The sequence below is a fragment of the Bradyrhizobium sp. T-12 genome, assembly GCF_058314695.1.
Genome location: NZ_JBZFQJ010000002.1, coordinates 1 through 56161, shown reverse-complemented (window position 1 = coordinate 56161; position 56161 = coordinate 1). Strand labels below are relative to the sequence as shown.

Below are 56161 nucleotides of genomic sequence, written 5' to 3'. Positions count from 1 at the left end.
AGATGAGGTAACCCCATTATTTGAAGGGAGAGGTCGTACTGGTCAGACCAAAAGAATGGGACTGACGGCGCCGTAACTTCTTCGCCCAGCAGTACGGCGGCTAGGATTCTTGCGTGATCCTCCGCGTTTTGCCACGACTCCAAACGTATATGCCGTTGGTAAAGTGGATGCCAGAAGGCGGCAATGTCGCCACAGGCGAATATGTTGGGATCAGAGGTACGCAGCTGCTCGTTAGTTATTACACCAATGTCGATCTCCAAGCCGGCGCCAATCGCAAGGGATATCTCAGGTTCAACACCAACGGCAACGACGGCGACACTGCAGTCAACAGCATCTCCATTGCTGAGAACAGCGCGCTTTAGGCTACCATGGCCATTGGAAACGAACCTCTCGACCATGGCCCCGTACGTCAATTGCACACCAGCGTGGAGGTGCGTCTCGGCAAGGCGATCTGCTACCAGTCGCGGCACCAAGCGAGAAAGCAGTCGGTCGGAAGCTTCGATCACTCGTGGCTGGATGCCGCGCTGTGCGGCGGCCGCCGCGACTTCGAGGCCGATAAATCCGCCACCAACGACGGCCACTCGGTTTGATGCCAGGAAGTACTTAGAAACGGTTTGAGCATCGGCGTAACTTCGAAGGCTAAAGACGCCGCGGAGCTGACTTCCTTGCACCGGAAACCCGCGAACTCGAGAGCCGGTAGCGAGAACCAATCGATCGTATCTAATCACTTTACCGTCGCTAAGTCGGATGTTTTTCCGGACGCGATCAACATCTTCAACGGCGACGCCGAGATGGGTCTCTACACGCTCCCAAACTGGGTCGTTAGGCTTCCACAACACGCAGTCATCGAGCCCGCTGGTGCCCAGGAGAACTCCTTTAGATAGCGGAGGTCGTTCGTAGGGATAGATAGGCTCGGCCCCGACGAGGGTCACGTGGACGCGATCGGGGCCGCGAGACAAGAGTTGCGCCAATCTGCCGCCGGCGTGCCCCCCTCCAACGATGACTATTCTGCATCGCTCAGTCATCAGTTATAATCCTGTGCATCCATGACATCTTGGTGCGAAGTGCGGTGTTGACCTGCGATGGGCTATCGTCAACAAACATACCGCAAAACGAAAGCCGAAGCGAATGAAACCTGGGCTGAACGAGGTAGCCAAGCTCGCTGGCGTCGGAATTGCAACGGTCGATCGCGTCCTCAATGAACGAGCTAATGTATCCCCGAAGACGGCGCTGAAAGTCATCGAAGCTGCTCGTCAGCTGGGGATCAGTCGGACTCTTCCATCGCCCCATCGTCGGCTCTTTCGAGTCAAGGTAATAATGCCTTCGCAAAGGACGCCCCTTCTGTTGCGGCTTGCCCGAGCGTTTGAAAGCCAAATCGCGCAAACTACAAAATCCCTTGTGATCGAACGCGTCCTATTCGAGGAGCGGCATGCGGAAGCGGTCCCGGGTCTGATTCGCGCGGCCAAGGCAGACGCGGTGATAGTGTACGGACCCGAGACAGATCAAATGATAGATGCGATTGCCTCGGTGACCTCATCGGGGACCCCTGTCATTACTCTCGGATCAGACCTGCCGACGACACCACGGTTGGCCTACGTCGGGATTGACCACTACGGAGCCGGACGAGCTGCGGCATTCTTCATGTCCCGGATGGTCAATCGGGGAATCTACTTAGCGGTCTGCTCCGATCTGAAATACCGAGCGGAGGCCTCTAGGATTAGTGGATTTCGAGACGGTGTGAAGGCAGAACTTTCTTCTCCGATACACGTCGAGATAATGGAGAGCGATGAGTGCCCTAAAGGAATGTCCGAGGATGCTGTCAGCGGTATCTACGTCGCGGGATCAAAAAATGGGCTTGCCCACACAGTGGCACCGTGGTTGGCCAGAGCACCAATCGTGATCGCGCACGACCTTAGCGACGAGGTCAGACAGATGATGAAGACCGGCGTCGTTGCTCTGGCGATTGATCAGAACCCGGAAGAACAAGCATCGAGGTCGGTAGCTCTTCTCTTAGCCCGCTTCGGCCTAACGGCTCACGCGCCCGAGGCCGGGATAGTATCGTTTACCGTCCACACGAAATACAACATCTAAGACTGTGCAGTATCCAGAGTCCTGCGAGGGCCGCTCTTTTTCATCGCGACCGGCGCGTTCTGCGCGCTAGCGGCAATGCTGCGTTTGGCGCGGCTGACGAGCAGCCTGCCCTCGGCCGAAAGGCGCCCGAACTCGCCGTGGGCCAAGCTTGATGGTATCCGTCCGGTGATGCTTGCGATTACCCACATTTTTTGAGTCAGAGTTTCGCTCCCGTTGCGATATCGATGAATCGCGATAATCCGCGCCATATGATCAGATTCCCTGGTGGCGGATCGTTGGCGCGGGCGAGATAGCCGCCGAGCCTGGCGATCTTGATAAGATAATGCGACAATGTCTTTCGTTGTGTGTCGACTGGATTCTTGTCTTCGACGAGCCGATCAAGCAATTGGCTTTCAGCCTTGGTCAGCACAAATCCGGTGAGGCATTTGGCGCTGAACGATTAAGCATCGTCATCCAAAAAATGCGCCAGCTCACAATGCAGAATACCGAGATCAGATTCGTCAATCGCTGAGCAGTCCGCAGTTGCGAGTCCTCCTCTGCCCTACAGCCGGATTTGAGTATCTTGTGGAAGACCTCGATCTTCCATCGCAGGGAATACCATTCGAGTTTCTCGATCGCAGCCCTGCGCCGATTGCACTGGAAGATCGGTCAGGAGTTTCCATTCAATCTTCTTTCTGTTCTTTGGCGCTCCTCTTTCATCAGCGTGGATCACTGTCATAGTCAAAGTTGGATACCGCGACTGCTTGCCGATCGGTAGCAAAGTACCGATTTTACGATACCGGATTTCAAGAACAGACTGGTCTGGATTGCCCTTGCTATCCTGGACTTCGATCCGGTGGAGGCCTTTGACCACGACCTCGTCCATTATCGTTGCAACGGTATGATCGCCATCGCCTGCCAGGCGATTGACAAAGGTCCTTACCAAGAAATGCGTTCCAACCTCTTGGGCGGCGCACAACAAGTCATAAATATCGGCCTCACGATCACCGATATGGATGCACTGCGTGGCTTCTCGAAAAGCTCCGTGGATTGTTTGAGGTTCTCCAGCCACCGAATGCTCTCCTTGGTTTCAATGGGGATCCGTGTCAGGTTGACCTCGCGCCTGAGCGCGGCGCCCCCTCTGAACTTCTTTCGGTCCAGAACTTCACGGCGCTGAGCCCCAGTGGAAGCCCCTCGAGGGTCACCGCAAAGCTCGAATGCATCAATATTCCGCATGTCGTGTACGTTTGGGTTTTCCGTCCAATCTTCGGGAGTTGCTTTTGGGGATGCGCTTAATCATCCCGATCAGATCCGGGCGCTCTCTTTGATAGGTGAACTCGGTCGTATCATGCGGGACAAGAACAGGACCTTTCGCAGCCGCGATACGTTCCCGCGTCGATTTAAAGAGACCAGACAGAATGTCGGCCTCGCTTACTCGTTCATTGGAAAAGAAACGATAGGCCGCCTTGGTATTCGCCCAGTCTTGGCAAACCATCGGAATGCTCTGGCCGATGTCTCCACCGATCTGCTTCAGTAGCATGTAAATCTCTCGCCAAGTCCAGCGTCCTGGAATTCGCAAAGCGCTGCTTCACGATCAAACCAGGTCATCGCGTCGGACGCCTCCCGATGCAAGGCTCAGCCTCACAATCTCGCGCACCTGGCGCATGATAACCCTCCTCGTCGGCATCCAATCCTCCCAGCTGCTTCCAGCCGGAGAATTGGCCCAACGATCGGGCCTCACACCATCCGAATCTGCGCGCGATCAAATCCGAATGCTGCGCGGAAAATGCTCGGAATGCTGGGCGCGATCATTTCGGAACCCTGCGCGCCATCAAGTCGGTACGGTGCGCACCATCATCTCGGAATCCGCACGCATTGTCTGGGTGGTCTTGAGCTCTCTACGAACGCAGAGATCCTGCTTTCACCTGACGCTGGCTTCGATTGCATGGCTCGGGAACAGTGATGACGAAACAGTGGATCAACATGCCGTAAGGCCTGTGCAAAAAACGGGCTTCGTGCCCGAACCATTTATTGGGAACGGCGTGCGCAGATCTCATCATGGCCTGGCTGCAACAGCAGTCCACTCACGAGAGGCCGGATACATTTATGCAACTGGAAGTGTCATTTTCGTTGTTACGAACCCTTACACGGACGGGGTGAACCATACATTTTTTGACAAAAGCTCGCGCAGTGCCGCCGCATCGAGCATCTGCTCGGCCAGCAGCTTCTTCAGCTTCGCGTTCTCTTCCTCGAGCGCTTCAGCCGCTTGGCTTCGGAGACTTCCATGCCGCCGAACTTGGCCTTCCAATTGTAGATCGTCGCCTCGGAGACCCGTGTTTGCGAGCCAGGCCTGCTGTCGTCGCTCCAGCCTCATGCTCCTTCAACACTGCGATAACCTGCTCTTCCGTGAACCTTGCCCGTCCATCTTCTGATCTGAGGCCGGCAAACTGGACCATTTTTGGCTAGAGTTTTTCGCACCGGTTCCCTGGCTGGGAGGAGCGAAGGACGATGAAGGCTTCGAAGTTTTCGGACGCCCAGAAGGCGCTCATCCTGAAGCAGGGCAGTGACGGGGTTGCGGTGGCGGAGATCTGCCGCAAGGCCGGGACCAGCTAACTTATTCTGGTAGGGGCAGTTGCCAGTCCGTCCGCTCATTGATGTATTGCTTGTAGGCGGGGTGATCGAACAGGTGCAACACAAAGATCTGGTCATGCCACTGCGTTGGTGCGCCAAACTTCCAAGACAGACCGTTTATCTTTGCGATTTTCCGCGCTGCGTGAGCATCGTTAAATTCCCGGATTGCCAGAAGTTCCCCAACCCATTCGCAGTGTACTTCATCAAGATCACCGACGATATCGTCAAAGTAGCAGAAGGTCCGTGGTAGAAAATGAGATGCAGCAGAGTTGAAAAGGTTTAGTGCCGGCTTAGTACTTGTATAGAGGTCGAGGTCGAAAGACACAAAGCCGATAACAGGTGGCGAATAGCGTTCGATAAACGCCAGAACCGTCTCGCCGACGTTGCCGATTATCAGGGTGGCGCGCTTTAATTGACGCTCCAATTTAGCCCTATCCATTTTGAAAAAACCGGCGCGCCAGAGGTATGGCAGATCTCGGTAATCGTCAGAGGGTGGCAAGCCAGTTTCCAGATCGAAGCCGTAGAGTCGGAAGCGAACTCCCGTTTCAGCCTGAAGACTCTCAGCGACTTGTTCCATCTCCAGCAGTCCCATACCGCCAGCGACGCCAAACTCGATAGCGGCGATTTCGGGAATTTGGAGTGCCTTTGCTTGCCTCGCGGCTTGCCTCATTCCGAAAAGATAATTCGGGCGCATGCGTAGTCCTCGCTTTTAGTGTGGCGGCTTAATCCTGCCACCAAGCATAGGTCCTATTGTACTCAGATCGCCCCATTGGGACACCCCTTAGCGTTGGTAGGTTCGCCTTCTCGAAGACGACCTGCGGGACTTACGGCGCTCCGGATCCGCAAACCACTCCTTCAGCGATTTGCAGTAGGCCTTCCGCGTCTTCAGAGCCACGACGATCAGCAGGACGGGAGCCGTGCCTTTGGTCCAGTATTCGATGTCAGCGTCGGCGCACGCGAATTCGAACGTTTCCTCGGTCTCCACCTGCAGTCGTTCGCGCTCAGTGGCCTTGCCCTGGACCCGCAGGAGCAGGTTGCGTACAGAATCTTTCGCTCTTTCAGCACTGACGGCTTCTTCTAGAATGAAGGAGCTTTGGATGAACGATGGGAATGCCATGGGTCAGGTGATCCAGATAGATGAAGCCCGGATTCGCGATCACCTGGGCGAGATGGTCCGCGGAACGGTAGAAGAGACGCTGAATGCCATGCTGGAGGCCGAAGCGGACCTGCTGTGCGGTGTCGGACGCTATGAGCGGAGCCAGGCCCAGCAGGACACGCGGGCGGGCAGCTACGAACGAACGCTGCAAACCAAGGCGGGCGACGTCAATTTGAAGGCCAGAAGCTACGGCGGCAAACCTTCGAGACGGCGACTATCGAGCGCTACCAGAGGCGGGAGAGCTCGGTTGAGGAGGCGCTGATCGAGATGTATCTGGCCGGGATTTCAGTTCGCCGGGTCGAAGACATCACGGAGGCGCTGTGGGGCACCCGGGTCAGCCCGAGCACAGTGTCGAACCTGAACAAGAAGATCTATGCCAAGATCGAGGCATGGCGGAATCGCAGGATCGAGGACGAGCATCCGTATCTCTATCTCGATGGCATTGTGATGAAGCGCAGCTGGGCCGGTGAAGTTCGCAACGTGTCGCTGCTGATGGCCTCGGCCGTCAATGCCGAGGGATTCCGGGGGATCCTCGGCATCTGTGAAGGTGCCACGGAGGCAAGTCCGGCTGGTCATCGTTTTTGCGGCATCTCGTCGATCGTGGTCTCAAGGGCGTGCAGTTGGTGGTTTCCGATGCCTGCCGAGGTCTTGCCGAAAGCGTTACGGATTACTACGGGGGGTACGCTATCAGCGCCGCATGGTGCATTTTTATCGCAATGTCTTCAGCCTCGTGCCGTCGACCCGGGTCCGCGAGGTGAGCCACATGCTCAAGGCCATTCATACCCAAGAGAGCCGCGCCGCGGTTGGCGCGGGCGACCTCGTGGCGAAGAGCGGCGTGTCGGCTGGAAGCGCGGCCAGGCAGCCTATTCAAGCCTTATCGGGTTGAGGCGTCCGCGCGCCGCGCCCTCGGCGGACATACTTTCCAGTACGTTACAAATCGTACGTAACTCTTCTCGGCGAGTTCGGCGACCTGACGTTCCTGGTCGCGCAGAGACTTGACGTTATAGGCGTAAGTGGTCCCCCCGGCGATTGCCTTTCTTCTGCGGCCGCCCCGCCTGAGCCTCCATCCATGGCGCGCATCTTGCTCGCCACCGGAGCCGGCCGCGCCCAAAGATAGTCTTCCTGCTTGGTCAGCAGATGCCTGCATAGGACAGTGAGCTTACGGGCAAGCGCGACCGCCGCGATCTGATGCCCCCGCTTCGCCCTGATGCGAACGAACAAGGCCTCTTTGCAGCACCCCATTCCGCCTCGACCAGCATCGCCCGCGCGTGGCTGCGACCAACCTTGCTGATGCGCCCATGATGGGCAGCGCCGAGGCCCGACTGGCGTACCCGTGGATTCAGGCCGAAGTAGCTCACCAGCTTCTGTGGGCTCTTGACTCGCGTGACGTCGCCGACCGCCGCGATGATGCCGACGGCCACCGTTAGGTTGACGCTCGTGATCGTCATCAGCCTTCGCACGGGACTGTCGCCCATGACACTCAGTGCGATCTCGCGGTCCAACTCCGCCTGGTCTTCGGCGAGCCGATCGAGTTCACGGATATTCCGCTCAAGTGCCGGCTGCTCATCTGCCGGCACGACCTGCCGTGCAAGCCACACTCGGCCGCGCTGGTTGAGCAGGTCAGAGTGAAGGCACTTCGGAACAAGATGCGACGCAAGGATCGCATGCACCTCATTCTTTACGCGTGTTCGACGACGTACAATCTGGTAACGCCGCGCCACCAGCCGGCGCAATCGCTCGGTAACCGCGTCCGGCGTCCACACTTCGGGCAAGTAGCCCGCGACGTAAAGGTTCGCGAGAGTGCCTGCATCAACCTTGTCGGTCTTCACATGCGCATGGGCGATCGCCTTCACCTGCAGCGGGTTGGCGATCACCTCCCGGGCGACGAAAGGCGACAGTACGCGCGACGCTGCCATGCTATTGCCAGTCGCTTCCAGAACGACCTCGTCCGTCGGCTTAGGCGTCCTCCCGAAGCCTTCAAGTGCCACGCGGGTCATGTCGACCCGGCCTGCGTGCCGCAGCACGCCTCCTTCCCAAATCGCCACCTCCCAGAAGGTGCGGTGGATATCCATTCCGATTACGCGTCGCATGTCCGTCTTTCCTACCCGCCACGTTGATAACGAGAGCGGCGGGCGACACGACAACTACGGATTCGCGCTCTCGGCGCAACCGGGCGAGTCGTAAGAGGCGGCCACCTAACAAAACGAGCTCGCAGCTCATCGTACGAACCGGCCGCCCGCACCTTCGTGCTCCCGGAGCCTCTATCCCGGATACTCGCAGCATATGCCACCAGTTCGAAAAGCCAGTAGCGGAAACAGTGACCGCGCCATCCTCATACCGGTTAACAATCCGCTCGAGCGCATCATGAAGGAGATCCGGCGACGAACCCGTGTCATCGGCGCCTTTCCTGACGGTCAATCCTGTCTCAACTTGGCAGTGGCACGGCTGCGGCACATTGCCGGAACGCGTGGTCGACCAAATGCTACATGAATATGCGACCGCTCTATCAGCAGCAACTCTCTGAGACCGGAGTCGTCGCCTGATCAATGTGCGAAAGATACTGGACACTACCAGTTGCGACCTCGCCCGTTTCGGCGTCACGCAACTCGATGAAGCCGTCGATCTCCGCTTCGACGCCGCCGGTCGGATAGAACATGAACTCCAAGAGAACGATTCCCTCGATGAGGGACATTCCCTGCTGTCCGATGACATCGCTTTTCACGACCTTCTTCATGGCCGTATGTTGGGCGCGGGATCCGACTCCTGTCCATTGCTCGACGCCGGTCGTGCACTCCTTCGTCGGTTATCGGCGATCGACAATCCGCTTCGACCGCGGGCGCGCTCCGATGGTATGATGCCATCGGAAAGAGTCGGGAAATCGCTGGTGATGTACGTCTACTGCAATGGAACCGCCCGTATCAGACATCGACGTTTTGGCGAGATACACGAAATCGATTCGGACCTGCTGGACTGGAACGCCGTTTGCAGCGACGAGCGACAGATGGGACCGGAGCTCCACCATGAAGCCGTTATTAAGCATCCGGAATTGGGAAGACTTTCCCTAGGGTCTGGGAGTATCCGGAGGGCGTCGAGAACCATCAGGAAACCAACACCGGCTCCCACCACGTGGTCGAAGATTTCGACTACGGACTCGAGCACGACCGTCCCGAGTACGACGACGAGTGGCTGGAGCTCCCTCCGCCCGACAATCCGTTCGCACAATTCCAAACGTCGTACCGGGAAAGCACCGATCTTCTCGCGCGAAGCGGCTCAGATGCCGGCAATCGCCTGGTCAACAAAAGCGGCGGCCTTGCCGCACTTAGGTCGCCTCGTGGAATGAAGCTGCCAATCAGATGTACTCGCGCCGGTCGCCAATACGGTGAAACGCGGACGTGGCGCGGATGCATCATGTCTCGACACGATGCAACTCATGCCAAAGGCCGGCACTGTGACAGGATGTCGGCCTCGCTTACTCGTTCATTGGAGAAAGAAACGATAGGCCGCCTTGGTATTAGCCCAGTCTTGGCACACCATCGGAATGCTCTGTCCGATGTCTCCGCCGATCTGCTTCAGCAGCATGCGAATTCTCTCGCCAAGCCGAGTGTCATGGAATTCGCAAAGCGCTGCTTCACGGTCAAACCAGGTCACCGCGTCAGACGTCAACCGATCCGCCTTCTCATCCCGCGCGCGTGAAGTCAGTCCATAGAGCACCTCTTCTCGAATCAGGTACCCGTCAAAGAATCACAAGCGTTTCTGGCGACTCAAGTTTTTCGGCACAGTACACCTCAAAAAATGTGGGTAATCGTAGGGTTGCCCGGATGCGTACACTGCATCGATGAAAATGCGCAGACCGATAGAGGGCCGCGGCCCCGCCAGCTACACCTCTCCATAACGACGATCTGCACTCGCTCCGCGGTTAGAGCCCGCTCTCGATTGCTATGAATAGGCCGAGGAGCTCATGGGCGAGACAGATGAGGTAGTGTGAGTTCGCCTTTGCCCGCAACAACTGAGACATTTAATTTGTGTGCGGCGGCAGCCAAGACCGGCACCGGAACTGCGCTCTCGCCTGCCAGGCGCACAGCGCACTCAATATCCTTTGCGGAATTCGCGATTGAGATTGCCAGAACATCGGGTTTCTCGCCTAACAAAAAGGACACGAAGGCTTGAAATATTCCGCTATTGGTGGAGCCCCGACTAACCAGAGAGCGGAGTGTTACGAGATCGACGTCAAGGCCGCACGCAAACTGGCAAACCTCCGCGGCTACCGCCGCTATCCCCATAGTCATGCTGTTGTAAACAAGCTTGAGCTTGTGACCTTGTCCGACATCTCCGACATGAAGAACGGTCTCACAAAACGCACCAAGAATGCCCTCAGCGACAGGAAAAAGCTTTTCATTCGATCCAACGATCGCGTTGAGAAGGCCTAGCTCTGCTTGTTCGGGGCTCCGCGTTACTGGAGCGTCCATAAAGCTTAGGCCGCATTTTTGCGCCTGCTCAGCCAGTGCGACCGTTGAAGCAGGATAAGACGTCGAGCAGTCAATTATCAACCCTCCTCGGGGCATATGGACGAACAGCCCATCTTGCCCAAGGCATACTGCCTCAACCTCGCGGCTGGAAGGCAAGGATAACACGACGGCGTTTACATGCCGCGCCAACTCGGCGATCGAAGGATGTTCATGGGCACCTGCACCAGTCAAGCGATCCGCACCGAAGCGAGTTTTGTTCGCTTTGATATGCAGCTCGATTTGGTGACGCAATAGGCTGATACCGATACCGGTTCCCATGCGTCCAGCTCCGATAAGGCCTATTCTCTGCTTCGCCGTTTTAGGAGCGACGTTGGGTGATGATTCCTCGCCAATCATGATTTATGCATTCCGAAAAAACCCGTGCCTTTGTAAGATTGGTAACAGCTCATGATGGTTGTTAATCGTGTAGTCAGGACGCGCCGCGCGCAAGCGCGACTCCGAAACAAATCCACCGGTAATGGATATGCTTACGAGTCCGAGATTGCGCGCGATATCCGTTTCGACCGGCATATCGCCGATGATGAAGGTTGACGCCGGCTTCAGGTTGTTTTTCTGCATGTATAGACGAAGCCGCTCTCCCTTGCTCATCGATTTATATTGGGTAGTGCGGTTTTCAAAGGCGAGCACATCGTTGATGTAGTCGTCGATCCCAAGTCTTCTCAATTGGGAGCGCAGAGGATCGACTATATGGTTGCTCACGATGATGGACGAAGCTGCTTCTTGGTGCGCTAACTCCAACACCCTGCGCGCGCCCTCGCGCAGATCGGCTTTACCCGCAAGAGGTTCGTACGTGTCGTGAAAGATTGCACTGCCATCGCGATCCACCGTCGCAACCTCGTCTTGCGACATTCCGAGACTGCGATAAAGAAGAGATAGCGGAACATCGCAATGTTCCCGGAAGGTGCTCATGTCGATTGTTGCATGACCAAAGCGATCTAGTATGGCATTTGTCGTTTGGAGCAGTGCGTACGTATCATCGAGCAGCGTTCCATTCCAATCAAAGACGAGAACCGGTTTCATGATTTGACCTCAAGCAAGGATCGATTCCGAATAGGGAAGATCGGCCGCTAATTCGCGCAAGTTCCTATTCGCGCGCTTCTGCCCCGCAGGGGTTGGCATCTCGAATGTAAACGGTGACAAATCGACGCCGTCTTGCCTGCAGGGCAACAACGATACTAGAAGTGGAAACGGCAGATACGTTATCGTGGCCGCGTTGATGGATGCCGCGATATTGCTTTCGATGATTTTGAGATCTTGCGGCTCCATCTTGTGAAAGCGAAGGATTTGCGTGCGCTGTTCAGGCGGCAATTGTTTCCATATCTGCCAGAATGCCAACTCATCTAGTGTGTCGATACCCATGCCGTAGTAGTTAGGAGCCACTATGGGCGGCGAACCGATCGCCCAATGTACGGCTTTGGCCCCAGCGGCAAGCAGCATATTCGTGACAGCCTGACTGGTATCGCCACGAATGAGGGCCTCGTCGACAATTATTATCGCGGCTTCAGCAAGGCTCGTTTCCGATACGCGGTACTTTTGAGCAATGAGACATTTTCGCTCGCTGGGTGTACCGATTAGAGTTCGCTGAAAAAATTGCGTTGAGACTACTTCCCGACGCTGGGCGAACACGCCGTATTCGACGAGAGATGCAAACAGACCATCAGCGTACGGCCCGCCAGTATGCGGCATGGAGGAAACGATTGTGAGTGTGGAGCCTAGTTCTCCTTGCAGTCGCTGCGCAACAAGGCCACCAAGGGCGGCTCCGATGTTGTAACGGGTTTCGAAATGTGATTGGCCTTCGACCGATGTGTTCGGATTTCCTAAGTAAAGAGCTTCGTAGGCGCAGAGTTTGGCTTTGTATTGCCCGTTGCTCACGGAACGATCAACGCAGTACCCCATTTTCCCGTCTACATACCTGATGTGCCCTGGTAAGATTTGCTGTGTCTTACCCTCCAGATCGGCAAAGGCACAATTTTCCGAAGCAACCAGCAAGAACCCGTCATCTGTTTGCATAGTTTCCAATGGACGCAAACCACATCGATTACGGTATGCAACCAGATTTCCTTCTCCGTCCAGGAGAATCGCGCTAATAGCGCCATCAATTCGGTCATCAATGTCGCGAAAGATGTTTTCGTAATTGACGGGCAGACCGTGCCGCCAATAGTCTCTTTCACAAGAGCCTTCAATCCACTTGAGCAAGAGCTCAGCATCTGTGTTGCTGCCCAACCTATAGCCCTGGGCAAGCAATTCTCCCCTGAGTTCACGGCCATTGACCAAGGCTCCATCTAGAGAAATTGCCAAACTGCGGCTGGTGCCCGCATTGTTGTGAATTGGCTGAAGGTCCCCGCCATCGCTGATTCCGCGGCATCGGCTACGGATATGGGCGATTGCAACATGGGGCCTAAAATTCGGATCCTGTTCATCGTGCTCAATGCGCACTGAGTCGCATGAGGACTGAAGCGCTCTCGCATATCGAACACCTTCCTTGTGCATGAAAGCTGCAATGCCGACCCCCGCCTGACCGCGAAATGCAAGTTTCGGAACCATGTGCTTGAGCCGATCATAAACCGTCGCCCGTGACTTGCTTGAAGAGCATAGAAACGCAGCAGCAACACCGGACATGCTATTAGCTCCTCGTGCTAAAGAACCGATCTCCTAGGTCCATCGCAGGCGAAGGTATTTAATCGCCAGGGGGCGTAGACGTGGTTCCGCCTCTCTTTAAGCAAGCGCCATACCAGCCCTTAGATCACTCGGCTCGCGCCCCCAGAGCCGACGGAATTCGAAAAGAGTTGGCCATTTGGTTTGCCAGCGATGATTTCGCGTCGTCCGACTCCCGACACGTTGTCTGAAGCGCGACGCGTTGGTACGAAAAGAGCCAAGCTCTGACTGTTGGTTCTCGGTGTCCTATGGTCCCACGGACCCGCTCGAGCTTGCCTGCGACGCAGTCCCCTCACATGCGCGAGCATGACGATTTCGAGCCGCACCAGGCCTTCTGATCCGGCGACCGAGTCGTAATCGAGCACCTGCTTCAGGCCTACCGCCTTTTCAAACACCGCAGGATCGGAATCAGAGGCTCCAGACAGATGGCGAGCAGGTCTTGGACGCGGTCGCCGACATCTTCAGTTTCCGACTGGGATGCGAGTGAAGAGCCGCATTGAAGCCGACGCTGACGATCTCCTCTCGATGATCAACGTCCTTCGCCGCGCCGAACGGTTGTGCGCGAGCGCGACGACAACGAGCAGGCTTAGAAGCGCTCGCAACGGGGCAACACGGTAGCGACGTTAAGATCGCTCAATTTCGAGCGCTTCATGACCGAAGGCAGGGCGCCAACACTTAACCCTTTCGGTGAAACCATCGTGCGTGTCGGTTCAACGACATGATCTGAGGCCGGCAAGCTGGACCACTTTGGCTAGAGTTTTCGCTGCCGAATCCCCTCGGCTGGGAGGAGCGAAGGACGATGAAGGCCTCGAAGTTCTCGGACGCCCGGAAGGCGTTCATCCTGAAGCAGGGCAACGATGGCGTCCCGGCTGCGAAGATCTTCCGCAAGGTCGGGATCAGCCAAGCGACCTACTTCAACTGGAAGAAGAAGTGTGACGGACTGCTGCCGACGGAGATGCCGCGCTTGAAGCAGCTCGAGGCCCAGAACGGCAAGCTGAAGAAACTGGTCGCGGGCCTGTCGCTCGACAAGGAGATGCCGCAGGACGTGATCCGCCGAAGGCTATGAGGCCTTGCCGGAAGCGCAAGCTGGTTGACGAAGTCCGCAACGAATGGCAGGTCTCGATCCGCAGGGCCTGTGCGGCGTTTTAGTTTGACAGGTCGACCCACCACTACAAGTCCCGTCGCTCCGGCCAAGCTGCCCTCGAGCAGAAGATCAAGGAGACCTGTCATGCCCGCATTCGCTACGGTTATCGCCGCGTTCACGTGCTGCTGCGTCGTGAAGGATGGGCGCCGTGCCAGAACAAGACCCGGCGCGTCTATCGCGAGTTGGGCCTGCAATTGCGCAACAAAAAGGCCCAAGCGCCGCGTCAAAGTCAAGCTGCGCGATGATCGCAAGCCGGCGACGCGATCCACGAGACCTGGGCGATGGACTTCGTCCATGACCAGTTGGCAACAGGACACAAGCTTAGCGTGCTGACAATCGTCGATATCTTCTCACGGTTCTCACCGGCGCTGGCGCCACGGTTCACCTTCCGCGGCGCCGACGTCGTGGCGGTGCTGGAAAGGGCCTGCAAAGAAGCGGGCTTCCCGGCCACGATCCGCGTCGATCAAGGCAGCGAGTTCGTGTCGCGCGATCTTGACCTGTGGGCCTACCAGCGCGGCGTCATGCTGGACTTCTCGCAGCCCGGCAAGCCGACCGACACGGATGTTGTAGACAAGCCCTATGTTGCAGAAGCCTTGCTGTGTCGGGATCGCGGCTTTGGCCGCCAATCTCGTATACTCCTTCTCGGCGCATTCCACGCCTGCTCGTTCCTCAGCCCTCTTCGCGGGGATGTTGTATCATAGGCCGATCCACGCTTGGCATGGCTGGTGGGTAGTCCAGCGCGCAGTTCGATGCTCCGGAACTTGTGCGCCAGCAGGGCCGGCCTCGTCCAGATTTAGTCAGTGCTCTTGGTCAGCATATGCCAGATGATCATCGCCAGCTTCCGCGCCGTCGCGACTGCCGCGATGTGCTTGCCGCGTCGTGCAGCGACACGTTGAAGGAATGCACGCAGCGGTCCCGCCGAACGGGCTACAGCCCATGCTGCTTCGACGAGCATTCCGCGAGCTTGGCCGCAGCCCTGCTTGGTGATCCTGCCATGGTAGGGGCCCTCGCCAGACTGCCTGACGCTCGGGTTCAGCCCCAGGTAGCTCACCAGCCTGGTCGGATCGGCAAAGCGCCGAATGTCGCCGACGGCACCTATCGAACCGCGGCGCTCGCAATGCGCGCGGCATCCAACACTTGGCGGCCGATTTCGGTCACTGATGAGCTCATCTGCTCAGTGGCGCAGGCAACCGACTCTAGGTTAGCCGAAGCCTTCTCGGAAGCGACAAAGACTACGGTATTGCCGGCCAACTCGGCACTGGCGATCGCAACCGGCGTACGAAGACCCACCATCTCATTGACGGTGGTTGAGACTCCGCTAACTGCGAAAACCGCATATCCGAATGAGAGCGCTATGATCGCACATTCCGCTGCAAAACCCGCAATCAGCTGACCACGAACGCGAAGCATCAACTTGGCAAACATCCAGAACACTCCACGGTCTTCAATTGCCCGCGGGCACCGTAAGAGAAGAAATTTAGAATCTCGTTAGCCAAAAACTCGTCCATGCCAGGTCAATTCCACACAAAATCTGTCACGTCTCAACGCCACGAAATTTGTCTCGATCGAGAGGGGCAAAATTTGCGACAATTTTGCGCTTGCAGACCATGTAGATTCTGCGAGGAGGCTCGCTCCGTGAGACCTTGGACAACCCGCCTCTTCCGAGTCGTGTGATCTGAAGTACGCTGCGGTCGTCTCTCTCCGGCGTTCTCCGGAACGCGACCATGGATGAAAGCGCTCTGCTGGCGATGATCCAGCTCGGCCCAGAACCCGTCAGTCGCCACGAGCACTGGCGTGTCGTCCAGCGCAATTGAACAGAAAGCTGGCTCGACGAATTCTCGCGAGCGGAAGCTTCGCGTGAGGCGATGACGACCGCTATCGTTCGCAAGGTCGCCGATCGTCATCTGCGACACCGAGTTGGCAAGCGTGTGCGGCTGGGTTAGCCAGGACATCGGACCCGCCGGCGCCTGACGGCCAACCAGGCAATCGCCTGCGTGCAGAACGAGAGCTGTTTGAGCAGCGCCGACATGCATCAGAAGGTAACTCGCCGAATCCCTCCGAAACTGTTTCGACAGTTTAGCATGCGTCGCGCGAAGTTGAGCTGTGAGAACCCCCGCGGTGATGTTTTCGTCGGTCGACACGTACCAATCGACCATCCGACGCGCAATCTCGTGGGCAAAGGCTCCGCTCTCTGCTCCAGAGGTCGAACCGTCGAGCACTATGGCGAGGGCCGACGTCTGGCGTATGCCGATCCCGGCGCAATCCCGGTTGTCGGTCGTCCTCGTTCCCTGCTGGCTGTGCCATTGGATTGCAAACGCCATATCAGCCGTTGCCCAACTGGCTCAATGCAACGAATCGGTCGCGAACAATGTCAGCACGCCCCACCGGGCCGCGAATATTTCCTTCGAGGAAATGATCGAAGTCGCGATCTGCGAGCAGCGCTCCGAATTGCTCGGCAATGTATGAGCTAATGTCTGCATCGGAGGCGGCAACTTCGTCAAGCAGTTCCTCCCGCCCGTCGACGAGCAGGAGAATGTCCTCGGCGTCGCGGCTGCCGATAAGGTCCCACTACCTCTTCCGCGATAAGCCTCCAGCTTCGTTGCGATGAACAAGGGCGGCGTGAGGCGACGAATCGTAATGGCATCATCCAGGGGCGTCTCAACAGCTGTTTCGATGCCCTTTGCGTACCAACGATTGCTGAAACCGAGGATCTTCTCGTCGTCGGGCATGAAATCGACCTTGAGTTCATTAAGCTTCATCCGACAGATGACATTGTCCTCGGGTGTCTCGGAAAAACCCTGCGTTCGCAACTGATCCACCAGCTTTGCCCACTCCGGGAAGCCGACGAGATCCACGATCAGGTCGACATCATCTGTCGATCTGACTCCTTCGAGGGTGACCGGATCCGTTATGTAGAGAGCGGTTGTGCAGCCTCCGACGAAGACCAATCGCGCACGCAGCTCATCGCCGAGTGCGCCGGCGACTGTCTTCAGCATTTCCTTGAGATGCCCCTGGATGGTCACCCTAGTCTCTCCTTGAGCAAGTTGGCCGCGAGACTCGCTTCGCGCTGATTGCCGAGCCGTATTGCGTCGACGAGAGCCAGATAGGCATAGAGGCGATCATCCCTCTCGGCGGCTTTCGGCACAGTCTTGAACAGCGGCGCGACGGACTGCCCCATCTCGCGGCCGCGCGCATAAGGCCAAACATGAATCAGGCTACCCGCGCTGTAGAGTAAGTCCTTCAGGACCGGGGCGGCGAATGCCGTTGGCATGCCGCGCTGCATGGGACCCGGGCTTGCCGGAAAAACGAACTTCAGGCCGTATGTGATGAAGTCGCGCAGGTTCCTGCGATTGGGATCGGGACGGCTCGTCATCGGGCGCTTAATTGCCATACCCGATGCAAGGCTGCGCTTGATCGAGGCGGCGACTTCGGTTTTGCTGATTCCGAGGGACGTCTCGAGTCCCCGCACCGAGTATGGGTCTTCGCCATCTTGGCCAAAGGGGCCTACCCCGCCGGCGTGCTCATGATCCTGCAAGCACACGAGCTTCAGCAGGACGACAATATCCTGACTTTTCATGGGTTCCGCGCGCATGTCCTCTGTCCTAGGACTGAGGACAGTATGCGTGCAGACGGGTGTCCGTCAACTGGTCCGAGGTCTTAGGTCCTTTGACCGCTCAAAACGGGCGAGTTCCAGTCAAAGATTCCATCGCAGCTGAGTTGCTTCCGACCGAAATTTACATCATATTTCGGACACGCTCAAGGAGCCGACCCCGGACCTCCGATCGCGGCTCATTGCCCGCATCGACGCGGCACCCACAGAGGTATGGACAATTTCGCCGACTTCGGAAGCCGTGCGACCGTCGACAAGGCGTTGCAGCGCCTGGTCGTGGCTGGCGAACTACGCCGCTTCGATCGTGGCCTCTACGACCGGCCGCGAAAGAGCAATTTCACGGGCAAGCTGGGAATCCCCGACTATCGCGCCGTCATCAAGGCCGTGGCGCGCCGCGACCAAGCCCGCGTCGTGGTTGACGGGATGACTACCGCGAATGATCTCGGCTTCACCAGGGCCGTCCCATCGCGCATCGAGGTCCTGATCGACGCCCGCCTGAAGCCGATCATCCTTGGAAAGCAGGTCATCCATTTCAAGTCGGCAGCGCCCAGCCGTCTCTATTGGGCCGGACGTCCAGGCATGCGCGTCGTGCAGGCGCTCTATTGGATGCAGGACATGATGACAAGTAGGTATGATCGACAGCCAATAGTGAACCTCCTGAACAGACTGTTTGCAAATCCGCAGCATGGAAGGGTGATTCGCGACGATCTTCGCGCAGGTCTGTCAGCTATGCCGATCTGGATGCAGGATTTCCTTAGGCCCTTGCTCGAGCGTGACGACGCCATACCGGAGGATGGCTCGTGAGCAGCGCAGCTTGCAAGGAGGTCATCCGGCGAGAAGTTCGATCTTTTCTTAACGACAGCGAACCGGCCTCGTGCGCCGATCGACGCGCTCGCGCGTGACTATGCGAACATGACGCCAATGATCTTGCGGCGGGGCTTCGGTTCGAGCACATCCTGGCGTCAATGGAAGAGATCGAGCGCGCGGCGAAACAGGCTCCGATGATGGGATCAAGTCATGGATGAGCCTCCGGAGAATGTTCCGCACGACTGCCCGATCCCGCCACGATCGAGGCGGTCCTCGCCCGTCTTCCGATCGGAGCTAACGAAACGGCGCTGGCGGCCGCGCTGACAGAGACGTTTGCTGGATTCCCATTTTCGACGGCGGCCATCGATGACCAGTATTGGCGCGACAGACGCTCGGTGATCGCCGCTGACGGGACACGGATCGCAGAATACCGGTCGTGGATGGAAGCCGAGCTTGCCAAGAACAACGGCGACATCGGCGCGCTCTGGACGCGATTGCGCCAGAGCGATCTTCAGACTTCTGAATGGCGCGGTAAGACGGTCTACGCCTTCGCGCCGACTGGATCGGGCGCGGCGGACTATGTGCAAATCCGTCTCGGCCGGGAAGTCGAATCGCGTGCGGGGCCGATCGTCAATCGACGTACCGCCCTTGGGGCAAGGACGAATTACTCGATCCGTCATGGATCACGCACGAAGAGATGTCCGACAACAAGGTCATCGCGGGTCCGCTCTATCGGATGCTTGGGCGCGCGGGCAGCAGCGTCATCTACGTTCGGAGTTACCTTACGCGGTGCGCCCGACTCGAGCGCGAGAGGCGCGAGGCGCAGCGGCCGGAGATGGAACGTCGTGCGGTGCGTGAAGTGACACGGGAGGGCACAACCGAGACGCCGTTTCTTGAACTGGTGCCGGACTGGTTCGAGTTCGTACCGCGGGAGAACCGTTTCTTCCAGGACTGGGACGAATCGAGCGCCTCGGCTGAACGCGTCTACGCGCACTGGGCCCTCGATATTTGCGACTACGACCACAAAGGCACGCGCGAGGTTGGATTTGTGCCGCGTCCCCTTCATCTGCCGGACGAGAGGCTTGGCGTGGGAGGTGCGTCCGTCCATTTCTTGATGGACCGCGTGGAAGCGATCGACCGTGAAGTCGGCGTTCCATTCGGCTGGTTTTTTCTGATTACGCATGGCAATCGCGTCGAGCCGGAGGTTGGTCAAACCATCGCCAAGGGCCTCCGCGATCAGCGTGTCATCTTGCCCAATCGGGATGCTCGAGTGCTTCTGCGCTGGGCCGAACGGCCGTATGGATTCTAAGAGGACGACGGCTGCGGGAAGCTGGCTTTGCTCGACTTGTCGGGACGGATGTCCGTTGCAGGTCCTGCGATGATATCGACCGCGTCCTCGTTAGAGCGTTTCACATTTTGATTGAAGCATAACCTGAGTTTGCGAAGTAGTTGGCGCATTCGCGGGGCTGGACCTCCTGGACGAGGTGACCGATATGGCGCCAGGTGTCCTCGAGGGTGCGCTTCTGGGCTTGCCGCATCCAGTGTTTGATCTTGGAAAATGCCTGCTCGATCGGGTTGAGGTCGGGCGAGTATGGCGGCAGGTACCAGAGCCTGGCGCCAGCCGCCTTGATCATCTGTCTGACAGCGTTCGACTTGTGGCTTCCGAGATTGTCGAGAATGACGATATCGCCCTCGCGCAAGGTCGGCAGGAGCAGGTGCTTCACGTAAGCGCGGAAGCATTCGCCATTGATCGGGCCGTCGAAGACGAAGGGTGCCGTGAGTTGTCCTTGCAGTAAACGATCTGCGTCTTCGTCGGATGCATCTGAAGTCCGCACACTTCCAGCCTCGCTTGAAGCTCCGCCTTAATGGCTTCTGCTTCTTGCTCGGTCCGGCAGTGCACCAGTCCGTCATCGGCATACCGACACCAAGGAAGGTCGGGATGTGTCCGCGCCATCCAGAGATCAAACGTATAATGCAGGAACAGATTGGCCAGTATTGGGCTGATCACGCCCCTTGAGGGTTCCGCGGATCCGCTCAACGAGCTTCCCGTCCTTTTCCCTTGATGCCGTCAGCCATCTTTCGATGTAGAGCAGCGCCCATTTGCATTTCACGTGTCTCCGGACCGCCTTCAGCAAGAAGATCATGCGGGAGATTGTCAAACAGTCCTTTGATGTCGAACTCCAGGACCCAATCATATTTCCAGCACCGCTGACGCGTGACGCCCACGGCGTCCAGAGCCGATTTTCCTGGCCTGTGACCGTAAGAGTCCGGCAGGAAGATGGATTCCAGTTCCGGCTCAATCATCCGTTTGACCACCATCCGATCGCTGATAGTGGGCACACCTAAAGTCCTTTCGCCGCAGGTCTTCTTTGGAATGGAGACGGCGAGCACCGGAGGTGGAAAGTACACCCCCGACGACATCCGATTCCAGATCTTGTAGAGATTCCCTGCAAGGTCTTTCTCGAACATCTCGAAGGTCTGTCCGTCCACTCCAGCCGCTCCGCGATTGGATTTGACCGCCTTGTACGCTTCGTACACTCGCCGCTTCTCAATCGAGAACGGCTTGTTTATCGCACTGTTCGAAGTCATCCTGTTTCCAGTTGGTCCAAGAGTACGACTACCTGACCCGATCCCTTTGCTCCGTCCCCATTACAGGGCCCTCAACGCTCCTACGGATCGGTCCGCCCCAGTCTCTTGCATCGGTACTCCCGCCTCGCGGTTGGCACCGCTTGCGCTTCTCCCTTGGCATCAAGAGCCTGGTTCCTGCAGTTCCACGCGAAAGCCTGTGTCCGACTCACGCCCCCTCTACGCCGGTCGCCGCCCGCCCAGTCGTCAGGCATCTGGCGGACGTGTCCCAGGTTGACGAGACGGTCCTGGTTTTGACGACACTTGAATTAATAACGACGCGTCTCAGGAGGGTTCACTTTCGTTCGTCTTTCGGACACTCACCTGCTCGGTATATTCCGAACTTCTGATCCGACGCTCACCACCACAGCTCTTTACCGCAGCAGCTCGGATTGGTTTGAGACCCGCCCCTGAAAGCTGATCTCGGGGGCCCGCCCCCATCTTTCTCGCAGCTTCACCATCGGTCTTAGTTCATTTGAACTCCTTCCGCTGTCTGCAGCACACTCTCATCGATGAAGACGAGCCGGCCCGGATCGAGCCCGGCCTGCCAAGATCGCCAACGCAGGCGCCTACGAGAGACGTCGGCGCGAGCCTGTTCGAGGGCGAACAGTGTTCTTTTGAACCGCAGCCCCTCCCGGCGCAGGAACAGCCAGACTGCGTTGTGTGAGACCTTGACCCCACGGGCTGCCAGCTCTGCCTTCAGACCATGCAGCGTCAGGTGCGGCGTCTCGGTGATCCGCTCGACGATGAAGGCCCGGTGCGGATCAAGCACAGGCTTGCGGTGACCACCCATCTTGCCGGGGGCTACCGAGCCGGTCGCTCGATAACGCTGAGACCACTTCACGACTGACGAGACCGCAACGCCAAACCGTTCCGCCACAGATCGGCAGCTCTCACCCTTGGCAACAGCGGATACCGCGCGCTTACGCAAATCGTTGGAAATTGGTCGGACCATCAGATGCTGGCCTCCAGCCCAGCCAGCATCTTGAATCATATTCGCCCCAGATCCGGGATCCCTTCCGATTCAATAAATCTGTGAACCGCTCTAGGTCGGAGTTCGACCCGTACGGAGCCTCCGTTTCCAACATCCTCCAATGCGGCTTTCCAGACCCGCCGTATTGCCCGGCCGAGTGTGGCGGGATCAACTGGACAGTCTGTGACGAGCGGAACCATGACATTGCCGGTCACGCCGGCCGCTTCGTAGGCTTTGATGATCGCGAGGGTGGCGCGAGAGGCGGCGACCACTGACATCGCTTCGACGAGATCGAGGGGGACGATGCCGTTGGTTTTCGGTGTCCGGACGATGGGGATTGTGGCTGTTTCGATCGTCAAGTTCGCGTCCGCGCTCGATTGGTCTGCATCCTAGTATCGGTTGGCCATAGTGGTGCAACAAATCTTTGCGTGTCAACCCCCGGTAGTGATACCGCCCTGCGCAGTAGGGCCGCGTGATGCTGATCGATCGCGCAATGATGTATTGTCGTGTGGATGCGCCGTCGGCGGCTCCATCACCGGGGCACCGAAGGTGCGCTCGATGGAAATTATTGCGGAAATCGAGCGCGTGGCGCGAGAGGTATATTGCGGGGCGATCGGCTTCAACGGGCACATGGACACGAACATTGCGATCCGCACTGTCACGATCGACGACGACCTGGCCGTATTTCATGCCGGCGGTGGAATAACGGTGCTGTCGGACCCAGAGGCCGAATCGAGGAGACGCTCGCCAAGGCTCAGCGGATCTTTGATGCATTTCGTGCTGAAGCAGCTGGTGCACTTTGATTGCCATCATTGACAACTACGATTCCTTCGCCTTCAACATTGCCCGCTATTTCCGCGAGCTTGATCAAGCAACGGAGGTCGTCCGAAACGACTTGGCGAGCATCAGCGATCTTGTTGGCCTCAAGCCGCGCGCGGTCAGCCTTGTACTCAAGTTGCCGGTCCTGAATTTGGATCCGCAAGGAACATCGCCGCTGCCGGACCTTCAATTCGCTGGACTGATAAGCGTTCACAGGGTAAGTGCCGGCAAAGGGGGCAAACGTGAACGAAGACTCACCGGCACCGCGTGACATTCATCTGCTTACTACCGACACACTGCTCGCCGATTTGATCGGCGGGCGAGCCGTCGCTGTCGCCGCGGGCGACCATCTTTCGATAGACTCAGACGATGCCCGCGCGGTGTTGGATTGGTATCGCCGCAATCGGGGCAAGTGGGCCGGTAATCTTTCCGCAGGCGACGTCGAGGCAATCATCAACGTCATTGGGACGGAGCCGCCGACGCTGGAGACCGCGGCTGATGATGGTCAAGCTCGCACTGTCAAAGTGTTGCGGCTGGTAAAGGTCGTCGCACACCGGTTTGCTGGGCTGCACGTTTACGGTCGTTCCACCGCGCCTCCCGACACGTTCGTCTTCGAATCTGGCAAGACTGTCACCTAGGGCGCCGATGGTTCGGGCAAGACGTCCATCGCCAACGCCATCGTCTGGTGTTTGACCGGTCACCTCATCCGCTCCCAGCGCCCACCCGAGGAGGGACCGACCGAGTTCGTTTGCGAGGCCGCGCGCAACGACGACACGGTAACGACGCACCCGATGTCGGCAATCACGCCTATGCCACACAAAGCTAGCGATCTGCCTGCGGACGGCGAGGCGATTCCAGCCGACAGTTGGGTCGAGCTAACCTTCGTCGACGCCCACGGTGACCCGCTGCCACCCCTCCGCCACCAGGAGGGCCGCACCCCGCGCGGCAAGATCACCGAGACACCGCCCGATCTCGACGCAATCGGCATCGACCCAATTGCCTCGCGCATTGCGACGACCATGCCCGCGCTGCTGCCGTTTCTGGCGGTCGGCTCTACGTCGCAACTCGGCGAGGCAGTCGCCCGCCTGACCGGCCTCGCTGACCTCGTCGATCTCGCCAAGCATGCCGGTAAAGCGTCCGAGCGGATTGCCAAGCGCACGACCAAGGAACTCGAAGCCCAACGCATCAGTCGTAGAACGCTACCAGCAGGCTGCCGACGACCTCGCCGGCGCCGTCGCGGAATTTCCCGCCATCGCATTCGAAGGAGATGCACCTGCGGTCGATGCTGAGGATTCCAAAGGCGGAATCCAGAAGATCAATGAGCATTTCGCGGCCCTGAAGGCGACGGCACTGGCCAAGGCGCGCGAAGTATTGGGCGAACAATTCAACCCCGAGGACAAGAAGGCCCGCGACGACCTCGAGGCGAGCATTCGGCCAGCCATCGAACAGCTATCGAAGCATCTCAGCGAGTTGCCCTCCATCGCGCGGCTCTCGGCCCTGTCGGCGAGCGCCGACGAGATCGCGGTGGTCGCCAGACTGTTGGCGCAGATCGATGCCGAGGCGGCGACGCTGGCCGCGCTTGCTGCGAGCCCCGACCGCGCGCGGCGGGCGCAGCTGTACGCTAGGCTTTCCGCCTGGATGCACGAGCATGGCCATGCCGATGACGGCATGTGCCCGGTTTGCGTCGGCCCGCTCCACGGGGAATGCGATCCGGTTACTGGTAATACGGTCAGCGACCACCTAGCGGAAGCCACGCGAGACCGCGAGGTTATCGCGCGCACCGTCGCCGAATGTCGTCGCACTGGTGCAGTCGCCTCCTCCAAGATCTTCCGCCTACCCTCGCGAAGGAAACCCGCGGCGACTTGCCAGGGTCACCCATCGACTTATTGAGAGCTGGATTGATTGACGAACTGTTCGGGACGGAATCGTTCCGCGGTGCGCTATCGGCGCTTCGCGCCGATGCTTCGGCGCTCGTGGATGAGCGCCTCGCGACTTTGCCTGCCTTCGAAGAACCGGACACTCGTGTGCTGCCTGCCGTATTGGTGACTGGAACGACGGCGTTGCAGCGGATAGTCGACCGCACTGTGCGTGCGTTGGCGTTCGCCGAATGGCGCGGAGCCAACGCCGCAGCACTGAAGAGTTTCCTCCAGCCGTTCGGCGCGGCCAGGACGGTGCCGCCGACGCGAGCCGGGCGATCGGCCGCCGATTGTCATCGCTGCTCGCGATCGTTGAGGGCGTCGCGCCGCTTAATACCGCGATCGAATATGTTCGCCGGATAGAAGCCGCCCGCGTGGAACATGCATCGAAGCAGGCGCGTATGGACGCCTGCTGCAGGGCCGTATCCGCGCTTGATCTGCTTGTGCCACTCGCCGAGCTCGCCCAGTCTCAGGTTGAGGCGCTACGGGCGAAGCTGCACAACCGGTCGGAGCACTGGCGGCGCGCGATCTACCGCAACGCGACCGGCTTTGCTCCCGACCTTACCGGAACTGGTATGGACGCACGGGGCGTACTTGAGCTCAAGGTCGGCCGCGAGGGCGTGACCGCACCTGCCCAGCATGTCTCCAACGCTTCTGCGCTGCGCGGCGCGCTGCTCGGCTTCTTTCTCGCCTTCCGCGAGCACGTCCTCACAACCCGCGGCGGTCTGTCATTGCTGGTGCTCGACGACCCGCAGAATGCTCGACAACGACAATCGCGAGCGCCTCGCGCGAGGTTTGGCTGGGCTCGCCGAGGCGGGCGCTCAGCTTCTAGTGACCACCCACGATCGCAAGTTCGCCCGCTCGCTCGTTGCCGAGAATCGTGCCGCCGACCGCGTTGAGCATCTATCTGTCCACCCGGTGAACGCGGTGCGGCCGACTCTCATCGTCTCGCCAGCGATCGAGGAGATCGATCGCGGGCGCCACGCGTTTCATATGAACTCCGATTCCGCTTCTGACGCACAGAACTATGCGGCCTGCGCGTCTTCCTCGAATCGCGGCTCGGTGATCTATTCGATGATGTTGCTCATCCCGCGTATGCCACATCGACGAAGCCGCTGACGCTCATCCCTCTGATGGACAAGCTGCGCGGGCTCGTCTCGATCGGGACAGGCGAACTGTTTGCCAATCCGGTCGTCAAGCGGTTCGCGGAGGATACCGCCCTCGCCGAAGGGGCGGAGCCGCGGCGTGTCCTCAACACGTCGCACCACGACAAGGCGTCGATCAGCTACATGGACGTAAAGGCTGTCGAAGCCGACTTCGCGCGGCTGCGGACCAGCATCGAAAAGGTCCACGAACAATTTCGCTTGTACCGGTGGCGCGAGCCACTCGCGCCTTCCGAGAGCAGAACGGACGTCGCGCCCTTGCGGCCGATCATCCGCCCCACCTTTTCCGTTCCGCTCTGCCCAGAAATCGCCGCGTTCGTCGGCGAATTGCCCGTGGGCGGGACGCAAGATGTTGCTGTCGAACGGCTTAGTGGCGAATGGTTCGAGGGCAAAGCGCTCTTCTACGTCCGCGGCGACACGTTGGGCTTTGCTATCCCCGGCGGCGCGGTCGCGATCGTCGAGGTTGAACCTTATCCTGGCCGCGACCAACATCTTGTGATTGCTCAGTATCGCAATCGAGTGCTGGCACGACGGCTGGTGACGTCACGTGGCGCAATCGGTGTCTCGCTAGCTGCGCAGATGCCCGACCCGCGGACCTCGCGCCCGACACTGACGTTCGACGAGAGCAAGCTGCGCGTGCACCGCATTGTCGGCGCAATCTTCACCGATATGCCGCCGCCGCCTGGAAGTGGCGAGGCAACGCCTGTCGATATGGTGCCGGAGCTTGCGCACGTCGTCGTCGCTTACCGCGTCAGAGAGGACAGCGCCGTTCCACTCGCGCTTCCCGGTCAGATCATTTTGGGCGGCGCCGAGCTAACAATTGGCTATCTCGATCGATGGGAGAACACACTTGTCGCAGTAACGCTCGATGATGGTACGAGCATTCTCAAGCGGGTCGGTGCCCGTCTGCCCGGTAAGTTGGCTCACCTCCGCCAATTCGAGACGATCGGCGGCCTCGGTTCGTCGATTGTCCTCGCGACCGAGGCGACCGATATCTTCGGCGTGATACCGACCTTGGTCACTGCGCGAGGAGTCGTTGGCGTGCTGTATGATTGCGCGTGATCAGGCGACGGAGTCGTTCGGATCGTTCGCAGGTACACCGAACGCCCGTTTTCTAACAGAGAGTGCAGATAGTCGCCTCACTGCTATCGGCCAGTCTTTGCAGTTCCCGAAATTGAAGTCGCCCGCAATCTCATCCAATTTCAACCTCGCCCATCGAGATCCTAAAGAAGATCAACGCCGCTGCGGTGCTTTGTCGGCGATGCGATTACCATCGGCAAGGCCCCTGCATAGCCGATGGCGGCTTGAGGAATAGCCTCGGCAGCGCGCTCCGCGTGCTGGCTCACCGGCCGGGCTCGTGAACGAGCCCACCCGCCGTCCGGCTTCGATCCCTCGCGCTGATGCCGTCTACCCGTCAGGCCACGTTCTTTATCGGAACCCCGCGGGGTTCGAGAACCGCGGTCGCCACATGCCCGTCGAAAGCTGTGCGGGCAACGCCGACCAGATGCTGATGATGAGTGAAGAAGAGCACTTGCGTCTTTTCCGCCAGCTGTTGCAGGACTTTGAAACCAGCCGCAGCCCGCGCATCGTCATAATTGATGAAAAGATCATCGGCGATAAATGGCGCTGGCGCGGAATGCGTAAGATACTCTTCTACGGCAGCGATGCGTAAGGCCATCAACAACTGATCGGCCGCGCCTTCGCTCAGTCCTGATACTGGGACGGCGCCTCCATCCCCGCGCAGACCCGCTAGGTGCGGAACATCCTTCTCATCGTATGCGAGCGTAAGCCGTTCGAAGGAACCGGCGGTCAGGATCGAGAACAATTCCCCGGCTCGCTTGAGCAGCGGCGCCTGCTTTTCACGCCGGAACCGCTCGATCGCCCATCTGAGGATCACCGACGCCGAACGAACGCGCGCATATTGCGCGGCAGCGTCGCCGCCGACGGCCTCGAATACGCGCTCGGTATCTTTACTGTGCTGGATATTGGTCAGTTGCCGCTCCCGGACCTCTTCGAGCGATTTCTTCAAAGTCTGTTCCCGCGCCGCAGCCTGGTCGGGATCGTTGCTGTGGCACTCCTCGGCGAGAACCACTAGGCCAAGACCGTCACCATCGGCTTCGAGCGTCGCGCAACCGCGCCCGTTCATCCTTGAGCGCGCGTTGTTGGTCAGACCGCTGAATAGCTTCGCGCAACGCGTCGATCGTTCCAGCGCCGGCCGCCCGTTGGAGCCCTGTCATAATGACCCGCGCGTCATTTCTCGACCTGTCGCAGTCGTCCAGCTTCTTCTGAAGATTTTCAACCGCTTCACTCTTCTCGTTAAGTGAGTCACGCGCCTGCTTCGACGCATTCAATCGTGCATGAAGCTTGAGGGCGGCCTCGTCTGCGTCCTCACCCGCCAGCTGCACCGACACCGATGCAACGAGCCTTTCGACCTCCGTTGCAAACGCCTTGATGTCGCGCTCGATCTTTCCGATTCGCTCGTGCTGCAAGTCCGCAATCTTAACTGACGTCTCGCGCATCTGGTCGATCGCGTCGATTTGCTCCTGAATGGTCTCAATGGGACCTTCAGCCGAAAGACTGAGCGCCGCCAAGGCGTCCTTCCACTGCGCATTCCAGGCGGCGCGTTCTTTCTCGGCGCCCTCGACCACACCGCGCTTGCGCTCGACGTCGGCCTTGAGCTTCCGCTCATCGAGCGCAAGCTCGGTCCGCTTTTGCGCATTCGCCTCTTCCGTGCGGATGCGCACTTCCGCCGTCGCCAAAATGCCGTTCAGGGGCAGGCTGCCTGCCGAGGCCGCAATCGCCGTATCCTGCAGCAAGCCCACTAGCTGTCGCTTGGCTTCTGCGATTTCGTGTTGCAGCGACGTTGCCGAGCGAGCTGCGCCGTCGCGCTTGGCGATCTGATCCAGCAGATCGGCCCTCGCGTCGAGCCAGTCGAGCATCTCGTCAGGGGGCAACGGGCCATCCGTGACACCGTTCCACATGCCGGCCCAGGCATGGCCAAGGCGCTCCGCTCTGCAGCTAACGAGGCAAGTTCTTGCTTGTTGGAGTCGAGAGCGTCTTGCTGGTCGGCGATCTGCCGAGCCAGCACCATGGCCGCAGCCGTCGACTCTGCGTTCTGAAACCGCTGATCCGCCGCCGCATCGGCATGGCCGACAGCCGTTTCATAGGCGTGGAGCAGCGCGTCGCCATCTGCGAAGGCGCGCTCTTCCGATTCCGGCACTGCGATATTGTCGACATGCCGACGCCTGATGATAGGCCATCCTGCGTCCCGGCGTTCCCGCAGCTTCGTCAAATCCTCGGCCGACACGATCTTTTCATCGGATACCAACCGCGCGTAGGACTTTCGATTGTTCTCGACAGCCCGAGTCGGATCGCGGATAGCCGCTTGCTGGCTTTGAGTACGGCCTTCAAGATCGCGCACCGCGTCGCGATGTGCCTTCACTGCGGCTTCGACCAGGATTTTCATGGCGCGCAAACTCGTCTCGTCAACGACCGCGGGATTCATCATCGCCATTTGCTGCCGACATAGTTCATCCGCGTCCCGATACTCTCGCTGGGTAGCCAGGAGAGGAGCGTCAAGATCGCCCAAGGCGGAAGTGGATTTGACCACGCCCGCCAAGCCCGACAGATCCTGGGGGGTCCCGATCGCCTCAATGCGAGCCTGGAGATTGGCCAGCTTTTCGCCCGCGTCTTCAAGGGTCTTCTGGGCATTCTCGACGGCCGCAAAGCGGCCGCCGCGAGAGGTCAGCAAGCCTTGCACGGCCGAAGCTTTGGCACGCGGCGGGATTCTATCAACCAGCTCGGCGGTCTCACCCGTCCAAGCCAGTTCGGACGCGGCCCACTTGAGAGCGTCTTCCGCCGCTGCGAGCTCCGCCCGCCGCTTTGGCAATCAGCTCTTCCCGAAGCGAGCTGGATTCTGAGCTTGGACAGGCGTTCGATCTCCGCCTCATGGAGCAGAACGTTATCGTCTATCGCGATCGCGGCGCGCTCAGCGCTGAACGTTGCTATCTGTTTCTGAAAGGCTGTGATGCGCGCCTCCGCGGCGGCGTTATCGGCCGACGCCTTGTCGAATTGCTTCGCGGCATCAGCGGGCAGATCGGCAACGACGCCGAGGGCCGTTATCTCGTATTCGATTTCGCCGAGACGCCGTACGTTGCGATAAACGCGCCGGACGCGCACGATTTTGGCGAGCTCGGCGACTTGCTCTTCGATCTCTTTCTCGATCTGGACACAGCGTCGCGCGCCTCTTCATAGGCGGATTTCAGCTCCTGCCATTTGGTCGCGGTGACCGTGTGTTGGCGCAACGTCGCTTCGGCCTCTTTGAGACGTTCCTCCGCCTGGTAATATTTCCGGTGCCCCGCCCTGCGGCTGCCCCACAGCCCGTCCGCTTCTTCCTGCATCGCCGCCAGTCGATCGCGAAGACCGGAGACGCCCGCCCCCGCGGCGAACAAGGTCGCGCCGACATCGTCCTTGGCCTGGATGATGTCCCGGCCGCCATCGCGCAGGCGCTCATGGGCGAGACAGAACATCCGGCAGAAGAATGCGCGATCTATCCCGCCGACCAACGGTCCAAGCAGCCCGTCGCCCGCAGGAAGAGGCAGCTCGTCAAGGCCGAGCAGCGTGTCCTTGTTGCCCTTGCGCCGCCGGATCGATAGCTCCGTTCCCTCACGTTCCAACGTCGCGCCGATGCGCAACGCCGCGTTCTCATGAAGAACGTTTCTTGCAGACTGACCCGGAATCCCGAACAGCAGCTCTTCAATCGCCGACATCGTCGTCGACTTGCCGGCCTCGTTCTCGCCATACACGATATGAAAATCGGGCCCTTCAGACGGAATATGAAGCGAGGCTTCGGTGAAGTGTCCGTACCGGATCAGGTCAAGGGAACGGACACGCATGGATCACCGCCTCTCTCGCAGCCAAGCGCGCGCTCAGATATGCGCCTGCCTGCTCAATCACCGCGCCAAAGTCTTTGTTGATCGCCGCCTCCAGAAGCGGATCGTCGATATCCAGCGCGGCATCATGCGGAAGCCTGCGGACGAGATCGCCCAGATCGCTCGCGATCTCCGCCTGCAAGTCAGCGTCGTCCGCAGCATGAGCCAGCAGGACAGGGAGATCGTTGATCGCGCTCCCATCCGACAGAATGCAGACCGCCGATGCCGATCTGGTCACATTGATAACGCGTTCGATCCAGGCGACCTCTTCACCGAGCGCGAGGGCTGCGGCGCGCGCTTCCGCCAGCAATTGCAGCCCGGAGGCCAGCAACTCGCCATGGAGAGCGGTCGCGCCGCTCAGCTGGATGCGGCAGGCCAGCAACCGGCCCTCTGCGTTTCTGGTGGCCTCGCCGATGATGCTCTTGATTTGATCGATGACGTCCCCAAATCGTGCGCGTTCGCCAACCGGCACGTCGAGATATATCCATCGCACGACGTCGGTATGCAATGGCTCAATGCCTTGCAGCGCGCCGTCCCTCACCGTGATCAACTGCGCCGACTTTGCGCCGGCTTCGCGGATATGGCGGCCTTGCAGGTTGCCGCAGAGACGTGCGGCTGCTCGTGCAGCACGCCGCCCTGATGCACGTGTGCAAGAGCCCAGTAGTCGTAGCCCTTGTTTACCAGTTCATCGAGCGTACCCGGTGCGTAATTCTCATGGGGGCCTTTCGGTCCTCCACGGGCGGTGTGTAGAACACCGATGTTGAAATACCCCTTCACGGGCGGTGGATAAGCCGCCGCCGCGTTATCCGTCGTCGCCTGCATACGGAAGCTCTGACTGTGGATCGCAACGCGAGGATCGTCGAGTTTGAAGGTCTGGGATTTGCGATAGCTGAACACCTGCACGTTGTCCTGGAGTGGCAACCGTTTAGTGATCTGACTTTCAACGTCGTGATTGCCGTGAAGAACGAAAGCCGGGATGTTCGCCGCGCGCAGGCGCCCCATCTGCCGGACGAAAAGGAGCCCGGTCTGAAAATCGCGCCAGTCGCCATCATAGAGATCGCCGGCGATGATCATGAAAGCAACCTGTCCGTTGATCGCTTGGGTGACAAGGTCCTCGAAGGCTGCTCGGGTCGCCGTTCGGATTCTTTCAGCCGCGGGACCTTCCTGACCGCTCAGACATCCGACGCACCGTTTGGATCTCAGCCGGTCGGCGTCGAGGATGCCGCATTCAGCCTGTCGGACAACGATAACAGCGAACTTGCGCTCAGCCCCTGGAGATGGCCGATCAGGATGTCTTCGCCTGAGAGAGCGATTCTCGAAATGCTGGATGAGCTCCCTGCGGATGAAAGCTTCCAAAAGGTCGATACGCTGTTCGAGGGCTTGGTGAGCCTGCGACCAAAACTGCTGAACCAACTGCTCGAGGAGTGCCGCAGCATCAAAGTCAAGCGCTTGTTTTTCATTTATGCGGACAAGCATGTACATCCGTGGCGAAAGCACATCGACACCGCCCATATAGAATTGGGCCGCGGTGACCGCAGCCTTGTGCAAGGCGGGCGGCTTCACCCGACCTGTCGCATGACAGTTCCGGCCGAGCTCGTGCCACAGGAAACGGTCGATGGCGCGTGAACGATACATGCGCCAGGTGGAGCTGCTGGTCCGGACATTGCCCTACATCGCGAGTCAGGACAGCTTCGCTCTGAAAGGCGGCACCGCGATCAATCTCGTTTATCGCGACATGCCACGACTGTAGGTCGATATTGACCTCGTCTACTTGCCGATCGGCGACCGCGACGCAACCCTCGCAGGGATCGACGCCGCTCTTGATCGCATTCGCGAGGATATTCAGCGTGATCTCCGCGGCGTCAGCGTTCAGCGCATCGCCGGCAGCGACAATAACGACACGCGGCTCCTCGTCCGGCAGGCTGGCGCCGAAATCAAAGTCGAGACGTCACCTGTCGCATGCGGCAAGGTTCACGCTCCCGAGCTTCGCGTCGTCAGCGATCCGGCCGCCGAAGCCTTCGGATTTGCGGAGATGCAAGTGGTGGCATTCGAGGATCTCTTCGGCGGCAAGCTCAATGCTGCTGTCGACCGACAGCATCCGCGCGACCTCTTCGAGGTGAAGTTTCTGTATGACAATGAAGAACTGACCGACGCGCTCTACCGCACGTTCCTCGTCTACGTCGCAAGTTCGGGGCGTCCTCCGCATGAACTCGTCCGTCCGTCATTGTCAGAACTTGATGACATCTTTGCCAAGGAGTTCGAGGGAGTGACGGTGCCGCCCGTCGGCCTCAACGAGCTCAAGGCAGCGCGGTCGCGGTTATTGTCCGATATGCTTGCACGGCTCGACGACGCGGCGATGCGCTTTCTGCTAACGCTCCATGACGGCGAGCCGGACTTCGAGGCCTATCGGCTTACCGCAGGCCGCGCAATTACCGGCGGTTCGGCGGAAGCTGCTCAATATCGCAAAATTGAAAACGCAAAATCCTGAAAAACATGCGCAGTTGCGTTCGGAGATCGAAAAGCTGCGGTCATAGCCCCTATAGCGGGTGTCTCTTCGTGCCTCGGCGAGATGCATTTCGACCAAGGCGTGACCAAGCCATATAAATGCGCGACCCACCCTGAGACGAACTAGTGGTCGCCGCCGACAAACTTGGGTACACCAAAGAAGGCGTCCCATTCGAATGACCTTGGCCGCGTAACTGACCTGGTCCCGGTTGTCTGAACAGCAACTGCGCGTCGATAAGTGGAGCCTCTGCCGGGTTTAGGCTGCCGTGCGAAGCGGCAGCGAGGTGAAGTAGGCTTGATCCGGTGTGCCGCCGTCAAGGCTCGAATGTGGACGGCGGCAATTGTAGAAGTCCAAATAACGGCCGATCGAGGCGCGAGCTTCGCTGACGCTGTCGTAGGCCCGCAGATACACCTCCTCGTATTTGACGCTGCGCCACAGCCGCTCGACGAACACGTTGTCCCGCCAGGCGCCGCGGCCTCCATGCTGATGGCGATGTCATTGTCAGCGAGCACTCCGGTGAACGCCGCGCCGGTGAACTGCGAGCCCTGGTCGGTGTTGAAGATCTCCGGCTTGCCGTGACGGGCCATGGCATCTTCCAGTGGCGCGACGCAGAATGCGGCCTCCATGGTGATCGACAGCCGCCACGACAGCGCCCGGCGGGTCGCCCAGTCCAGCACCACGGCCAGATAAACGACGCCTCGTGCCATCGGGATGTAGGTGATGTCCATCGCCCAAACCTGGTTCGGACGCGTGATCTCCATACCGCGCAGCAGCTATGGATAGATCTTGTGCCCGGGCTCGGGTTGGGTGGTGCGCGGACGGCGGTACAGCGCCTTTATCCCCATCCGCCGCATCAGCGGTTTGAAATGCCGGCGGCCGATCTTGCACCCCTCTGCAGCCAGTAGGCGTCGCAACATACGCGAACCGGCGAATGGAAACTCCAGGTGCAGCCGGTCGAGCCGCTGCATCAGCGCGAGGTCTTTGGGCGACACCGGACGCGGCAGGTAATCGACGCTGCCGCGGCTGATGCTCAGGGCTTCCGCCTGCTTGCTGATCGGCAGATCGTGTTCACGGTCGATCATCGCTTTGCGCTCAGCAATCCCGCCTTGGTGAGCGCTCCTTCTAAAAACTCGTTCTCCAGCGTCAACTCGCCGATCTTGGTGTGCAGCGACTTCACGTCGATGGTGGGTTCGGCGATCCGACTCCCGCCGTCCGGACCGAACACATCGGCAGCGCCGCCTTCGAGCTGCGCCTTCCACGATGTGATCTGATTGGGGTGAACGTCGAACTGCTCCGCCAGTTGTGCCAGCGTGCCGTCACCCTTGAGGGCGGCAAGCGCCACCTTCGCCGTGAAAGCCGCAGTGTCGTTCCGCCGTGCTCGTCTGCTCATCGTCGCTCCTGATTCGCGGGTCAATCTTGCCCGCCGTCAGGCAGAAACTCCACTTATCGCGCTGTTCAGATTTGCGGGACCAGCTCAAACCTCGCAAACTCATGCTGATATCGGATTGATCACTCAAATCGTCAGTGTCATCGAGGGTCGCCGACCTCTGCCCAGAGGAGGCGCTCCTGCTCGGCCTTCAGCTCTTCGAGAGATACCGGGATCGGATGGAGGTCGAGATTGTACATCGGCAATGGCCAATGCCGATACAGTACATTGACATGATCCTGGGTTACGGATTCGTCCGGCAAACTTTCGGAAATCAGCCGGTCCAGAAGTTGCTCGGTTAGACGTTCCGCGTCTTGCAGCGTCTCCTTCTCCCGACACTCAAGCTGCTCCCAAACCTCTGATGTGGCTCGTAGCCCCTCTACTGTGAACATTCCGCAGGCGGAGCAGCCCGGATCACGAGCAATCAGTTTGTCAAAGCCTTCTATCATTTCGGTCATCGACAATGATCCATCCGTTCGCAGTGCAACGAGCAATCTTCTGGCATCGTACGGATACGCGGTCCTTGCCTTTGCCTCCGCCGAGGAGTTCCTGCGCGCTGCGGCATTGGCCGAGACGACCTGCGTGATTACCGACGTCCAAATGTCCATGATGAGCGGAATTGACCTGCTGATGCATATGCGAAGCCCCGGTCATCGTATGCCGTTCATCTTCATCACGGCGATGGGGTGCGCGCACGAGCGATCAAGGCTGGCGGGATCTGCTTTCTTGCCAAACCGTTTTCCACGGCTGCGTTGATCAAGTGTTTGACCATTGTACTGCCGGGGTCAGGCGACACACACGCGTGAGGACCTTGGCCCCCTCCCCACGGCCTTCAGTCCCAAAGCGGGGATGCATTGCGAGATTCCCGTAGGTTGCGCTGCCGCGGTTATTTTGAAGGTAACCGGCATGAGCTCCCACGTCCGCAGTGATCAGTGAGCGCGGGCGTAGCGGATCGGCATCCAGTATTGCCGCAAGGCTTCGACCGCCGTGGGAATATCGGCGTGGGCGTTACGCAGAAGTTTCTTGGTCTCGCGGCCGCTTCGTGGCGGTCCAAGCAGCGGTCGGCCCTGATCGTCGCGACAGTGCAGCAGGATAGGTAGAAGTAGGCCGTGATTGACGTTGCCGATGTCCAGCAACGGTGCCCACGCCAATAGCTTGAGCCGCATCGCGGCGTAGAAGCCTTGGCACCATGGTCGCGGATCGACGTCTCCACTGGGTTTACGCCGGTGCATCGGCGCGAACCTGTCGGGTGCGGTCGAGAGGGTGTTGCTGATGTCGTTGTGACGCAGGACGACAGCCGATATGGCTGCAAACTCCGGGGTGCCGCCGTGGTTGAAGGCATCGGCATCGATGGCGAGCAGCGGGCAGATCCAGTCGAGTGGGCTCATCGACACCGGTCCGGCCACGATTGCGGCGACGTAGCCGTCGAGCATGGGGAGATTGGTGGCGTCAGGATGCTGATCGACCCTAGCCTGCAGCCATCGCTCGAGCTCCTCGAGTGGCATCGCGGCTGCCGTCATTGACGACGCTGCTTTATGACGACCCGGGCTCATGCCGCGGCCTGTGCGGTGCGCTGGCGCGCCGCCTTCCAGTGCCAGGCGAGCAGTTCGCGCAGTTGATGGCTCTTGGTTCCACCGGAGACAATGCGCTCCAGCACGTCGGTCAGATAGGCTTGCGGATCGAGCTCATGGAGCTTTGCGGTGTTCATGAGCGACGCGAGGATGGCCCAGCTCTCGGCACCGCCTTCGCTCCCGCTGAACAAGGAGTTGCGTCTTCCCATGGCAATCGGGCGCATGGAACGCTCGACCGTGTTGGAATCGACCTCGACGCGGCCATCGCTGAGAAGCAGCGTCAGTCCGTCCCAGTGATTGAGCGCATAGTTGATCGCCTCTGTCAGCTTCGATTGGGAAAACAGCTCATCTCAATCAGTAGCGCATTGAGCGCCACCATCAACGGGGCGCTCCTGGTGCGGCGGGCGGCCAGCCGCTGCTCCGCACTGCTGCCGCGGATCTCTGCCTCGATCGCATAGACCGCCTGCAGCCGTTCAATCACGTCGCGCGCGAATGGCGACTGCGTGGACTTGTACACCTGGACGAATTTGCGTCGAGCATGGACGAGACAAAAGGCGAGCTGGATCGCGCCGCCATGACGGCGGGCCACGGCCTTGTAGGCGGCATAACCGTCCACCTGCAGAACGCCGCAAAAGCCCGTCAACTGTCCGGCGATCTCCTCGGTGCCGCGGCCGTCGGCGAATACGTAGGTAACCGCCGGCGGCGAGGGGCCACCCCATGGCCGGTGATCCATAGCATGCGCCCAGAACTGGCAGATGCGGGGACGATGTCGTCCTGGATCAAGCACCGGCATCGGCGTCTCGTCGCAGAACACGCGCGGCGCAGCCTGAATGATCCGCAGCTACAGCTCATAAAGGCTCCTGAGCCACCAGGCGGTACGTTTGACCCAACCGGCGAGTGTCGCGCGGTCAAGATGGATGCCGTGGCCGGCCAGGATCTGAACTTACCGGTACAGCGGCAAATACCAGGCGAACTTCGAGACCACCATATGGCTCACGAGGGCCGTCGAGGCCATACCGCCCTCAATCAGGCGCGGCAGCACTTTGGCTGGACCGCGCCATCGGTGCAGCCGCGGCAGCCGTATTTGGGACGGATCGTGCGCAGCACGCGCAGGAGCGCCGGGATCACGTTCAACACCTCGCTGACGTCCTCGCCGATCTTGTGAGGCTGGCCCTGGCAGCACGGGCAGGCCGTCACCTCCGGCTCCAGGACCTGCTCACAGCGCGGCAGATGCTTGGGCAACGCGCCGATGTTGCGGCGCGCCTTCTTACGTAGCTTATCGGACGGCTTCACCGCAGGTGCATCGTCGTTGGCAGCTGCAGGCGGCGTGACACTGGTCTCAAGATCGTCAAGCTCAAGCGCAAGCTGTTCGGCCACGAGCGTGGCAAGGCGTTCCGAGCGCTTCCCGAAGATCATCTCCTTGAGCGTCTGCACCGCAACACGCAGCTTCTCGTTCTGGGCGTCGAGCGCGAGCACCATCTCCGTTAGAGCGGCTGGATCAGTCGGGAAACGTCCCGGGGCGTATCGCCATAAATGGACCATACCTCCGCGCGCCGCAGGCTCCAGCGAAATCCTCTCCTCTCAGCCGACAATTGCCGGCTGCTTCACGAGCTTGGCCGAGACGCGCGTCCACTCGAGTCCGTCGAGCAGCATTGCGAGCTGTGTCGCACTGAGATGCACCACGCCTTCGCGGATCAGCGACCAGGTGAAGTGCCCCTGGTGCAACCACTTCGTCACCAGCACCATGCCGCTGCCGTCCCACGCCAGAAGCTTCACTCTGTCCGTGCGTTTGCTGCGGAACACGAAGACGTCACCACAATACGGATTCGCACGCAGCGCTTCGCTCACCAGTGCCGACAGTGTATGCACCGACTTGCGGAAATCGACCGGCTGTGTCGCCAGCACCACCTTGAGGTCAGAGCGTAGCGCAATCACCGGATACCCCGAAGCGCCGCCAGCACGGTCGACAGCGTCGCCAGCTCAACGCCCGGCTCGACCCGGATGCGCGCCCCGTTCACCTCGATCTCGACAACTCCGCAAACCTTGGCCGGCGGCGCGGCGATCTCCAAAGGCCTCGTCTGTAGCCCGGAAATACGTTCATGCTCGCCCGCTGTCCCGCTATCGATCCCGGGACCAATTTCGATTGGCTCGAAGTTCGGTGCCTTGCCCCCCACCGCCGCCGCAACTTGGCGGCGCCACACCGTAAGCAGCCCGCGCGAAACGCCATTGCGCCGCGCAACCTCGGAGATGTTCGCACCCTCCTCAAAGCTCTCTGCCACGATCCGGGCCTTCTCCTCGCTAGTCCACCGACGCCGTCGGCGCTCCCCGGTGATCACCTCGACGCGACGATAGGCGTCATCTTCCTGCCTGGCATCAAGCATGGCATTTGCCATCGTTCCACCTCCACCGATCAGCTCATGCCAGGCTTTATCGAGCGCAAACCGAGCGGCGGCTCGGTGGGGGCCACATGCCGGTTACTGTTCAGTTACACACCGCGCCGTCGCCGCAGATGAAGAGAGCAAAACGGTCCCATTCTAGGCCGCGCTCTTCTTGATCGATATCGACTGATGTCGCCGGTGCTGCAAAGGGGACGTTGAGTTTCCGACTTATGTCGCGATGCTTCGACCGCTAAGGCGACGCAAATCGATCGTCCGCCCTTTCTCAAGCATTTGTCGCCTGATTTTCTCAAGCCCCCAACTGGCATGCGGCTTGCTGGTTAGAGATTGCGATCTGGTCGTAATACGGAGCGCCTAAAACATGAACCACGATACGTCAGTGAAGCTATCCGAGCGCGAAAAACAATGCCTCCAGTTGGGGGCAGAAGGGAGATCGTCATGGGGAAGGAACTGAAGATCACCGAGAATACGGTCAATTATCATGTTAAGAACGCCCGGCAAGAGCTTGATACGAGGACCCGCGTCCTGGGTATCATCAAGGCGATACGCCTCAAGCTGATCTCAGATCCGTCGCAGGAGCGCGACGAGGATAAGGACTAGCGCGACGTCGAGCTTTCGCGACGGCCTCAAGTCCCGGGAATGCTGCGTGGATGGCATCATGCGAGCCTTGGCAACTAGTTCGCGTCGGCTCTCACCGGGGCCTTCATACGCGACACCCGGGACGCCCGCGCTGACGAAGTTCTCGTGCTAGCAGGCGCGCATTATTGAAATTGCCGAAGGAGCCATCACCGTGAACGCGCACAGGCCGTGCGGTCGAGTCGACGATCCGCTCGACCATGTCGATGAGTTGGCTCCATGATCCTTATTGGCGTCTCGCGAGCCGAAAGAGCAGGCAGAATTGGTAGGCCCGCCGCCCACGGGCTTCGAACCCTGCGTTCTTGGGATCACGCTGGAGAGCGCATCGTGAGCTTCCATGGAAAAGGAGAGTTCGCTGGTGGAGCATATCTGAGCGCGCGGCAGTTCTGTAGGCGACGGCTCAGCCCGTCGATCACGGCGTTTTGGGCGGATCGTGTTCCGTGGCGTGGTGTAGCTGGCGGCAGGTCACCGCCGATGTTCCGGCGGGTCGGAAGGCATCAGCCTGCCACAGCGGGCAGAACGACGATGATCGCTCAATGACGCGATGGTTTCCAGTGTCATGTAGCGGGCGCGCTGGAGGACCCATTGGTCGTTTTGCTCGAGCAAAAACGCACCAACGAGGCGACCGATGGCGTCTTCATTGGGAAGATGCCGACGACTTCGGTCCACCGCTTATTCCGCCGTTGAGGCCCTTGATCGGATCGGTCGAGTGGAGCTTGGCGTGGTGCGGAGCCGGGAAGCTCATATAGGCTCGCACGCCGAGCTCGGCTTCGTCCATGAGGGTCGCGAGCTTGGACAGTTTGAGGCCGGAGCTGATCGGCGACCTTGCGCCACTGCGCCCTGGCCGCTTCAACATTGTGTTGGGCGAACGCGGTGGCGATGAAGGCGGACACGACGCGCCGGCCGGCTCTTGCCGCATGCGCGAAGACGTTGCGCATGAAGGGGACGCGCGGCAGCGCTGCCGGGTCGCGTTGAGCGCCTTGCTGACGGCGGCCTTGATGCCCTCATGGGCATCGGACACAACCAGCTTTACGCCACGTAGGCCGCGGTGGGCGAGCTTGCGCAGAAAAGTCGTTCAGAACGCCTCGGCTTCGGACGGGCCCATGTCCATGCCGAGGATCTCGCGCCGGCCGTCGCCGTTGACACCGGCCGCGAGGAACACCGCGAGCGAGACGATGCGGCTATTCTGGTGCACCTTCAGGTGGGTGGCGTCGGTCCGCAAATACGGCCAGTCGCCTTCGATCGGGCAGGCGAGGAAAGCCTTCACACCTTGTCTTCGATGTCACCGCAGAGCCGGCTGACCCGGCTTTTGGAGATCCCGGTCATGCCCATGGCCTGCACGAGATGATCCACCGAGCGGTTCGAGACGCCCTGCACGTAGGCCTCCTCGTCACTGCGCTCAGCGCTTTCTTAGCCATGCGGCGCGGCTCCAGGAACCCGGGAAGTAGCTTCCTTGCGCAGTTTGGGAATGCGTAGTTCAACCGCTGGCACTCTGCTCGCCGTAGGCCGCTCCGGTCTGTACGGCGACCTCCAGCTTCATCAGCCGTTGGCGGCAAAGCCAATCATCTCGCGCAGGTCTGGGGCCTTCTCCACGGGCGCGCGAAGCTTCATCATCTCGTCGTTTCGGAAGTTGCGGGTGGTCGTGCGCAAGTGAATCCCATGTTCGGCTAGAGAGCCGTAGAAGGTTAGCAGCGCGGCACGATTATTGATAGACAATCTGATCACCTGGCCCTACTTGGCGCGGTAATTTTCCACTAAGACGTCGATCGCCGCTTCGCCGGACGCCGGTTCGGCGCCAGACAAACCTCACGCAGGAATCAGCTCGCCATCTCGAGCCGCCCCGCGGTTGCGACATTCGGCCGCGCTACTTCGATCGGGCCGCTGCCGGCCTGATCGTTCGCGACGGACCATAACCATGCCACAGGACACGGCGCTTTCGTCGGCTTCAACTCCTTTTACCGTGGCAAGATAATTTCGTGATAGCTTGCCCAGAAGTTGCCGCGGCGCGCAGGACATTGGTCACTGGGTCGTCGATCTCGTCGGGCTGACGAAATGGGATATGTTTGCAATCTCCTTCGCGGCATATCGCTCTCCTTGAGAGCTTCTGGCATGCTTCGGCACTGGCCTCGTTACCCCGCTTTTCTCATGCCGTGCGTAGCTCCCTTCTGCATGCCTTTAAACCTAAGACGTGCAACACAACGAAGTCGCGCGCTGGTCGGAGCTATCGAAGCAAGCCATGCTGGCGGACACACTGTTCGTCTTTGTCGGACCATCCGTCTAGCTCACCAGCTATACTTGTAAGTCGGCTCACAACCGCCACACCAGTGTTTGTAGGCGGCGCAAGGCGCGATCTGTGTCTAGTTTGTGACATTGGCGCCAAACGCGTCTGGTTCAGAACACTGCCCGAATTGGGCGCCGGGGGGTTTTCAAAAGTGCGATCATAGGCCTAACGCGCTCCGACCGCTGGCACACTCATTGCAAACACGCAGTACTAAGAGTGCTGAGTGCACGCACGCGATCGATGCTCTCCACCCGTTTCTTAGAGACAAGCGGTCAAAATAAGTCGCGTAGGGTTTGATAATATGTCGGACAGCAACGTGGCGCTGCGCATGGAATCTTTGGCTCCTCCCATCAAGGTGGGGAGTTGGCTGCGTGGCCAGCCCCTTGCGAACTTCGAGTGCGGGAAAGTCTACATTGTCGAATTTTGGGCAAGTAGGTGCGGACGATGTATGACGGCGGCGATGCCCTATCTCGTTCAACTGCAGGAGAAATATAAAGATTGCGGAGTTGAGGTCATCGGAGTCGCATGTGGCGAAGAAGCACCAACGGCGGACGAGGCCAGAACCAAGTTGGAGGCGTGGTTGACCGAAACGTCTCCGAAACTGAACTATCGGATTGCGTTCGACTTCACAGGCGAGATGAAGCAGCTTTGGGGAGACCCCAGTTTTGCTCCGGGATTCCCATCTCTTTCGTCGTCGATCGCGACGGCCACATCGCGTTCATAGGACATCCAATGCAACTCAATGATGTTTTGCCGAAGGTTCTTCAAGGGGTCTGGCGAACCAGCGAAGAAGCTAAAGCCGCCGACGCGAAGCGGATTGAGCAGAACCAACGGGTAGCCCGCGAGCTAACGCCCACCTCGCCAATCTACGCTAAACTTCGGGCGGCGCTGTGGGCAAAGGATTGGACGACGGCGCTCTCGGCGGTCCAAGAGGGGCTCGTCTTGATGCCGGACGAAATCGACCTTCGTGAGATTCATGTCAATCTGTTGCTTCACAAAATTCGCGACTTACGGGCCGGCTTGCCCGTCATGCGCCAATTGGTTCGTGACGCGATCGATAAAGGGTCCGAGGAATTGATGACGGTGGCTCTAACCCAACTCTTCGATCCGGCAAATGATGCCTCGCACCTCCCCCTTGCCGAGCGCTTTGCAATGGGCAGGGATTTGGCTGAACACATTTTATGGCTGAATCCACCGCAAGCCGATGGCTATAAGTTCCGGTCTTATGGGGCGATCGCTGAGTACTATTACGAGAGCGGCAACAAGGAACGGGCGATCGAGTTGATCGAACTGGCACTGACCTCGCTGAGCGATTCGAAGCTCATACAGGAAGAAGAGAGACAGTATTATGTGCGGCCGTTAATTCAGGCCCTGGCCAAGTACAGCACTGAGAAGGCTTTAGAGGCGCTTTTGTTTGGCTCCGCCTCACCGCCAAAGCTAAGGGCGAGTATTCAGACGCGTGAAAATGACGCATGAGCGACAATAAAATCACAGAGGCCGATCTGGCGCAGCTCGCCGGCACCGGGCATCGCCTGATGTACCAGATCGTCGAAATGCCCGCCCCCGGGACATTCGTGCCGTTCGTCGACGGTGCCAGCAAGGCGGCGCTAACCATCGCAGAGACGCGGGGGTCGAAAAAGATCGGGCTTTCCAATACCCTCAACCGTAAACTGATCCCGCGCAAGGGACCGGACCCGAACTGGCGCTGCCGCGAGCAGGCCCGCTTCGACCGGGGCGAATATCAAAAACCATTCTTTGCGTCCGGCGTCTGGTGGGCCGACCAGATTCCCAAAGACCATTTTCTGCATGTTTCCAGGAAGGACAAAAGCAAGATTGCCTTCACCGAGAGCGTGGAAAATGGTGAGCGAGACCTCCACACTCAGATGAAGGTCGGAACCTACCTGCAGAAGTACCTTGCCGACTTCGTCGGCGCGGACGAGATCACCCAACTCGCCAACCTGTTCGCGGCCGATCAGCAGGGCCTCGAACTGAAGCTAGCGCGAACACCGGACGAGATCGAGCATGTCTATATTGTCGGCCCGTCCAGCTGCATGTCAGGACCGGTCGAAAAGCTCGGCAAGTATGGCGGCTACGGCAATGCCACGGAGCACCCGGCGCGCGCCTATGGCGCCGGCGATTTGGCCTGCGCCTATGTGGAACGCAAGAATGAAATCATCGCCCGGTCGATCGTCTGGCCGAAGCGCAAGATCTTCACCCAGATCTATGGCGAGGATCACATGCTGCTGCGCTCGATGCTGATTCGTGCCAGCTACAAACCAGCCCATAGCGGCAAAGACTTCGAAGGCGCTCGCTTCCTCGAGCTTACGGTGATGCCATACCTCGACTTCGACATAAGCATGGAGCCACTGTACGAGGACGGCAGCACCGGCCGGCAATCCGCCAAGAGGCGGGCGCGGCTCCGCAACTACAAGCTTTACGTCGGCCGCTATAGAACCACCAAGTGGCTGTTAAGGGAGTATGCAAGCGGGCAGCGCTCGAGCGGCAGATCGGCGAGTTAATCAGGGCAGGTGCGATGTTAGGGCTTAACCGAACTCCCCGAAGTATCCCACAGCGCTCGCCAATAATTTGGTCGTTCGGTCAACTGCCACGTCTAAGCATTTATCTAGATAATGCATGTCAGCTATCGCTTGAGCCACACGAGCGCGATCGGCTTACCTCGATCGAGAACTGGCAGAACATCCCGAGAATGTCCGCCGGTCACATGTCCCAACAAAGGAGTCGCGATGCAATCACAGTCAGTTCTCGGCAACCGCCCTAAACCATGCGCCTCACTTGCAGAAATGCTGCGCGCTCAGATCTGCTCCAACCGCGACCTCTCCTTCCTCATGGAAGCTCACGATGCGCTCTCCGGCGCAATCGCCAAGCGCGCGGGATTCAAAGGTCTGTGGGCGTCGGGCCTCGCAATCGCCTCCTCTCTTGGCTACCGAGATGCCAACGAAGCATCATGGAGCCAACTCGTCGACGTGGTCGAGCGGATCGTCGACTCGACCGAACTGCCTGTGCTCGTTGACGGTGATGGCGGCTTCGGGAACTTCAACAATGCACGCCTGCTGGCACGGAAACTCCGTCAGCGCGGCGCTGCCGGCGTCGCGCTTGAGGACAGCTGCTTTCCGAAAATGAACTCGTTCATTGGCGATCGGCATCCGCTCGCAGATATCGATGAATTCTCCGGCCGTCTGCGGGCAGTGAAGGATACAGTGGCGGAAGACTTGGTCCTCGTGGCTCGGATCGAAGCCCTGATCGCCGGCCATGGAATGGACGAAGCACTGGTACGCGCTAGTGCTTACGCCGCTGCGGGAGCCGACGCGATCCTCATTCACTCGCGTAAGAGCACGGCGGACGAGATACTCTCGTTCGCGAGTTCCTGGCAGAACCACCGACCTGTCGTAATCGTTCCAACAAAATACTATCGAACGCCGGTCTCGTCATACCGTGATGCCGGCATCTCTACCGTGATCTGGGCCAATCACTCCATGCGAGCTGCGACTGCGGCAATGCGGCACGTCTGCGGCCGCATTATCGCTGAGGAAGGCGTTGCCAGCATTGAGCCAGCTATCGCGACCCTTGAAGAGATCTTCGAGTTATTAAGGTACGACGAACTCGCTCGCGCGGAAGAGCGATATCTTGACCCAGGATAGGTCTTCATCCACCCGATATCTCGTTCTCGATCGATTGTTGCGGTTCAATCGCCCTTGTCGATAGTCCCGCTTAAAGTATCTGATGATCGGCCAGGCAACGGATGTCGCCGCAGCAGCTCCGTTAATGAAAGGGTCGATCGTTTCTCCTGTCGGATCGTGGCTCGATTTCCGGGTTTCCGCACGAAACAAACCGCGGCAACCCTCTCGCCAATAGACCACGACCATTTAAGACGATGAACCAGGTGCAATTCTGGGCGCTACCCCGAGGTCGACAATCGTTGCGGCCCTGCACGATATCATCGAGTCCGGAGCTACAAGGCCCGCACAGAAAAGCTTCTTGCTTGTCTGTTCGAAAGTTGCAGCTCGCAGCCATGCATGCGACGATCTCAGGCGTTACGCCATCGACAGCACCGAAGATCTTTGAATTGCAGAGCGCATTCCACTGAAGCCAATGCCTTACAGGTTGTGCGATCAACTACCACACTTATCAATTGATATGGTGGCGTCGGTGCATCAAATATTTGACCGACGTGCGCCCGACTGCTCACACGTCACTTGCAAGGAATTCCGCATGCGACCCGAATCACAGTCTGTTCTTGCCAATGCACGTGATCAATGCGCTGTACAATCGACCGCAGAAATGCAGCACGGTCAGTGCGTCCTCTCCTTTAGCGTGGAAGGGCGTGATCGGCTCGCTGACACGATCATCCGGCGCGCAGGTTCCACATTCCACCGATGTGCCACGCCGATTGGCCACGACGGAGTCGCTCGCGCGCTGTTGGTGAACACCGCCTCAGTAGCGGTTTCGAGCACATTGGTTTGGCGTTGCGGTTTCCGATACTCCGGCGGGAGGACGTTCTGCTGCCCTTTTCAATCGAAAGGACGCATTGCCTGGATTGAGGAGGGAGCGCCTATCTCGAGTGGCTATGAGGCTTCATCTGCTGCGGAGTTCGCCGTAATCGAAGCGCGACCTATGACTGAGCAGATCGCGAAATGCGGCCGAGTGGTTCGATCGTGAAAGACCACAATCAGCTCAGGAGGAGCGCCTGCTGGCGCAACCACTGTCTTTGCTTTTAGGTTCGGGCACTGCCGCCGCTCGTGACGCAGCTAAGTTAGCTGCCGATGGCGCCGTCCGATCATCGATCTGGCGGCGGGTGAAGTGATCATCGATCCACCATCATCGGCCCGCGAGGGGGCAATTGCCGCCATCAAGGCCAAGATAAACCGCTATACGGATGCCATCGGCCTGACGCCGCTTCGCAGCGCCGTTGCCGAAAAGCTGTCATCGGAAACCGGCATCGGCTGGCATTTGAACGATATCGTTATAACTGCTGACCTGCCACTGAATGTTCATCCAGCGGCAGTTAGAGTCTCGAAGCGGATGCAAAACAAGGGCTGCTCAATGTTGCGTTGGCTCTGCTGGATCCGGGTGACGAGGCCATCGCCATTCGTCCCTGCCGGCCGACATTCCCGTCCCAGGTTCTTCTCGCTGGCGCAAAACCCGTGTTCGTTGATGCCCGCCCGCCCCGATATAATTCCGATATTGACGCAATCCGCGCCGCTGGTACACCGCGCACGAAATCCATTATCGTCAACTCGCCCAACAATCCTACTGGTGCAGTCTATGATCGAAGTACCCTTCGAGCTATCGGAGGCCTCGCATCAACTACCAGTTATGGATCTTTTCCGACGAATGCTATTCCAGCTTCGTATTCACTCGTGAGCGCCATGAATCGATTGTCATGGCGCAGCCCGGCGTACGTTCACGGACGATCCTGGTCAACGCTTTCTCCAAGGAACTGGCGATCACTCGCTGGCGACTGGGCTATTTAGCAGCCCCCCGGAGATCGTTTCTGCGGCCAGGAAGTTGCAGGGACATATGACCTCGAACGCCAATGTGATCGCGCAGCACGCGATCATGCACCACCTCAAAATCCATGACGGCTGCTCTGAGCGGCTGATGCATCGGCGCCTTTCTGACGCTCGTGAGATAGGACTTCTGCACCTCCTCCGAATAAGTGGACACCTGTAGTAGCTCAGAGAGCCCGGAGGTATCGAATGCCAGAACGTCAACTTCGATGGTTCACAGAGGACTACAAACGCTAGGCCGTTGAACTGGCGGTATCGAGTGGTCGATCGATCGGATCGGTCGCCAAGGAGCTCGGTCTGCGCGGTGCTGCGCCGCTGGATAGACAAATTCCGGCAGGAGCCGGCATCGGCGGCGTGGCGGCCCACCACGCAGGCGACGCCGATGCCGAGATCCGGCAGGTCCATCGCGAGAGCAGCCAGCGGCAGTTCTCGAGTCCACGCCGCCCTGCGGACGCGGGGACGTGGGCCAGCCGTGGCCGGATCGAACGGCTGATGCGACGGCATGGCATTCGGGCGATCATGGCGCCGCCATGTCGCGTCCGCACCACCGACAGTCGCCACAATCTGCCGATCGCACCAAACCTGATCGCGCGCGACTTCACCGCCGCGGCCCCAAACCGGGTCTGGCTGGCCGATATCACCTACGTCCCACGGCGGAGGACTGGCTGTACCTGGCAGCCGTCATGGACCTCTTCAGCCGCAAGATCGTCGGTTGGGCGATGCCGGATCACATGCGGGTCGAACTCGTCTCCTCCGCACTGACGATGGCGCTTCGCCAGCAGCGGCCGGACGCCGGATTGGTCCATCATTCCGATCGCGGAGTGCAGTACGCTTCACACGAGTATCGCGCGGCCCTTACCGCCGCGGGCCTGACGCATCGACTGCTACGACAATGCCCCGATGGAGAGGTTCTTCCACACCCTCAAGACCGAGCTCGTTCATCATCGTCAGTACCAGACCCGTGCCGAAGCCCGGCGCGACATCTTCGCCTTCATCGCGGGCTTCTCCAATCGAACCAGGCTCTATTCCGCCATCGGATATATCCCTCCGATCGAGATGGAGCTAAAAGCCGCTTAAACCCGTCCGCTTTCTCGGGGGAAGATCAGAGCGCAAAAAGAGGTCAGTCTGACGCACTATCGAGATTGAAGACCGCGTTGAGCGGGGCGACTAACGGCGAAAATCGAAGCATTGTTGCTGATGGATGTTAGGCTCCGAACCACATCTTTCGTCTTGTCTGCAATGTTCTTTGTCCGTCACTTGCGCTCGCTGTCGTGACAATCGGCATTTCTTCTCTCCGCACAGCCGGGACACCCGAGGACCCAACAGCATACAACCTATCGCCACGGCCGATTCAACCCTCATGCGAGCCATCCTGGTGTGAGATAGTTGCAGTAGCTACGCTATCGCCTTGTTTGCTACCTTCAAACTCGCGTCACCAATCCTCTCAAGGTGATGCGGGGGCGGACTCGGCGTATCCCCCGATCCAGTCGTGTGCCGCCCCCACTCTTCGCGAGCGGTCTGAAGAAGATGCGGTGAAACCGGGGGCGTTGCATCTCGTTGCCTCCCCGGAAGCCCATCTCGTCGCAATATAAGACGCGAGAAGCATGCGTATACGATCATCAGCATCACCGCGGAAGAAGGGCGGACGAAGCGCGATTGAACTTTGCGTGAGCGCTGATCTCGTCTTGATTCAGTTCTCCCGCGCGGGCGTTTCGTTCAGCTCCTTGAAGAGGTCGCCGCCGGCCCCTGGCCGCTTTCATCCAGCTCCGGTCAACTGCCAAGGTTAGCGATGGAGCGAGATGAAAAAAGGCGCTATTTTTCAAGATCGGCTTGCCTAGAACGAGACGGCATCCCGAACCTGTTCACACTCCTTGGCTGTTGCGGATGTCGCGGCTAACTCGATGAGAATTCCGTCCACTGAAGCAAGCCCGGCGAACTCCTGTTACGTCGCGCGTTCATCAGCGCTAGGGTTCGTTTCGGCCGGAGCCGTATCCGAGCAGTCAATGAGACCAAGAATGGCTTTAGCAACTACTAAGACTCTCGAGCGCACCAATGTCTGAGCGTTCTTCCAGGCCAAGAGCATCCGCCGCGAAATCGTGCAGACCTCGGCCGAGCAGGGCAACCTCACACTGCGCTAATAGCGGCCGGGCCAGTTAGCTACGATAAATGATTCTGGCAGAGACGACTTCTGAGTGTGATTTTTTGCTGGAAGCTCTTGCTCCTGTAGAAGCCCCGTCCTATTTCAGCTGCGTCTGCGCTAGCACTCGTAGGCATCGATTGCTCACAAGGTTGAAGTCTCAACTCGTGCAAATATTAGGAGGACTGCATGAAATTCCGTCCGCTTCACGACCGCGTCGTGGTCAAGCGCATCGACGCAGAAGAGAAGACCGCTGGCGGCATCATCATTCCCGACACTGCCAAGGAAAAGCCCTCCCAGGGCGAAGTCGTCGCCGTCGGCCCCGGTGGCCGCGACGAAGCTGGCAAGCTGATCCCGATCGACCTGAAGGTCGGCGACCGCGTGCTGTTCGGCAAGTGGTCCGGCACCGAGGTCAAGATCGACGGCCAGGACCTGCTGATCATGAAGGAGAGCGACGTGATGGGCGTTCTCGAGGTCGCCGAGTCCAAGAAGAAGGCGGCTTAAGAGCCTCCCTCCTCCCTCCAGTCAAACACCTTAAGGAAAATTCCAGATGGCAGCCAAAGAAGTCAAATTCTCGGTTGAAGCGCGCGACAAGATGCTGCGCGGCGTCGACGTCCTCGCCAACGCGGTGAAGGTCACGCTCGGTCCGAAGGGCCGCAACGTCGTGCTCGACAAGTCGTTCGGCGCTCCCCGCATCACCAAGGACGGCGTCACCGTCGCCAAGGAGATCGAGCTCGACGACAAGTTCGAGAACATGGGCGCCCAGATGGTGCGCGAAGTCGCCTCGAAGTCCGCTGACGCGGCCGGCGACGGCACCACCACCGCCACCGTGCTGGCCCAGGCGATCGTGAAGGAAGGCGCCAAGTCGGTCGCCGCCGGCATGAACCCGATGGACCTCAAGCGCGGTATCGACCTCGCGGTCGAGGCTGTGGTTGCAGACCTCCAGAAGAACTCCAAGAAGGTCACCTCGAACGACGAGATCGCCCAGGTCGGCACCATCTCGGCCAACGGCGACCAGGAGATCGGCAAGTTCCTCTCCGACGCCATGAAGAAGGTCGGCAACGAGGGTGTCATCACCGTCGAGGAAGCCAAGTCGCTCGAGACCGAGCTCGACGTCGTCGAGGGCATGCAGTTCGACCGCGGCTACATCTCGCCCTACTTCGTCACCAACGCCGACAAGATGCGCGTTGAGATGGACGACGCCTACATCCTCATCAACGAGAAGAAGCTCTCCTCGCTGAACGAGCTGCTGCCGCTGCTCGAGGCCGTGGTGCAGACCGGCAAGCCGCTGGTCATCGTCGCCGAGGACGTCGAAGGCGAGGCCTTGGCCACGCTTGTTGTGAACCGTCTGCGCGGCGGCCTGAAGGTCGCGGCCGTCAAGGCTCCGGGCTTCGGCGATCGCCGCAAGGCCATGCTGCAGGACATCGCGATCCTGATCGGCGGCCAGGCGATCTCGGAAGATCTCGGCATCAAGCTCGAGAACGTCACGCTCAACATGCTCGGTCGCGCCAAGAAGGTGATGATCGACAAGGAGAACACCACGATCGTCAATGGCGCCGGCAAGAAGGCCGACATCGAGGCGCGCGTGGCCCAGATCAAGGCGCAGATCGAGGAGACCACCTCGGACTACGACCGTGAGAAGCTCCAGGAGCGTCTTGCCAAGCTCGCAGGCGGCGTCGCGGTGATCCGCGTCGGCGGCGCGACCGAGGTCGAGGTGAAGGAGCGCAAGGATCGCGTTGATGACGCGATGCATGCGACCCGCGCGGCTGTCGAGGAAGGCATCGTCCCGGGCGGCGGCGTCGCCCTGCTCCGTGCCTCCGAGCAGCTCAAGGGCCTGCGCACCAAGAACGACGACCAGAAGACCGGCGTCGAGATCGTGCGCAAGGCGCTGTCGGCTCCCGCTCGCCAGATCGCGATCAACGCCGGTGAAGACGGCTCGGTGATCATCGGCAAGATCCTGGAGAAGGACCAGTACGCCTACGGCTTCGACAGCCAGACCGGCGAATACGGCAACCTGGTCTCCAAAGGCATCATCGACCCGACCAAGGTGGTCCGCACCGCGATCCAGAACGCAGCCTCCGTTGCAGCGCTCCTGATCACCACCGAAGCCATGGTCGCCGAGCTGCCGAAGAAGGCCGCTGCCGGCCCCGCGATGCCCCCCGCCGGCGGCATGGGCGGCATGGACTTCTAACGACGAGTCGTCCCGGACGCGGTGCAGCGCGCAAGCGGTGTACCGCCGATCCGGGATCTCGCTGAGCAAAATCCAACAGCACAAACCCTGGCAGCAATGCCGGGGTTACCCTTTTTTAGGCGTGGACCGTCTAAACGGCCGGCACGATTGGTTCCGTTGCGCATTGCCTTCGTGCCTTGGCTGATCGTCAGATCAGGTTTTTGTTTACCCACACGGCAGGTCGCAGATGAGAAACGTTAGCCTTATAATTCTCGGACCTGAGCATTTCGTTTAGACTCGCGGACGCATGGTCGCGCGGCTTATAGAGCTATGCTCGAGCGCGGCGCAGCATTATCGAGGCATATCACTCGGCCAAAACTCGTGGGCGCTGGCGGCGACGAGATGCCCGACGACACGGGCTGATACCGCAACAGGTGTTTACCTGGCGCCGGCAACAAAAGCGGACGTTCCGCAGTTCGTACCGGCGGTGGTCGACGCCATGGCGCCAGCCGTGGCTGCGCGCCATGACGTAAAGACAGCGATGCAAGGCCAAGACAGATTCGAAGGGCTTAATTGGCGGCGGATAATTGCTGCGCTGCGGCGAACGAATCAGGCGCCTTGAGGTCGTTGCAAAACGACGGCGCATACGATCTAATCTGTGGGTGTCACCGCTCATTAGCCCGTACGCAATGTTGGCCTGACGTTTCTTGAGGTGCTGTCGCCTTCGCGCCCAGTCCGTTAGCCAAGACCTCTTCAAATTGAACCTCAACATCAAACCTGCGACGGCCCGAGCCGCTGGGCCCAAGAGACACTTACCTAGACTAGCCGTTAGGCCCTTCGTTTTTCGTGCAGTCGTGAGTTGATCTGCGCCATTAGGATTGGCCCGAGCGAGAATTCGCCGGCCTCGGCTTTTCGCGTCAGCCCCCGCAGATATCCGCCGGCTGAACGGATGACCTCCCCTCGCTGCAGGATGCAGCCGACCACAATTGCAGCCTGAGTCTCCCCCATGACGCTCTGCGCCTCCTCCCACGCGCTGGGACTGATGCCAAGCATGGATCGAACGACCGCCGCAGTCGCAATGAAATCGCGCCAGTTTGAAATCCCTCCCTTGGCGTAGTCGACGATGTCTGGACATGCGCTCAAGACCATACCCAAAGGATAGGAGCCTTCCGCAAATCGCGCCGGTTGTGGTTGCGGCTCGGTACTCGCCGCCCTGCCTTCTTGGAGGCTAGGTTCAAGTTCAGTAAGAGTGTTTGGGTTTGAATTCTGTAAGTGACGCTCAGTATGGGACTCATTGGCGCTCATATTTGCTGCTTGGACGTGAGTTTCCAGCAGATTGAGGACGTCGTCGGCAAGCTGCGATAGTTCGTCGGCGATCGCCTCAAGTTCTTGGCAGGTCGCCCGGCGTGGAATCGTCTCGACGATCGAACGGAATGCCCGATGCACCTCGTCCCAATCAGCCGGCCCCTTCCATTCCCTGTGGGTCGGCACGTTTTCCTCGATGCCCGTTGCAATCATCTTGGCGATGTCACGACGGCAGAGTGTGATGCGCTCGCGCGCATGTTTGATAGCACGAGCCTCCGCTTTGATTTCCTCAGCCAGCCTCTCGAACTCTTCGGCGCGAACGACGAGTGGCGACAAGTCAAAGCCAAAGGCGCGCTCGATGTCACCGCCGCTGCCTTTGCGAGCGTAGCGCTTGCCGTTCGGACTATCCCTGCGAACGATGAGCCCGGCGTCGACAAGCACAGCGAGATGACGCCGCAACGTGGACACCGGCATGCCGTGAGCTCGCAGCGTCAGCTGATTGTTTGACGGAAACACGATGAGGTCACCCTCACCCGTGAGCGTAGTCTCGGGATGAAAGCTGAGCAGAGCATCCAGCACCGTCAGCGCACGCTCAGAGATACCGAGGCGCGGCCTTGCGATGCAGATGGCCTGAAAGATCTTCCATTTATGGACGATCTTTTCCGATGGCCTGGTCGATACTGCGACTTGTGTTGCCACATGGGCAAGCTTCAACGAGCGCCGCCCAAAGGGCGTCGTTGGGGCACGTGATTGCATGTCTTTGCCTTATGCGGGCAAAGAAAATCTGCTCGCCGAAACGGCGCCGTCTCTCACAAGACTCTTGACTATGGTGCGCGGAAGTGATTCTCTTTAGTCGCCAAACTACGAAGAGAGGCTTCCGGGACGGTGACGTTGCGGGGGCCTTTTTTCTTTTGCCGTGCTGCTCCTGGTTCGCGGTTGTTCATGAGGCGGCTAAGCCCCGGTGGTCTCCTCGGATCTGTCCGATTTGCAAAACGTCTCGAACAGGTTCGGAAGCTGGGTGATAAGAAAGTCCGCGAACAACGCCGGGACCTTCTTGTCGATGGTCAACTTGAGTTCTCGATCGCCCTGACGGACCTGAGCGATGCGCTGTCCATCTGAGGCGAGCACAGCAGACGATCGCGCGAATTGGCGAGTTGCAGCAGGTTTATTCGCGGCCGAGAACACCGTCAGAAATCTGTCGTCTGACTCACGGCCGGCGAACTTGTCGTCCCCGATCGCCGCCCTTACGCGGTCGATCACCGACGCATCCGCCAAGAGATCAGCAAAGCTCTGCCATCGCCCGCGGCCAACCTTTGGGGCCTTGCCAATAGCATCGATAATGTCGGGCGGAATGGATCTCGCAACCGCAATCAGTTTTGACGCTTCGGCCCTATCGACTGCGAGCGCGTCTTGAACGACTGCGCGCTTGTGCCCGGCATCTTCGATGCGCATTGCGAACATCGCGCGCTCGATGAAGCTCAAATCCTCCCGCGGCGCGTTCTCAAGGCCTTGTGCCACGACGAGGGCTTCGTCGGAGAGCGGTTTTAGGATCGCTTTGACGGCAATACCCAGCTCGCGCGCGGCACGCACCCGGCGATGACCATAAGCGCTCTGATATCGTCCCGGCATTGTCGGATGCTTGCGGACGAGGACAGGAACCTCCTGGCCGATCTGCGAAATCGATTGCTTGAGAAGTTCGTAAGAAGCCGTGTCGTCGTCGCGAAAACGATCAGACACGGGCGAGGGATCTATCAGACCGGGATCGATCTCTACGATCGTCGCGCCAGATGTGAGCTTGTCCCGAAGCTCCTGATTCTCCTTCTCAACTTCTGAGAAAGATTCCTTCAGCGAGCGCACAGCACCTGACGACACCCGCGCCAGCGGCGCTGGTGCTGTGTTGTCAGCTGACAACGGACTCGTCTGAGGTGCGGCAGTAAAAAGCCCCCTGATAGCATCCGTGCGCTTGCTCATCGTCCCCACACCTTCTTCAGCAGCTGCACGATCTCCGCATTGATAGCATCGACAGATTCAACCGCCCTGTCATAGGCGCCGCGTCCGACGGATCCGCGGTCAAGCTCATAGAGCGATTGTTTTGTCAGGCCAGCATTGGAGATCGCAGTGGATTTCCAGGCTGTCGCTTGCAGCACGTTTTCGCGGAACAGATTGCGCAGCAGCGCAACGATCTGAGCCTCAGGCACGTCATTCGGATCATGGCGCGTGATCACATAGCGGATGAAATCGTGATCGAGGCGGCCGCCCGCCTCCTCGATGACGGACATCAAATCCGACGTCATCAGAAGGAATTGGCTCATCGATGCGACATCGACCATCTGCGGGTGGATTGTCACCAGCATCGCCGTCGCCGCATTCAAAGCGCCCATCGTCAGGTAGCCGAGCTGAGGTGGGCAGTCGATCACCACGACATCATAGTCGTCGCTTACCTGATCGATTGCGCTCGCTAGGCGGCGAAAAAAAAGATCATGTCCACGTTCGCGGCGCTCGACCATGGCGCGCGGCGTGTGATGCTCAAACTCCATGAGTTCGAGATTGCCAGGCACTAGGCCTATACCCTCGAAATAGGTCGGCCGCACAACTTCACGCATGGGGCGGCGCTGGTCGTCATAGCGGATGGCGCCGTAAATGGTTTCGCTTTGCCCAATGTCGAATTCCGGCTGATAGCCGAACATGGCCGACAAAGAGGCTTGCGGATCGAGGTCGATGGCCAGAACTCGAAAGCCGGAAAGGGCGAGATATTGGGCCAGATACAGGGCGGTCGTTGTTTTGGCCGAGCCGCCCTTGAAATTAGCGACCGTGATGATTTGAAGCTTTTCGCCGGGGCGCCGCCGTGGGAGAAAATCAACTGCCTCCCGCGGGCGGGCTGCAGCCAGATAGGCCCGCAGCTCATTCACTTGAGCTAAGGTATACGACCGCCGCCCGCCATGACCGATCGCGGGGGCAGGTCCCAGGCCGTCGAGGGAAAGTTGCCGCAAATAGCCGTCTGACACGCGAACGATCTTGGCCACCTCTCCGGAGGAGAACGGGCGAAGAGTCTTGGCAGCCGCTGGTGGAAAAAGGGCGGCGCCCAACGAGCGGAGTTGACCAGAGAGTAGAGTGGCATGGCAGGAAATGCGCGCGCTCGCTGTCTCCGGCCACCCCTCCTCTGTCTCAAAAACTCTCAT

The 56161-nt window shown here is 59.4% G+C and carries 45 protein-coding genes and 21 pseudogenes (1 of these 66 cut by a window edge); 29 read left to right on the top strand and 37 right to left on the bottom strand.

Annotated features, from left to right (window positions below; genetic code table 11):
• Positions 1–1025: the 5' portion of an NAD(P)/FAD-dependent oxidoreductase gene (locus AC0WRY_RS34535; protein ID WP_232995607.1), read on the bottom strand. Its footprint begins 211 nt before the window's first position; only the first 1025 of its 1236 coding nucleotides appear in the window; the start codon lies at positions 1023–1025; its stop codon lies beyond the left edge, outside the window.
• Between the two features lie 103 nt (positions 1026–1128).
• Here AC0WRY_RS34535 and AC0WRY_RS34530 point away from each other — a divergent pair.
• Both AC0WRY_RS34530 and AC0WRY_RS34525 read left to right on the top strand, forming a co-directional pair.
• A pseudogene (locus tag AC0WRY_RS34530) lies at positions 1129–1251 on the top strand (LacI family DNA-binding transcriptional regulator); the annotation flags it as partial.
• Positions 1252–1398: 147 nt separating this feature from the next.
• Positions 1399–2091 (top strand): substrate-binding domain-containing protein, encoded by a 693-nt coding sequence (locus tag AC0WRY_RS34525; protein WP_232995608.1) that lies wholly within the window; start codon positions 1399–1401, stop codon positions 2089–2091.
• Between the two features lie 196 nt (positions 2092–2287).
• On the opposite strand, the gene AC0WRY_RS34520 is transcribed toward AC0WRY_RS34525, so the two are convergent.
• The 4 genes and pseudogenes from AC0WRY_RS34520 to AC0WRY_RS34505 all read right to left on the bottom strand — a co-directional run.
• Positions 2288–2500, bottom strand: coding sequence for a hypothetical protein (locus AC0WRY_RS34520; protein WP_232995609.1), 213 nt, complete (start codon positions 2498–2500; stop codon positions 2288–2290).
• Positions 2501–2632: 132 nt separating this feature from the next.
• Positions 2633–3142, bottom strand: coding sequence for a hypothetical protein (locus AC0WRY_RS34515; RefSeq protein ID WP_232995610.1), 510 nt, complete (start codon positions 3140–3142; stop codon positions 2633–2635).
• 150 nt (positions 3143–3292) lie between these two features.
• Positions 3293–3610 (bottom strand): IS4/Tn5 family transposase DNA-binding protein, encoded by a 318-nt coding sequence (locus AC0WRY_RS34510; protein WP_232995611.1) that lies wholly within the window; start codon positions 3608–3610, stop codon positions 3293–3295.
• A gap of 624 nt (positions 3611–4234) precedes the next feature.
• Positions 4235–4526, bottom strand: a pseudogene (locus AC0WRY_RS34505) (transposase); the annotation flags it as partial.
• A gap of 52 nt (positions 4527–4578) precedes the next feature.
• On the opposite strand from AC0WRY_RS34505, the pseudogene AC0WRY_RS34500 reads away from it, so the two are divergent.
• Positions 4579–4680: pseudogene (locus AC0WRY_RS34500) on the top strand (transposase); the annotation flags it as partial.
• A 4-nt stretch (positions 4681–4684) separates the two neighbouring features.
• On the opposite strand, the gene AC0WRY_RS34495 reads toward AC0WRY_RS34500, so the two are convergent.
• Positions 4685–5395, bottom strand: coding sequence for a hypothetical protein (locus AC0WRY_RS34495; RefSeq protein ID WP_128929777.1), 711 nt, complete (start codon positions 5393–5395; stop codon positions 4685–4687).
• Between the two features lie 87 nt (positions 5396–5482).
• Positions 5483–5818, bottom strand: a complete 336-nt coding sequence (locus tag AC0WRY_RS34490; protein WP_128929778.1) for a DUF4365 domain-containing protein — start codon at positions 5816–5818, stop codon at positions 5483–5485.
• On the opposite strand from AC0WRY_RS34490, the pseudogene AC0WRY_RS34485 reads away from it, so the two are divergent.
• Positions 5817–6659 (top strand): annotated as a pseudogene (locus tag AC0WRY_RS34485) (IS256 family transposase); the annotation flags it as partial. The gene AC0WRY_RS34490 and the pseudogene AC0WRY_RS34485 overlap by 2 nt on opposite strands.
• A gap of 61 nt (positions 6660–6720) precedes the next feature.
• Here the strand turns inward: AC0WRY_RS34485 and AC0WRY_RS34480 are convergent.
• Positions 6721–7947: pseudogene (locus AC0WRY_RS34480) on the bottom strand (IS110 family RNA-guided transposase).
• Positions 7948–8191: 244 nt separating this feature from the next.
• Here AC0WRY_RS34480 and AC0WRY_RS34475 point away from each other — a divergent pair.
• Positions 8192–8400: pseudogene (locus AC0WRY_RS34475) on the top strand (transposase); the annotation flags it as partial.
• Here the strand turns inward: AC0WRY_RS34475 and AC0WRY_RS34470 are convergent.
• The 5 genes from AC0WRY_RS34470 to AC0WRY_RS34450 all read right to left on the bottom strand — a co-directional run bounded on the left by AC0WRY_RS34470 (position 8364) and on the right by AC0WRY_RS34450 (position 13002).
• Complete coding sequence (locus AC0WRY_RS34470) at positions 8364–8591, bottom strand: hypothetical protein (RefSeq protein ID WP_188637434.1); 228 nt, start codon at positions 8589–8591, stop codon at positions 8364–8366. The pseudogene AC0WRY_RS34475 and the gene AC0WRY_RS34470 overlap by 37 nt on opposite strands.
• A gap of 743 nt (positions 8592–9334) precedes the next feature.
• Entirely contained in the window at positions 9335–9505 is a 171-nt protein-coding gene (locus AC0WRY_RS34465) for an IS4/Tn5 family transposase DNA-binding protein (RefSeq protein WP_232995656.1), read from the bottom strand.
• 308 nt (positions 9506–9813) lie between these two features.
• Positions 9814–10719 carry an NAD(P)-dependent oxidoreductase gene (locus tag AC0WRY_RS34460; protein WP_128929779.1) on the bottom strand — a complete coding sequence of 302 codons (906 nt, stop codon included), beginning with the start codon at positions 10717–10719 and terminating at the stop codon, positions 9814–9816.
• Between the two features lie 3 nt (positions 10720–10722).
• Positions 10723–11403 carry an HAD family hydrolase gene (locus AC0WRY_RS34455; RefSeq protein ID WP_128929780.1) on the bottom strand — a complete coding sequence of 227 codons (681 nt, stop codon included), beginning with the start codon at positions 11401–11403 and terminating at the stop codon, positions 10723–10725.
• A 9-nt stretch (positions 11404–11412) separates the two neighbouring features.
• A complete protein-coding gene (locus AC0WRY_RS34450; protein ID WP_232995614.1) occupies positions 11413–13002 on the bottom strand; it encodes an amidophosphoribosyltransferase in 1590 nt (529 codons plus the stop codon).
• Positions 13003–13837: 835 nt separating this feature from the next.
• Between AC0WRY_RS34450 and AC0WRY_RS34445 the strand changes: the two are divergent.
• Positions 13838–14754: pseudogene (locus tag AC0WRY_RS34445) on the top strand (IS3 family transposase); the annotation flags it as partial.
• A 51-nt stretch (positions 14755–14805) separates the two neighbouring features.
• Here the strand turns inward: AC0WRY_RS34445 and AC0WRY_RS34440 are convergent.
• The 4 genes and pseudogenes from AC0WRY_RS34440 to AC0WRY_RS34425 form a co-directional block, all read right to left on the bottom strand.
• A pseudogene (locus tag AC0WRY_RS34440) lies at positions 14806–15287 on the bottom strand (transposase); the annotation flags it as partial.
• On the bottom strand, positions 15278–15607 hold the full coding sequence (locus AC0WRY_RS34435; protein ID WP_128929781.1) for a hypothetical protein: 330 nt from the start codon (positions 15605–15607) through the stop codon (positions 15278–15280). The gene AC0WRY_RS34435 and the pseudogene AC0WRY_RS34440, both read right to left, overlap by 10 nt.
• Before the next feature lie 917 nt (positions 15608–16524).
• Positions 16525–17205, bottom strand: a complete 681-nt coding sequence (locus AC0WRY_RS34430) for a hypothetical protein (RefSeq protein WP_308421722.1) — start codon at positions 17203–17205, stop codon at positions 16525–16527.
• A complete protein-coding gene (locus tag AC0WRY_RS34425) occupies positions 17202–17759 on the bottom strand; it encodes a hypothetical protein (protein WP_128930177.1) in 558 nt (185 codons plus the stop codon). The genes AC0WRY_RS34430 and AC0WRY_RS34425 overlap by 4 nt, the downstream gene beginning before the upstream one ends.
• A 166-nt stretch (positions 17760–17925) precedes the next feature.
• Here AC0WRY_RS34425 and AC0WRY_RS34420 point away from each other — a divergent pair.
• Positions 17926–18596: pseudogene (locus AC0WRY_RS34420) on the top strand (DUF6088 family protein).
• 245 nt (positions 18597–18841) lie between these two features.
• A pseudogene (locus tag AC0WRY_RS34415) lies at positions 18842–19908 on the top strand (hypothetical protein).
• 100 nt (positions 19909–20008) lie between these two features.
• Here the strand turns inward: AC0WRY_RS34415 and AC0WRY_RS34410 are convergent.
• From AC0WRY_RS34410 to AC0WRY_RS34395, 4 genes and pseudogenes are all read right to left on the bottom strand, one after another.
• Positions 20009–20383: pseudogene (locus AC0WRY_RS34410) on the bottom strand (IS630 family transposase); the annotation flags it as partial.
• Positions 20374–21188, bottom strand: a pseudogene (gene ltrA / locus AC0WRY_RS34405) (group II intron reverse transcriptase/maturase); the annotation flags it as partial. The pseudogenes AC0WRY_RS34410 and ltrA, both read right to left, overlap by 10 nt.
• Before the next feature lie 526 nt (positions 21189–21714).
• Positions 21715–22218, bottom strand: a pseudogene (locus AC0WRY_RS34400) (helix-turn-helix domain-containing protein); the annotation flags it as partial.
• The gene (locus AC0WRY_RS34395; protein WP_128929782.1) at positions 22215–22556 is read right to left on the bottom strand and encodes a hypothetical protein; all 342 of its coding nucleotides are present in this window, start codon (positions 22554–22556) and stop codon (positions 22215–22217) included. The gene AC0WRY_RS34395 and the pseudogene AC0WRY_RS34400, both read right to left, overlap by 4 nt.
• 154 nt (positions 22557–22710) lie before the next feature.
• On the opposite strand from AC0WRY_RS34395, the pseudogene AC0WRY_RS34390 reads away from it, so the two are divergent.
• The 3 genes and pseudogenes from AC0WRY_RS34390 to AC0WRY_RS34380 form a co-directional block, all read left to right on the top strand.
• Positions 22711–23000: pseudogene (locus AC0WRY_RS34390) on the top strand (chorismate-binding protein); the annotation flags it as partial.
• Positions 22997–23287 (top strand): type 1 glutamine amidotransferase family protein, encoded by a 291-nt coding sequence (locus tag AC0WRY_RS34385; protein WP_347339917.1) that lies wholly within the window; start codon positions 22997–22999, stop codon positions 23285–23287. The pseudogene AC0WRY_RS34390 and the gene AC0WRY_RS34385, both read left to right, overlap by 4 nt.
• Positions 23259–23654, top strand: coding sequence for a hypothetical protein (locus AC0WRY_RS34380; protein ID WP_206733205.1), 396 nt, complete (start codon positions 23259–23261; stop codon positions 23652–23654). The genes AC0WRY_RS34385 and AC0WRY_RS34380 overlap by 29 nt, the downstream gene beginning before the upstream one ends.
• 237 nt (positions 23655–23891) lie before the next feature.
• On the opposite strand, the gene AC0WRY_RS34375 is transcribed toward AC0WRY_RS34380, so the two are convergent.
• Entirely contained in the window at positions 23892–24140 is a 249-nt protein-coding gene (locus AC0WRY_RS34375) for a hypothetical protein (protein WP_206733545.1), read from the bottom strand.
• On the opposite strand from AC0WRY_RS34375, the gene AC0WRY_RS34370 reads away from it, so the two are divergent.
• From AC0WRY_RS34370 to AC0WRY_RS34355, 4 genes are all read left to right on the top strand, one after another.
• On the top strand, positions 24139–24906 hold the full coding sequence (locus tag AC0WRY_RS34370) for a hypothetical protein (protein ID WP_206733544.1): 768 nt from the start codon (positions 24139–24141) through the stop codon (positions 24904–24906). The two genes, AC0WRY_RS34375 and AC0WRY_RS34370, sit on opposite strands and share 2 nt — an antisense overlap.
• A gap of 8 nt (positions 24907–24914) precedes the next feature.
• Positions 24915–25295, top strand: a complete 381-nt coding sequence (locus AC0WRY_RS34365; RefSeq protein WP_206733201.1) for a hypothetical protein — start codon at positions 24915–24917, stop codon at positions 25293–25295.
• A gap of 393 nt (positions 25296–25688) precedes the next feature.
• Entirely contained in the window at positions 25689–26051 is a 363-nt protein-coding gene (locus tag AC0WRY_RS34360; RefSeq protein WP_206733200.1) for an ATP-binding cassette domain-containing protein, read from the top strand.
• 14 nt (positions 26052–26065) lie between these two features.
• Positions 26066–27157, top strand: coding sequence for a hypothetical protein (locus tag AC0WRY_RS34355; protein ID WP_206733199.1), 1092 nt, complete (start codon positions 26066–26068; stop codon positions 27155–27157).
• A gap of 352 nt (positions 27158–27509) precedes the next feature.
• Here the strand turns inward: AC0WRY_RS34355 and AC0WRY_RS34350 are convergent, their stop codons facing one another.
• Together AC0WRY_RS34350 and AC0WRY_RS34345 are read right to left on the bottom strand one after the other, a co-directional pair.
• Entirely contained in the window at positions 27510–28241 is a 732-nt protein-coding gene (locus AC0WRY_RS34350) for an ATP-binding protein (protein WP_128929783.1), read from the bottom strand.
• Complete coding sequence (locus AC0WRY_RS34345) at positions 28201–29049, bottom strand: coiled-coil domain-containing protein (protein ID WP_128958633.1); 849 nt, start codon at positions 29047–29049, stop codon at positions 28201–28203. The genes AC0WRY_RS34350 and AC0WRY_RS34345 overlap by 41 nt, the downstream gene beginning before the upstream one ends.
• 104 nt (positions 29050–29153) lie before the next feature.
• On the opposite strand from AC0WRY_RS34345, the gene AC0WRY_RS34340 reads away from it, so the two are divergent.
• Positions 29154–29624, top strand: coding sequence for a hypothetical protein (locus AC0WRY_RS34340; RefSeq protein ID WP_128958632.1), 471 nt, complete (start codon positions 29154–29156; stop codon positions 29622–29624).
• Between the two features lie 589 nt (positions 29625–30213).
• On the opposite strand, the gene AC0WRY_RS34335 is transcribed toward AC0WRY_RS34340, so the two are convergent.
• The 3 genes from AC0WRY_RS34335 to AC0WRY_RS34325 are packed head-to-tail and all read right to left on the bottom strand — an operon-like array spanning position 30214 to position 32100.
• Positions 30214–30990 (bottom strand): ATP-binding protein, encoded by a 777-nt coding sequence (locus AC0WRY_RS34335; RefSeq protein ID WP_128929785.1) that lies wholly within the window; start codon positions 30988–30990, stop codon positions 30214–30216.
• Positions 30971–31567 carry a hypothetical protein gene (locus AC0WRY_RS34330; protein ID WP_488230385.1) on the bottom strand — a complete coding sequence of 199 codons (597 nt, stop codon included), beginning with the start codon at positions 31565–31567 and terminating at the stop codon, positions 30971–30973. Before AC0WRY_RS34330 ends, AC0WRY_RS34335 begins: the two co-directional genes overlap by 20 nt.
• A 5-nt stretch (positions 31568–31572) precedes the next feature.
• A complete protein-coding gene (locus AC0WRY_RS34325; protein WP_167506287.1) occupies positions 31573–32100 on the bottom strand; it encodes a metallophosphoesterase family protein in 528 nt (175 codons plus the stop codon).
• A 24-nt stretch (positions 32101–32124) separates the two neighbouring features.
• Between AC0WRY_RS34325 and AC0WRY_RS34320 the strand changes: the two genes are divergently transcribed.
• Both AC0WRY_RS34320 and AC0WRY_RS34315 read left to right on the top strand, forming a co-directional pair.
• Positions 32125–32652: a type IV toxin-antitoxin system AbiEi family antitoxin domain-containing protein gene (locus tag AC0WRY_RS34320; RefSeq protein ID WP_232995616.1), complete on the top strand. Its 528-nt coding sequence runs from the start codon at positions 32125–32127 to the stop codon at positions 32650–32652.
• Positions 32642–33560 (top strand): annotated as a pseudogene (locus tag AC0WRY_RS34315) (nucleotidyl transferase AbiEii/AbiGii toxin family protein). The gene AC0WRY_RS34320 and the pseudogene AC0WRY_RS34315 overlap by 11 nt, the downstream one beginning before the upstream one ends.
• A 227-nt stretch (positions 33561–33787) precedes the next feature.
• On the opposite strand, the pseudogene AC0WRY_RS34310 reads toward AC0WRY_RS34315, so the two are convergent.
• A pseudogene (locus AC0WRY_RS34310) lies at positions 33788–34922 on the bottom strand (IS3 family transposase).
• A 137-nt stretch (positions 34923–35059) separates the two neighbouring features.
• Positions 35060–35416, bottom strand: a complete 357-nt coding sequence (locus AC0WRY_RS34305; protein WP_128955101.1) for a hypothetical protein — start codon at positions 35414–35416, stop codon at positions 35060–35062.
• On the opposite strand from AC0WRY_RS34305, the pseudogene AC0WRY_RS34300 reads away from it, so the two are divergent.
• Positions 35388–35764 (top strand): annotated as a pseudogene (locus AC0WRY_RS34300) (response regulator transcription factor). The gene AC0WRY_RS34305 and the pseudogene AC0WRY_RS34300 overlap by 29 nt on opposite strands.
• 123 nt (positions 35765–35887) lie before the next feature.
• On the opposite strand, the gene AC0WRY_RS34295 reads toward AC0WRY_RS34300, so the two are convergent.
• The 4 genes and pseudogenes from AC0WRY_RS34295 to tnpA form a co-directional block, all read right to left on the bottom strand.
• Positions 35888–36478 carry a YecA/YgfB family protein gene (locus tag AC0WRY_RS34295; RefSeq protein WP_128955102.1) on the bottom strand — a complete coding sequence of 197 codons (591 nt, stop codon included), beginning with the start codon at positions 36476–36478 and terminating at the stop codon, positions 35888–35890.
• A 29-nt stretch (positions 36479–36507) separates the two neighbouring features.
• Positions 36508–38071: pseudogene (tnpC, locus tag AC0WRY_RS34290) on the bottom strand (IS66 family transposase).
• Positions 38072–38110: 39 nt separating this feature from the next.
• Positions 38111–38464, bottom strand: coding sequence for an IS66 family insertion sequence element accessory protein TnpB (gene tnpB / locus AC0WRY_RS34285; protein WP_128929788.1), 354 nt, complete (start codon positions 38462–38464; stop codon positions 38111–38113).
• Complete coding sequence (gene tnpA / locus AC0WRY_RS34280; protein ID WP_128929789.1) at positions 38461–38922, bottom strand: IS66-like element accessory protein TnpA; 462 nt, start codon at positions 38920–38922, stop codon at positions 38461–38463. Before tnpA ends, tnpB begins: the two co-directional genes overlap by 4 nt.
• A 441-nt stretch (positions 38923–39363) precedes the next feature.
• Between tnpA and AC0WRY_RS34275 the strand changes: the two genes are divergently transcribed.
• Positions 39364–39525, top strand: coding sequence for a helix-turn-helix domain-containing protein (locus AC0WRY_RS34275; protein ID WP_232995617.1), 162 nt, complete (start codon positions 39364–39366; stop codon positions 39523–39525).
• 501 nt (positions 39526–40026) lie between these two features.
• Here the strand turns inward: AC0WRY_RS34275 and AC0WRY_RS34270 are convergent.
• Positions 40027–41175 (bottom strand): annotated as a pseudogene (locus AC0WRY_RS34270) (IS256 family transposase).
• A gap of 968 nt (positions 41176–42143) precedes the next feature.
• On the opposite strand from AC0WRY_RS34270, the gene AC0WRY_RS34265 reads away from it, so the two are divergent.
• The 9 genes and pseudogenes from AC0WRY_RS34265 to groL all read left to right on the top strand — a co-directional run bounded on the left by AC0WRY_RS34265 (position 42144) and on the right by groL (position 51698).
• Positions 42144–42566, top strand: coding sequence for a TlpA disulfide reductase family protein (locus AC0WRY_RS34265; protein WP_308421721.1), 423 nt, complete (start codon positions 42144–42146; stop codon positions 42564–42566).
• An 8-nt stretch (positions 42567–42574) separates the two neighbouring features.
• A complete protein-coding gene (locus tag AC0WRY_RS34260) occupies positions 42575–43318 on the top strand; it encodes a hypothetical protein (RefSeq protein WP_308421720.1) in 744 nt (247 codons plus the stop codon).
• A complete protein-coding gene (locus tag AC0WRY_RS34255; protein ID WP_128929790.1) occupies positions 43315–44361 on the top strand; it encodes a hypothetical protein in 1047 nt (348 codons plus the stop codon). The genes AC0WRY_RS34260 and AC0WRY_RS34255 overlap by 4 nt, the downstream gene beginning before the upstream one ends.
• A gap of 282 nt (positions 44362–44643) precedes the next feature.
• The gene (gene aepX / locus AC0WRY_RS34250; protein ID WP_128930179.1) at positions 44644–45501 is read left to right on the top strand and encodes a phosphoenolpyruvate mutase; all 858 of its coding nucleotides are present in this window, start codon (positions 44644–44646) and stop codon (positions 45499–45501) included.
• A gap of 1410 nt (positions 45502–46911) precedes the next feature.
• Positions 46912–47091 (top strand): annotated as a pseudogene (locus tag AC0WRY_RS34245) (DegT/DnrJ/EryC1/StrS family aminotransferase); the annotation flags it as partial.
• Positions 47092–47162: 71 nt separating this feature from the next.
• The gene (locus AC0WRY_RS34240) at positions 47163–47384 is read left to right on the top strand and encodes an aminotransferase class I/II-fold pyridoxal phosphate-dependent enzyme (protein WP_308421724.1); all 222 of its coding nucleotides are present in this window, start codon (positions 47163–47165) and stop codon (positions 47382–47384) included.
• 407 nt (positions 47385–47791) lie between these two features.
• Positions 47792–48447, top strand: a pseudogene (locus AC0WRY_RS34235) (IS3 family transposase); the annotation flags it as partial.
• A 1249-nt stretch (positions 48448–49696) separates the two neighbouring features.
• Positions 49697–50011 carry a co-chaperone GroES gene (locus AC0WRY_RS34230; RefSeq protein WP_128955103.1) on the top strand — a complete coding sequence of 105 codons (315 nt, stop codon included), beginning with the start codon at positions 49697–49699 and terminating at the stop codon, positions 50009–50011.
• Positions 50012–50057: 46 nt separating this feature from the next.
• Entirely contained in the window at positions 50058–51698 is a 1641-nt protein-coding gene (gene groL, locus AC0WRY_RS34225; protein WP_301269862.1) for a chaperonin GroEL, read from the top strand.
• Between the two features lie 807 nt (positions 51699–52505).
• Here groL and repC read toward each other — a convergent pair.
• The 3 genes from repC to repA form a co-directional block, all read right to left on the bottom strand.
• Positions 52506–53738: a plasmid replication protein RepC gene (gene repC / locus AC0WRY_RS34220; protein WP_128929792.1), complete on the bottom strand. Its 1233-nt coding sequence runs from the start codon at positions 53736–53738 to the stop codon at positions 52506–52508.
• Between the two features lie 195 nt (positions 53739–53933).
• Positions 53934–54953: a plasmid partitioning protein RepB gene (repB, locus tag AC0WRY_RS34215; protein WP_128929793.1), complete on the bottom strand. Its 1020-nt coding sequence runs from the start codon at positions 54951–54953 to the stop codon at positions 53934–53936.
• The gene (repA, locus tag AC0WRY_RS34210; RefSeq protein WP_128929794.1) at positions 54950–56161 is read right to left on the bottom strand and encodes a plasmid partitioning protein RepA; all 1212 of its coding nucleotides are present in this window, start codon (positions 56159–56161) and stop codon (positions 54950–54952) included. Before repA ends, repB begins: the two co-directional genes overlap by 4 nt.

What these genes read in the sequence shown, in the direction of transcription:
- AC0WRY_RS34265 (WP_308421721.1), top strand. Translation starts at nt 42,144, where the DNA reads ATGTCGGACAGCAACGTGGCGCTGCGCATGGAATCTTTGGCTCCTCCC.
- AC0WRY_RS34255 (WP_128929790.1), top strand. Translation starts at nt 43,315, where the DNA reads ATGAGCGACAATAAAATCACAGAGGCCGATCTGGCGCAGCTCGCCGGC.
- AC0WRY_RS34425 (WP_128930177.1), bottom strand. Translation starts at nt 17,759, where the DNA reads ATGAAAAGTCAGGATATTGTCGTCCTGCTGAAGCTCGTGTGCTTGCAG.
- AC0WRY_RS34305 (WP_128955101.1), bottom strand. Translation starts at nt 35,416, where the DNA reads ATGACCGAAATGATAGAAGGCTTTGACAAACTGATTGCTCGTGATCCG.
- tnpA (WP_128929789.1), bottom strand. Translation starts at nt 38,922, where the DNA reads ATGGCAAATGCCATGCTTGATGCCAGGCAGGAAGATGACGCCTATCGT.
- AC0WRY_RS34360 (WP_206733200.1), top strand. Translation starts at nt 25,689, where the DNA reads ATGCTCGACAACGACAATCGCGAGCGCCTCGCGCGAGGTTTGGCTGGG.
- AC0WRY_RS34350 (WP_128929783.1), bottom strand. Translation starts at nt 28,241, where the DNA reads ATGAACGGGCGCGGTTGCGCGACGCTCGAAGCCGATGGTGACGGTCTT.
- AC0WRY_RS34355 (WP_206733199.1), top strand. Translation starts at nt 26,066, where the DNA reads ATGGACAAGCTGCGCGGGCTCGTCTCGATCGGGACAGGCGAACTGTTT.
- aepX (WP_128930179.1), top strand. Translation starts at nt 44,644, where the DNA reads ATGCTGCGCGCTCAGATCTGCTCCAACCGCGACCTCTCCTTCCTCATG.
- AC0WRY_RS34470 (WP_188637434.1), bottom strand. Translation starts at nt 8,591, where the DNA reads ATGAAGAAGGTCGTGAAAAGCGATGTCATCGGACAGCAGGGAATGTCC.
- AC0WRY_RS34460 (WP_128929779.1), bottom strand. Translation starts at nt 10,719, where the DNA reads ATGATTGGCGAGGAATCATCACCCAACGTCGCTCCTAAAACGGCGAAG.
- AC0WRY_RS34450 (WP_232995614.1), bottom strand. Translation starts at nt 13,002, where the DNA reads ATGTCCGGTGTTGCTGCTGCGTTTCTATGCTCTTCAAGCAAGTCACGG.
- AC0WRY_RS34335 (WP_128929785.1), bottom strand. Translation starts at nt 30,990, where the DNA reads ATGCGTGTCCGTTCCCTTGACCTGATCCGGTACGGACACTTCACCGAA.
- repA (WP_128929794.1), bottom strand. Translation starts at nt 56,161, where the DNA reads ATGAGAGTTTTTGAGACAGAGGAGGGGTGGCCGGAGACAGCGAGCGCG.
- AC0WRY_RS34260 (WP_308421720.1), top strand. Translation starts at nt 42,575, where the DNA reads ATGCAACTCAATGATGTTTTGCCGAAGGTTCTTCAAGGGGTCTGGCGA.
- AC0WRY_RS34370 (WP_206733544.1), top strand. Translation starts at nt 24,139, where the DNA reads ATGCCGGTAAAGCGTCCGAGCGGATTGCCAAGCGCACGACCAAGGAAC.
- AC0WRY_RS34230 (WP_128955103.1), top strand. Translation starts at nt 49,697, where the DNA reads ATGAAATTCCGTCCGCTTCACGACCGCGTCGTGGTCAAGCGCATCGAC.
- AC0WRY_RS34455 (WP_128929780.1), bottom strand. Translation starts at nt 11,403, where the DNA reads ATGAAACCGGTTCTCGTCTTTGATTGGAATGGAACGCTGCTCGATGAT.
- AC0WRY_RS34510 (WP_232995611.1), bottom strand. Translation starts at nt 3,610, where the DNA reads ATGCTACTGAAGCAGATCGGTGGAGACATCGGCCAGAGCATTCCGATG.
- AC0WRY_RS34490 (WP_128929778.1), bottom strand. Translation starts at nt 5,818, where the DNA reads ATGGCATTCCCATCGTTCATCCAAAGCTCCTTCATTCTAGAAGAAGCC.
- repB (WP_128929793.1), bottom strand. Translation starts at nt 54,953, where the DNA reads ATGAGCAAGCGCACGGATGCTATCAGGGGGCTTTTTACTGCCGCACCT.
- groL (WP_301269862.1), top strand. Translation starts at nt 50,058, where the DNA reads ATGGCAGCCAAAGAAGTCAAATTCTCGGTTGAAGCGCGCGACAAGATG.
- AC0WRY_RS34435 (WP_128929781.1), bottom strand. Translation starts at nt 15,607, where the DNA reads ATGTTTGCCAAGTTGATGCTTCGCGTTCGTGGTCAGCTGATTGCGGGT.
- AC0WRY_RS34325 (WP_167506287.1), bottom strand. Translation starts at nt 32,100, where the DNA reads ATGATCATCGCCGGCGATCTCTATGATGGCGACTGGCGCGATTTTCAG.
- repC (WP_128929792.1), bottom strand. Translation starts at nt 53,738, where the DNA reads ATGCAATCACGTGCCCCAACGACGCCCTTTGGGCGGCGCTCGTTGAAG.
- AC0WRY_RS34295 (WP_128955102.1), bottom strand. Translation starts at nt 36,478, where the DNA reads ATGACGGCAGCCGCGATGCCACTCGAGGAGCTCGAGCGATGGCTGCAG.
- AC0WRY_RS34495 (WP_128929777.1), bottom strand. Translation starts at nt 5,395, where the DNA reads ATGCGCCCGAATTATCTTTTCGGAATGAGGCAAGCCGCGAGGCAAGCA.
- AC0WRY_RS34275 (WP_232995617.1), top strand. Translation starts at nt 39,364, where the DNA reads ATGGGGAAGGAACTGAAGATCACCGAGAATACGGTCAATTATCATGTT.
- AC0WRY_RS34375 (WP_206733545.1), bottom strand. Translation starts at nt 24,140, where the DNA reads ATGCTTGGCGAGATCGACGAGGTCAGCGAGGCCGGTCAGGCGGGCGAC.